Genomic DNA, 57671 nt, shown 5'->3' with positions numbered 1-57671 from the left:
TTACTGATGTGCAAAAAGAAGTGCAGTCGTTGGCTGACCGCATGGCGGCATTGGATTATGAAGCGAAAAATACGCTGATTCGTTCGCCGATTGATGGGACAGTGGTGGGGTTAAACATCCATACCGTGGGCGGTGTGATTCGCAGCGGTGAACCATTGATGGATGTGGTGCCGCACAACGAGCCGTTGATTATTCAAGCGCAAGTGCCAACCAATCTGATTGATAAGGTGCATGTTGGTTTACCGGTGGAAATTCAGTTCCCTGCGTTCAGCCACAGCCAAACGCCAAACATTCCGGGTACGGTGCAAGTGGTAGCGGCTGACAGTGTGGTCGATCAAAAAACGGGGATGCCGTATTACTCGGTTAAGGTTCAGGTGACACCGGAAGGCATGAAAATGTTAGGTGTACACAAAATTCGTCCCGGGATGCCCGCTACCGCATTATTGATAACGGGTGAGCGAACTATGTTAAATTACCTGCTGAAACCCCTTATTGACCGTATGAATATTGCGTTTACCGGAGACTAATCTCGATGGCGCGTCTTTCGCTAAAACCCCTTGTTGGTGCTGTTTTGGTGTCGTTATGTGCGATGCCAGCCTATGCGCTGAATTTGTTGGAGGCCTATCAGGCCGCCAAACAAAATGATCCAACCTATCGCGCGGCAATGGCTGAGCATCAAGCTGGCCAGAAAAATGATGAGTTAGCTGTGGCTGGCCTGTTACCACAGGTATCGGCTAGCTTATATCGTGGTAAGACTGTTGGTGTCCGGTTACAACCTGGCTTTACTGGTCGAATCACCCAATCTGATTTGGATTACGACAGTAAGAACTATGGTATCCAGTTGCGTCAATCATTGTTTGATTGGCGCAAAGTCAGCGAGTTTCGGCAAGGGCGCGCCCGTGTCAGTTACAGTGATGCGGTATTTGCAGCAAAAAGCAATGAATTAGCCATTCGGGTGGCAGGTGCTTACTTTGATGCGCTGCTCGCGCAAAACACCTTATCCCTGTTGGATGCGCGTGTACGTGCCTATGAAGAACAGTTGGTACGGGCAGAAAATCTCTACCGTGCTGGCGATGGCACGGTAACGGATATGGACGAGGCGCGGGCGCGGCGTGATATTGCTATCGCGCAGCGTTATGAAGCACAAGACCGATTGAAAGTTGCTTTGCGTAGTTTGCAGGAATTAACCGGTGCTGTGCCCGATGCCTTGCATATCTTGGGTGATGAGTTCCCCTTGTCCGCACCCGTACCCGCCACACTAGAAGAATGGGTCGATGTTGCACGACAAAACAGCCCAGATATTCGTGCAGGTGAACATGCGTTAGAGATTGCTGCGCGAGAAGTCGATAAGGCGCGGGCAGGTCATCTACCCACGGTGGACATGATCGGCTCGCTGAGTAAAACAGTCTCGGATACGGTCTCAACACTCAACCAAGAAAACCGCACGCGATCTATCGGCGTACAAGTGAGTATTCCGATTTTCAGCGGTGGTTATAGCTGGGCATTGAGCGATCAAACTTTAGCGAAACGCGAACAAGCGCGGCAAGAGCTCGAAGCGGCTCGCCATCGGGTGGAGTTGGACATTACGCGCTATTTCACAGCCTCGCTCAGTGGTGTGAGTAAAGTGCGAGGTTATGAACAAGCGGTGAAGTCCAGCGAACGTGCGTTACATTCGACAAAAATGGGCTTTACTGCTGGTTTGCGCACCAATGTTGATATCCTGAATGCCGAAGAACAACTGTTCCAAGCTCGCCGTGATTTAGCGGAGGCCCGTTATCAATACTTGGTCAGCACGCTGCGTTTACGCGCCAGTGCTGGTGTGTTGGTCGAAGATGATATTGCTCGATTAAACGGTTTCTTGGCCGGTGCGACTGCTGCTAAAGCTGAGACAACCGCACCTGCGGCGACTGTAACCAAGGCAGATAAGAAAAGCTGATTGTTCGTTTTTCTTGGGCAATAAAAAACCGCAGTGTGTCATTACCCTGCGGTTTTTTGTTGCTGATCTCGATTAAGCCGTGAGACGGGTGAGCGCTTCGCGGTATTTGTCAGCGGTTTTTTGTGCCACTTCAGCCGGTACGGTGGGGGCTGGGGGGGTTTTGTTCCAACCCGTTGATTCTAACCAGTCACGCACAAATTGCTTATCAAAGCTAGGTGGGTTACTGCCGGGGGCATAGCTATCTGCTGGCCAAAAACGGCTGGAGTCGGGTGTCAACGCTTCATCCATCAGCGTTAACGTCCCCTCTTCGTCCAAACCAAATTCAAATTTGGTGTCACAGATAATAATGCCACGGCTGGCAGCATATTCTGCTGCTGCGACATACAAGGCAATCGCTGTATCACGTACCTTGTTGGCCAATTCAGTCCCAATCAAGGCCTCACACTGTGCAAACGAAATATTCTCATCGTGATCGCCGACGGCGGCTTTGGTCGAGGGTGTAAAGATGGGTTCAGGCAGCTGATCGGCTTCACGCAAACCAGCCGGTAGCGCAATACCACAGACGCTGCCGTGTTGTTGGTATTCTTTCCAACCGGAACCAGCCAAATAGCCGCGAACAATCGCTTCGACTGGGATGGCTTTGAGGCGTTTAGCCACCACCGAACGGCCCTCGGCTTGGGCTAAGTCGTCGCCTGACAGCACATCGGCAACCTGCTCTCCCGTCAAGTGGTTAGGTACCACATGCTGTAATTTGGCAAACCAGAAGTTAGAAATGGCGGTCAGGATTTTGCCTTTTTCTGGGATGGGTTCATTCAAAATCACATCGAAAGCAGACAAACGATCAGTTGCAACCATTAACATGCGTTTGTCGTCAATTTCATACAAATCCCGCACCTTGCCCGAATAAATTTTTTTCAAACTATTGAGGTGCGATGTGGTGAGGCCGGTCATGACATGTCCTTACAAGAGGCAATCAGTTAAATCGAGCTAATTGGAGGATAGCTACTGGTGTTCGGTGGGTATGGTAGCAGCGTGTTGGTGGGCCCGATGCCAACACCATCACGAATAGGGCGTGGGCAGGTTGAACGTAGGCCATCAATATGCTCGAACAATTCTGGGGGAATCGATTTCCACATCGGGTCGAGCACAAAGTCGATGCCTTCTCGTCGTGCCAATTTAGCAGCAGGGACGAAATCAGCATCACCGGCAAATAACACAATTTGGTCAGCTAACTTCTTATACGCCAACGAGGCGATATCTTGTCCAATCCGAATATCGACCCCTTTTTGCCGCACATCGTAGGCAAAGTCTTCATCGCGCAAGCTGTTGTATTGTCTTTCCCCACGCAACAGTGCCCGCATCACGGTTGGCTTAATGGTCCATTGTCCGGTGTCGGCGAGATACCCCAGCCGCAATGCCAGTTTACGTTTGCGCCGCAGCTCATCAAACAAACCGTGTCGGAACTGGGCTTCGTGGGTTTCAGCAAAATCGAATGGCGTATTGCTGATTGGCAAGGTGACTTTTTTGTCCAAGGGTGGGCAATCGTAGTAAAAAATACGATACAAGTCGCGACGCTCATCATTTTGGTTGAGATGAGACAGTGCCCACCGCATCATCATCGACGCCACATCCTCTGGGTTATGCTGGGTCGATTCAGTCATTAAAGCGCGATAGCGGTGCAGGAAAAACGCACCATCAATTAAAATAGCTGTTGCCATAGTTCTCTCTGTGTTCAGTCATAAAAAAGGATGTGGAAGCGACTTATCCGCCGTCTATTAGAGCGTTTCTTGAATCGCGCGGGCTTGCTCTAAGGCTTCATCTGCGGTGGCAGATAAGACGGTAAAGTGTCCCATTTTACGGCCGGGACGTGCCGATTTTTTACCATAAAGATGTAAATGCACGTTAGGAGCTTCCATCAACACCGCCCAATTGGGTTCGCTTTGATCTTCCCCCCAGCTGTCTCCCAACAGATTTACCATAACCACAGGGGATAATAAACGGCTGTCCCCGGGTAGTAAGCCACACATAGCGCGAACTTGCTGTTGGAATTGGTCACAGGCACAGGCATCGAGGGTATAGTGCCCTGAATTATGGGGCCGTGGTGCAATTTCATTGATCACTAAACGATCATCAGCCAAGACAAAGAACTCAACTGCCAACACCCCAACATAGTTCAGTGCGCTTGCCAGTTGTTTTGCCATCGTTTGCGCTTGTTCGGCCAATTCTGCAGAGACTCGTGCCGGCACAATCGAGACATCTAAAATACCGTTAGCGTGATGGTTTTCTGCCACAGGAAAACAACTGATTTGTGCATCAGAGACTCGGGTGACGATAGCAGAGACTTCGCTCTTTAACGCCAACATTTTTTCTAGCACACAGTCGTTGGCACCTAATTGTTGATAGGCCGCAGCGACTTCCGCCGCTGTTTGCACACGAATTTGGCCTTTGCCGTCATAGCCAAGGCGGGCTGTTTTGAGGATGCCGGGAAGATAAGGGGTCAGGTCTGTGGCGAGATCCGCCTCAGAGGTAATAGCAAGATAAGGGGCAGTGGCGAGGCCGGCTTTGTTAATCCATGTTTTTTCGCTGATGCGGTTTTGTGCAATCGCGACACAGTCACCAGAGGGCGAAACCGGTACAAACTGACCGAGCCAGCGCATGGAGTCTGCGTTGACATTTTCAAATTCGGTGGTAATCGCTGCACAGGTTTTCGCTAAGGTCTGGAGTGCTTCGCTGTCATCATAGGCATGACAGAGGTGCACATCAGCAAATTCAGCAGCAGGGGCAATCGGGTCGGGGTCTAACACCGTGACACGATACCCCATTGTTTTGGCGGCCACGGTAAACATCCGCCCGAGCTGACCGCCACCTAAAATACCTAGCATGGCAGGAGGAAGAATCGCTGCCATCACTCAACCTCCGGCAGGGTCATTGCCAAGACGGTTTCGCTTTGTTTGAGTCGGAAAGCAGCAAGGGCATCGCGTAATGCCGGTTGTTCATTTGCTAACATGGCAACGGCAAACAGGGCGGCATTGGCGGCACCGGCCTCACCAATGGCAAACGTAGCCACTGGAATACCTTTGGGCATTTGCACAATCGACAGCAAAGAATCTTCGCCACGCAGGTATTTCGACGGTACCGGCACGCCTAACACAGGCACAGCCGTTTTTGCCGCTAACATACCGGGTAAGTGAGCCGCCCCCCCTGCACCAGCAATAATGGCTTTGAGGCCGCGTTGCTCAGCAGTCGCGGCATAGTCAAATAACAAATCAGGGGTGCGGTGAGCAGACACCACGCGTGTTTCAAACGCAACACCAAAGTCACGCAGAATACGCGCTGCATGTTCCATTACGGGCCAATCGCTGTTGCTGCCCATCACAATACCGATGTCAATCATGGCAAAAAATCCGTCAAAAAAGACTCATGATTGTACCGCAAATTTTCCTAGGGCTTGGTGGCTGTCTGATGAGACAAGACCGTGTGTCTTATCTTGAGATGTGCAAGACCCTATCGTGCCGGTTTGGTACAGTCTGTTTAACCGTTTTGGGCAGCTAATTGTTGTTTGACTTTGGCTGCGGCTTCGCTTTTCGGGAAGCGTTTTAATAGACTATCCCAAGCTGTTTTCATGCCAGCTTTATCACCCAATTCGCGGTAACAATTTCCGATATTGCGTAATGCTTCTGGGACTTTAGCGTGATTGGGGTGGCCATCAACGAAAGATTTATGTGCCGCGATGGCGTTTTTCCACTGCCGTTCGGCGGTATAGGCGACACCAAGCCAGTATTGGGCATCGGCCACTTGTGGGGCATTGCTGCGGCTATCGATAAAGTTTTTCAGTGCCGGAATCGCTTGATTAAATTGGCGTGCACGCAAGCTTTCTAAGGCTTTGCTGTATTCGAGTTGTACGGGGTCGGGGGCGACGGCGGGCGCAGGGCTGGTCGCTGTGGCGGGATTGCCATTGCTCATGCTGGGGTCAGTTGTAATCGAACCAGAGCCCCCAGCGGGTTTCCCTTCAAGCGGAGCAAGGCGTAAATCGAGATCGTTATATAAATCGTTTTGCCGTTTTTGCGTGGTTTGTAAGGTGTAGTTTAAAACCTCCATATCACCACGCAATTTAGCAATATCTTGGCTCATACGATCGACCTGATTCACCAATTCTAATAAGCGTTCATTGCTCAGGCGGCTTTCTAGTGTGGTAAATCGCTCTTGTGAACGTTGATTTAATTCAGCCAATTGACGGCGTGTTGCGTCGACCTCTCCCACGCTGGCACAACTGGCTAATAAGACACTGCTACATACCAACACCATCGGCAGTTTAATCTTTTTCACTTTTCCACTCATCCGTCAATCAATCACTATTGGAAGAAAAATACACGCTTTATAGACAGCTTGGGCGGTCTATTTTGACCGCCCAAGGCATGTTCTTCAATCCTACAATACGAGATTATTCGCCGTTGTACACAATATCACTGCGACGGTTTTGTGCGTGGTCGGCTTCACCCATACCGGTGGCACGGGGTTTTTCTTTACCATAGCTGACCGCTTCCAACTGATTTTCTGGGACACCAATCACGCGCATCATGCTTTTCACGCTTTCAGCGCGGCGTTGACCCAAGGCCAAGTTGTACTCGCTGCTGCCGCGTACGTCAGTATTACCTTGGATAATCACTTTGCGAGTTTGGTTTTTCTTCAAAAATTCGCTGTGAGCTTGTACCAAAGGTTTGTATTCGTCTTTGACCAACGAGCTATCAAAGTCAAAAAATACGCTGCGTTTGGACAGCACGCTCTTAGGATCGGTCAGTGGATTGCCGCTGCCATCCGCGCCCATCCCGTTCCCACTGCCATTCAGACCACCTTGACCGTACATACCACTGGCGTTGGCACCATTTTTACCATTCATGCCAGCAGCACCGGCGGCGTTGGGATCAGTTGGGCCTTTGGGGCTAGAGCAAGCGGCTAACGAACCTGCAACCATCGTGGCCAATAAGACTTTTTTCCACATCATGAAATTCTCCAATCAACATTCACAATCAAAAAACACGGTTTGCCTAACGTGGATATGGCCCCCACACCGGTGCACGAATATCACCGCCACTGGTGGTTAAGCGGGTTTTTGTCGATCCATCGCGGGTAACCGTAAATAAAACCCCTCGCCCGCCTTGCTCGCTGGCATAGACCAACATTTGTCCATTCGGTGCAAAGCTAGGTGATTCATCATAATGGGTGTCAGTAACATAGTTCGCTTGGCCGGTGGCCGTTTCTTGCACCATCACACGGAAACGACCTGCCTCACGGCGGACAAAGGCTAATGCGGTGCCATCTGGTGCAGGTGTAGGCGAGACATTGTAGTTGCCTTCGAAAGTCACCCGTTGTGCGCTTCCCCCACCGGCGCCCATCACATAAATTTGTGGCCCACCGGCGCGGTCAGACGTGAAATAAATCCGGCTGCCGTCGGCGCTGTAAGCGGGTTCGGTATCAATGGCGTTGCTGTTAGACAAGCGGACTGCTTCGCCACCATTGGCCGAGACAGCATAAATTTGTGAATGACCATCGCGCGTTAAGACCACGGCAAGGCGGCTACCATCGGGACTCCATGCTGGCGCTGAGTTGGAGCCTTTGAAGTTAGCAACCGCACGGCGGCTACCGCTGCTGACATCATGCACATAGACAACCGGTTTTTTGCTTTCAAAAGAAACATACGCCAAGCGTCCTCCCTCGGGGCTCCAAGCTGGCGAGATAATCGGCTCGGAAGAACGCAATAGCGTAAACCCGTTGGCTCCATCGGCATCCGCCACTTGTAGGGAATAGCTGTTGGCGCTGTGCTTAATCACATAGGCAATACGTGTGCCGAAAATCCCTTTTTTGCCGGTAATCGCTTCATAAATCATGTCAGCAATACGGTGAGCTAATTGGCGCGACTGGTTAGGTTGAATGCTAAAGCTGGCACCAGTTAAGCGGGTTTTTCGTGCCGCATCGAATAAATGAAATTCGACCGTAATCGTACCACCAGCACCTGCCGTCACTTTGCCGACTGCAATTGACATCGTGCCAGCACCTAGCCACGCGGGGTAATCAATTTGCGCTGGGTCAATCGGACGGTTATTGACCTTATTGGGATCGACAAACGAAAACACACCGGTACGTGCCAGATCGCTTTGGATAATCGGCGTTAGGCCCCCGGGCAAAGCACTTTCGAGGCCAAACTCCGGCAATGCGATGGCATGGCGGTTGGTACCACCGCCCACCACTTCAATGGTTAAATCATTGGCGCGTACCGATAGGCTGCATAGCAGCAGCAAAGGCAACAAGACATAGTGAAATAAAAACTTTGGCATAAAATCAATTATCCTCTTACCGATGACCATAGCAATAACGGGTTAACTGCCCATTAACGTGGGCGGAATTCTAAGCGAATTTTACGCACATCCGAGAAATTCATCCCTGTTAATAAAGGTGGGAAGGTTTTTGCCGACCAAACAGCGCGTTGTACCGCATCATCATAGCCAGCATGACCCGATGACTGCAGCAGTTTGACCTCTCGCACTTCTAAACTCGGTAATAACGTCACTTCTAACACTGCTTTGGGATTACCTGTGACATCATCTGGCACTTGCACCCGTGGTTTAACCCGTGCAATCACCAAATCTGCATAGCCCTTGGTATGACCACCGCTGCTCCCCCCCCCGGCGACACCATTGGGCGCCCCCGCTTGGGTTTTGGTGCTGTTAGGTTTGTGCGTGCTATTGGTGCTATCAAGGTCTGCTAATAAATCATCTGCAAATGGATTATCCGCTTTCACCGGTTTGCTTCCCGTCCCCCCAACCTTATTGACTGGCGAAGCAACGGTTTTTTCTGCGCCTTTGCTATCACCTTTTTCATTACCTTTATTGTCTTTGGCGCTGCTCTCGGTTTTTTTGCTGTCTTTCGCCTCAGGTTTGTTTTCTACCTTTTTATTAGGTTCAGGTTTTGCTTCTGTTTTCTTAGGTTCGACCTTTTTTTCTTCCACTTTTGGTTCTGGTTTTTTCTCAACCTTCTTTTCTTCTACCTTCTTCTCCGGTTCGGGTTTCTTTTCAGGTTTCGGTTCAACTTTCTTTTCGACTTTTTTCTCAGGTTCTTTCTTCTCTTCTTTTGGTTTTGGTGGCTCGACCTTCTTCTCTTTCACTTCCGGCTCAACCTCTTTTTTCTTCAGCGCAATATCCGTCTTCACCGGTGGTGTGGGTAGCGGTGTGGGTGTTGGCGTGGGTGCTTCGATTTCAGGTGGCGGCGGCGGTGGTGGCGTAGGCTTGCTTTCGCTCACTGGGGCCGCGCTGGTCGTAGCGGTTTGGCTACCTAGCAATGGCGGCGGTGGTGGAGGCGGTGGTGCCGACCACAACTCCACACCAATCGCACTCGGTTGTGGTTTGGGTGGGGAAGTAAATTGCAACAAAAAAGCCCCTAACAGCAGCAGGTGCAGCAGAATAGAGATGGCTAACCCACGCCAATTATGTTGCTCGTTGTCGTGCTTCATCATTCGGTTTTAACCAGCAGGCCAACTCGGGCAATATTTGCTTTTTGTAACACAGACATCACATCCATTACCTTTTCATAGGCAACGGTTTTGTCAGCAGAAATCACCACGGGTCGTTGTCCTTGTGGGCCAAGGTGGGCTTGTACCAGTGGCAAGACTGCGTCTAAGGATGTTGCTGTTTCGGTTTTTCCCTTATCGCTGACAGCATAGTGACCCTCTTTGTCGACTGTGACTTGGATCGGTTCACTTTCCACTTGCGCGGCTTGCCCGACACTTGGCAAATTAACGATGCCAGGTGAAAACATCGGTGTTGTCACCATGAAAATCACCAGTAATACCAACATGACGTCGATATACGGCACCACATTCATTTGGCTCATAGAGCGACGGGCACGGCGGTTGAGCATAGTTGTGGATAAATTCAAAAAATTAAGAAAAAGTCATAAAACAAAAAACCCGGCGTTGACCGGGTTGTTGACGGTTCCCCACTTGTAAAGTGGGGATGTCGCACAGCGGGTCAAACACCGCACCAAGCTTACTCGGGTTGGTAAACATAGGGCTTTTGTTTCACTTTGGCTGCGTTAAAGCGTTTTTGCTCATCCAAATCCACTTTTTTATCCCACCAAGTCAAACGAAAGCGACGGCGTTCTTCGTCGATATGGGGGTTCTTTTCCAAAAATTCATTCATGAATCGGGTGAAATCGGATTCATACATTGCCATGACTGCTTACTCCAAAAAAAGATCCTGCAACATCATCAGAAAAAAATTTAGACCAACCACTCACGCTTATCGTGTTTTTGTACCAAAGTCCGATAGGCCTGTAGCAGTTTTTGATATTTCCCACTGGTTGGGTCTTGTTTACGCACTTTATCTAAATAGCCATGTGCTTTGGCGATATAACTCTCATGCCAGCCTTTTTGATGGACAAAGCCTAAAATCGCATTGACCGCGTTCAACATAATTTGGCTGTTCGATGGCAATTCTTCCACCGCTTTAATAAACATACTGACCGCTTCTTCCAGTTTGCCGGATTGTGCCAAACGCACCGCATCGTTGTTAAGATCCACCACGCTTTGGACGTTTTCCGCAATCAAGGCCAGACCATCTGCCTCACGGCCTTCAACACGAAACACGGTGGCAATTTTATCCAACACTTCTTCATTATCGTGGTTATTTTTGACCAGTTTTTCTACCACTTGCTGGCCAATGTCATCACGACCTTGTTGATAGCTGGCGTGAACCAATTCTAACTGCGCATCTTGTGACAACAGTGGCGCAAGGTCTTGATACTGCATGACAGCTTGATCGAGTAGTTCGCGGGCGCGGTGTGGGTTACCCATTTGTTTTTGAATTTGGCTTTCAACCAAATCAGCCATCCATTTTGCCACCGGATCACTGCGAAATTCTCTGCGGACGACCGAAGCCGTTTGCAAAGCCTCTTCCATATCACCTTTTAACCGCTGTAAGCGGGCAAGGTTGGCATAGTCTTCCGCACAGCGATAGGTTGAGTATTTTGCAATATCAATGGTCTTACTCATCGCTTTGGTGGCGGTTTCGTAATCTCCATTGAGCACGGCCGCCTCACTCAACGCTTTTTGCCGATGTAACACCACCGGTGACAATTCAACTGCCCGTTCTGTCACCTGTTGTGCTTCTTGAAACTCTTGTCGAGCATGGTGAATTCTTGCCAACCAATCATAAGCCTCCATGATTTGGTCGTTTTCTTTAATCACCTCATTAAATAAGACGGCAGCTTCATCATATTGTTTGGCGAGGGTGAGGCACTTCCCTAACCCCATTTGTGCCCACGCCAAGGGCTTGACCGCCAAAATTTGTTCATAGACTGATTTAGCGCCAAGGTGGTCACCGATTTTTAGACAAAGGCTGCCTTTTAACTTCATAAAATCAATGGTGTATTCATCTTTGGCGAGGATTTTTTTATCACATTCTGCAATCGCAGCGAGGTACTCATGCCGCAGCATAAAATCATCGACACATTTCATCGCTTCTTTGCGAATCATGGCCCGTTCTAACCGCACCCGCAGTTGTTCGCCGGTAAAGGGCTTTAAGACATAGCCATCGGGCGATAACTCAGCCGCACCAATTACCCGCTGTGCTCGGCGCTCACCAGTCACAATCATAAAGACGCAAGATTGTTTAATGAGGTTCTTTTCTTTAATTTCGGCTAGAAGATGTAAACCGTCATAGCCGTTACCTAAATCATAATCACATAAAATGATATCAACATCAAAGCGCCCCAACTTTGATAAAGCATCACCTGCGCGCATGGCGTATTCCACCTTATTGGCGCCGAAGCTGGCTAAGGTCATCGACAGTGCCCTTTGCATTTCCGGCACACTGTCAATGATCAATACCAGCTTAGAGGCATAGGGGTTTTTATCCTCAACACGCAGAGTCTGGATGCCAGAATGACCGCTTTTCAAAGTATTCATGATTTTTTCAAACTGCTTTCTATCATCTATTTATTTGTCTTGGGGTGATCGACGCAAACCGCAGGTCGAGCCATTTTAGCCCGTGTTGCACAAAATTGACGTGAATTCTTACACTTTGTCCGCGTTCGATTTGTGCAATGCTGCCACAACCAAATACTGGATGTTCAACCGTTTGCCCAATAAACCAACCATCAACTGCGGTGTGTGGCATGTGTGGTGCAATCGGTGAACGTGCAACCCCAATGGTTTGTAAAATATTGGCAGGAATATCATCCACAAAACGCGAGCGCAGCGGATAACGCATTTGGCCATGTAAAAAGCGGGCTTGGGCATGGCTCAAAAATAATTGTTGTCTGGCACGGGTCAACGCAACATATAACAAGCGTCTTTCTTCTTCTAAACCGCTGTGTTCACTCAGCGCATTTTCATGGGGGAATAAACTTTCTTCGAGGCCCACTAAAAAGACGCTGTGAAACTCAAGCCCTTTCGCTGCGTGTACCGTCATCAGTTGTACCGCATCTTCCCCTGGTTTTGCGCCATGTTCCCCAGCTTCGAGTGCTGCATGTGCCAAGAAATCGGCCAATGGCCATTCTGGATTCGTTTGGCTAAATAGGGCCGCCGCATTCACCAACTCATCCAAATTGTCCAAGCGCTCGCGGCCTTCCTTTTCTTGGCCGTAAAACTCGCGTAAACCCGACCCTTTCACCACCGCTTCAACTTGACTGGCAAAATCCAACGATTGGCAGGCTTCTTGTAGCCGTTCGATCAGTAAGGTAAAGGTCAGGAATTTACTGGCCACACGACCAGTGAGTTGGCTACAACTTTGCCACAGCGATTGCTGTTGTTGTTGGGCAAATTGTTGTAATTGTTCTACGCTGCGGCTGCCGATCCCTCGTGCCGGGACATTGACCACCCGTAAAAATGCTGCATCATCATCGGGGTCGAGAATTAAACGTAAATAAGCCAACGCATGTTTAATTTCTTGCCGTTCAAAGAAACGCAACCCACCATACACCCGATACGGGATACCCGCTTGAAATAAATGATGTTCCAACAAGCGTGATTGGGCGTTAGAGCGATATAACACTGCAATCTCGCTATACGGCAGGGCCTGTTGGCGTAAAGCACGCACTTGTTCAACCACATGCTCGGCTTCGTTTTGTTCATTATTGGCTTGGAACAGTTTAAGCGGCGCACCCTCTGCCGCTTCTGTCCACAGCTGTTTTCCTAGGCGTTGCTGGTTACGGGCAATAACGGCATTGGCTGCTTGCAAAATAGCACCGGTGGAACGGTAGTTTTGTTCAAGTTTAATCGGTTGCTCGATGGCATAGTCCTGCATCAGACGTCGCATATTGCCAATTTCTGCCCCGCGAAACCCATAAATGGATTGGTCATCATCACCAACAGCAAAAATTTGATTATCACTTCCTGACAACAAAGTCAGCCAACGGTATTGCAATGCATTGGTGTCTTGAAATTCATCAATTAAAAGATGGGCAAATCGTTGTTGATAATGCTCGCGTAGTGCAGCGTGTGCCGCCAGCAATTCATAACTGCGTAGTAACAATTCGGCAAAATCGACCGTATGTTCCTGCTCGCATTGTGCTTGATAGGCAAGGTAGAGTTGTTGCAATTGTTTGCCATAGACATCATGCGCTGGTGGGAGTTGTTGGGGGCGCAGACCTTGTTCTTTATTTTGATTGATAAAAAACTGAATTTGTTTTGGTGGATAGCGTTCGCTATCGATATTGTGTTGCTTCAACAGTCGTTTGATGGCACTGAGCTGATCTTGCATATCGATGATGGCAAAATTTTGTGCTAAGCCAGCATCTCGCCAATGTTGGCGCAAAAAACGATGGCACAGGCCATGAAATGTGCCAATCCACATCCCTCGGCACGATTGCCCAATCAAGCCCTCAATCCGTGTTTGCATCTCGCGGGCCGCTTTGTTGGTAAAGGTGACCGCTAAGATGCGATAAGCTGGCACTTGTTTTACCTGTAACAACCAAGCAATGCGGGTGGTTAATACGCGGGTCTTGCCACTGCCTGCGCCAGCAAGAACCAGCGCAGAGCCTTGCTCAAGGGTGACGGCGTGACGCTGTGGTGGGTTGAGACCCGCTAATAAGGAATCAGACATAAAATAAACTCGGCATGAAATTTGCTGAAAATTGTACGATTTTTTTCACTCAACTCCGATTTTTGACTTGAATTCAAACAGTCGTTTAAGGCATGATGCACAGGATATAAAATATGACAAGGATGGAGTTCATGACCTACTTTACCTTAGAAAAACGTGACAGCGTTTATCTGTTGACCATGGTGAACAGTGGGGTGGCCAATGCACTTGACGACGATATGTTAGAAGAAATGCACCGCCATCTCGATACCATTGAATCCGACCCCGCACCACATTTGGCGTTGGTGATTGCCAGCGCCGATCCAAAATTTTTCAGCAATGGCATCAATCTCGATTTTATCCGTAGCCGTGGTATGGATTATCTGTTTGCCAGCTTTGTCCCACGCTTAGATGCTTTGTTGGCTCGTTTGGCTTGGCTGAATGTACCAACACTTGCCGCGATCAATGGCCATGCTTATGGCGGTGGTGCGTTGATGGCGGCGGCCTGTGATTTCCGTTTTATGCGTGCCGACCGAGGCCGTATTTGTTTCCCTGAAGTCGATCTGAAGTTGAGTTTGTCTGATGTGATGGTCGAATGCTTAGGTAATTTACCCAATGAAAAAATCCGTTGGGAGATGGCGGTGACCGGTTTGGCTTTGGGGGGCGATGAAGCGGCGGCGGTTGGCGTGGTGGATAAAACCCTGTCAGAAGAGAGCCTGTTAGAAGAAAGCTTGACCTATGCGGCCTACCTCGCCAGCAAAGACCGCCGTGCCTATACCCGTATCAAACGCGCTATGCGCGGTGCACGTTGGGCCCGTTTTATCCCAAAAAATGACAATTAACCTTAACGTCATGGTTTTATCGCGTTATTTTAATGAATAAGCATTAGGTTTTTGTGCAATAAGGGCTATAACTGAATTGCGAGTGATCGCGAATGATCCAGCAGGTAAAACAGCAATATGGCTTGAATGAAGAGTCTGCTGTTTGATACACGATATTGTGACGTGGCTGGAAAAAGCAGTAAGGCTGTTTGGTAGTAAGCTGTTAGGAAGTTGTCAGCGCGGTAGTTTGTTCTTTAGAAAGTAGTTTGTTGAAGAAGGGTTAGACCGAGCGTGTTGGGCTGTTGAAGTTGTTGTGTGAAGTTGAAGTGCGTATCAAAACTCGGTCTAGCAGTGATCAACTTTTGCGCATGAGTTGCGCGGACGATCTTTCAGAAGTGTAGTTTGCCGTATTGTTTCCGACTAACCTGTTGTTTTCTGTCTTTCTGCCAACCGAGGGCCGCGCAATGCGGCCCTCTGCACATCTGGTACTCAGTTAAACACCTTCTTCTGCCACGATCGGCGGTTCAACATCGCACAAACCAAGATAACGGCATTCCAACTGCTGTTCTAACTCGTCCATACTGATAATTTGCAAGCGCAACCGCGTGCCCGGTGTCAGTTCGCTAGGTAAACCAGCCAAACGGAAGGTAAACGGCAAATTCTCAAGGCGTACTAAATCTTCTTTCAGCCAAGTTGCCGTGGTGTCGGTGATATTTTCCTGTTGCAACCAACGTAAACACCAATAGCGTTCCATTTTTGATTGGAATTGGCCATAGGCGGTATAGGCGGCATCAAAATCACGCAGCACTGCAAACAAGCTTGCATCATTCCGTGCAAAGCGCGGTGGGGTGTCTGTCACCATGGCAATCAATTGTTGTTGATTGACAAAATCGACTGCTCGCCGCAACGGGGAGCTGGACCAAGCGTATTGTTCAACACCCAAGCCGACATGCGGCAGTGGGCTGGTGGTCATTTTGACCTTACCGTTGGTTTGTGCACGATAGAGCCCACCAATCCCTGCCTGTGCTAAATCCCCGCCCCAAGTGCTGTTGACCAAAATCATCAATTCAGACACCAACTTATCCATTGGCGCACCGCGTTTGCGGCGGGTGATAATCACTCGTTCACCCTCAAGGGCAAAGTTGTAATCTACCTGTGGTGGGCGATTCGGATCTGCTTTGCCACGTTTTTGCTCCAGCACATTGGCAAATTGCCATAGCCAGTTTAATTCTTCTTTGTAGGGATAGGCTTCTCCCTGTTGTTGTCCCACCGTTTCTTCGTTGAAAAACACTTCTAAACGGTCATGGCGTAGGTTATCTGCGATAAAAACCTGTTCTAACACGCTGTGATGGCCAAGAATCTCCCACTCTGGGCTGACATCGATATACATGCTCAAAGCAGGGACGTAATGTCCTTCTTTAAGTGTGAAGTGTGTGACCACCTCTTCCGGCAACATGGTGATCTTGTCGCCGGGGAAATACACGGTGGATAACCGTTGTTGAATGATTTTTTCTAAATCACTTTGGGCTGAAATACCGAGCGCAGGTGCAGCGATGTGAATCCCAACCTGATAATGCCCATTATCTTGTTTGACCAGTGAGAAAGCATCGTCAATTTCTGTGGTGGCAGCATCATCAATCGAGAATGCGCGGACATTCGCCTGTGGTAGTTCATGTTGCAGTGTCGGGGCTTGATAGGATGGAAAACCACGACCTTTGGGAAAGTGTTCTAACAAGAAACAAGACAGCAAAAACTGTGGGACGGAAGGAATCCCGCCGCGTTTGGCTAATAGGCGCAGGGGTGACTCGGCTAAATGTTGGCTGGCCTGATCGAGTGCTTTATATTCCAAGGTGTTTTTGTCTGGTTTAGTCAGCAAAGCAGGAATATGTGGCAACCAGTTCGGTGGAACTTGACCTTGGGTTAAATCAGCTAACCATTGGTCGATTTGTTGTTGTTCGCGCTTTTTGCGTTCAATACCGGCCAAAGCCGCTTGCAGAGATTCTTCAGGCGCAGCCTTATAACGGCCACGACCTTTGCGATAGAAATACATCGGTGCGCCATGCAAGCGAATAGCAACCGCTGCCTGTTGCACTGCACTGGCCTGTGTCCCGTAATACTCTTGTGCCAAGCTATCGAAAGAAAACTCGTCACTGCCACAACATGACCAGAGAAAATCGATATCGAGCTCGGCAGCGAGCGCTTCCGCCTGTGGTAAAAAGTCGGCTGCGGTACCTTCAAAACGTAATAGAACCTGTGCTGTTTTGATTTTACTGCGCTTTCCATGTGGCGCTTCGACTTGTAGGCTGGCATCGGTTGCCGTCATGATACTGCCTACCTTAAAGTTGCCATCTTCTTCATAAAATACGTTTTTCATCGCCGCCTTCGCTTCGCTATCAGGTTGCCGATTATAGCAGTACAGTGATTTTCGTAAGGCCAGACCACACTATGACACTCTTAATTTCCCCTCCCTTTGTGCCTGTTTTATCCGAGTTAGAGGCGGTTTGCTCAAAATTGGTAAAACAGATCAGTTTGGCTGAGTTGGCCCATGCGGAATATTTGGCACTCAATTTGAAGTGTCTGGCTGAACATGAAAATAACGACGGGCTGGCCAACGAAGCCAAGCGTTTGGCGCATTTCTTACATGGTTGTGTTGCCGATTTGCCGCAAGATAAGAATGATTTTGTCGTGACACTTGCTGCTCATCGCAATTTATTGCGGCAACGTGCCAGCCAAGCCACAACGCCCGTTGCTCCGACTGAACCAAGCCAGCCACGCTTACGCCAAGGCTTGGTGTTATTGGCGCCCGAGTCTTTCCAAGTGGGGCCGTTGCCCAGTCAATTACAGTGGTTTGGCTATGAAGTCCATCAGGTCAATGATGTCAACGCGCTATTCGCCTTGCCACGTCCCGAAGCCTTATTGGTGTTCAATCGCTTTGATGGGGCAGATTTGCCGCTGTTGAGCCGTTTGAAAGTGTTATGCGCGGGGCCTTTAGCAGGTGTGCCGCTGATTTTTCTATGTCCACAACCCAATTTTGAAATTCAACTGGCCGCCTTGCGGGTGGGGGCGGCGGCAGTATTGACGTGGCCAGTCGGACGGGAAGAAATCGTTGAGGTATTGGAACATGCCCGCCGTGAACAAGACGCGGCGCCTTGGCGGATGATGCTGTTATGTGACAGTCAAACGACGCAACACCCATTTCAAGAATCACTCAAAAAACACGGGGCAGAGCTATTGGTTTTGCACGACCCTGCTTTACTGATGAACCGGATGATTTCTTTCAAACCAGAAATGGTATTGATTGAAGAGCAATTAGCCGAGTGCACAGGGCTCGAGGTGGTGAAACTGATTCGACAACAGGCCAGTTTAGCGCCGGTGCCGGTTTTATTGTTATGCCATGATCGACAACAAGCCGCATGGTTAGCCGAAACTGCCCCAGCGGCGATTGATGGCACCTTATGTAAGCCGGTGGCGATTGAAACCTTGCTGCAGGCGCTAGACAGTCGTATTCAACGCTACCGTAACAGTCAGTTGCGTTGGATGACTGATTTGTTGACTGGCCTACCGACTCGCGCTGCTTTGGCATCGGTGTTCCAAGTTGAACGTGAGCGTGCTCATGAGCATGGCGAGAGCCTGAGTGTGGCCTTGATTGAGTTAGATAAAATGAAACAGCTGAACGAGCTGTATGGCCACGGCACAGGTGATCGTATTTTGCGTGCTGCTGCCCGTTTCTTGAAAGCCAGTTTGCCCCGTGGACGCTGGGTGGGTCGGTATAGTGGAGGGCGTTTTGTGGCCTTGCTACCGAATGCGTCCCCTGCTATCTCTGGTCGTCGTTTGGATGATGTCCGCGATGCCTACAGCCGTGTAATCCATCCCCATGCCAGTCAACCGATTTATCAAACCTGCACTATCGCTGTGGTTGAAGCCAGCTCGATTGAACCATTAGAAGGATTATTGGTACGGCTAGAAGCGGCGCTACATCGGGCACGACAAGCGGGGGGAAATTGTGTTGAGGTTGATATTCTCTCCACCCCACGTTAAACATGAGGCCATGGGTTGTTGATAAGGTTTTTTTCTTTCCCGAATTAGGGTGAATGATGAAGCGATTTTTAAAAGGGTGTCGTTGGCTCTGTCTGGCCGGCGTGGTATTGGGGTTAAGCGCGTGTGTCACGCCAACTGGGGTTAAGTCTGACGGGAAGACCGCAGCGGTAAAAACAGTCAAACCTTTGGCAAATAAAAAACCGCGTCCGGTGATACAAGTTCCAGTGTTGCAAACTGAAGAGGATTTTTTGCAGCAACTGTCGCAATCGCATCGTGAAGCCTTGAACTTAGCCCTCGGTGCAACAGGGAAAATTGGCCATCCGGCGTTAAATGCTATGTTGACCGACACCCTGAAAGGGGGGGCTGCTGAATTGGCGCAGCTGCGTAGTTGGCGGCAACGTTGGTATCCTGAACAGACCATTGCCGACTTTTTACCTGCACCCGTGGAATTCCAAGGCGCACGAGCACAAGTGGAACAAGACTTGATCGAGCGTCTATTAGCACAACATGAACGATCTCTGGCCTTTTTAGAACAAGCTCAAGACGTCAAATTACGGCCAGAACTACAACAGTTGGTGGAAACCATTCGCCAACGGCAACAACAAGAAAGTGAGCGTTTATTAGTGTGGTCAGAAGATGGGTTACCTGCTTATACCCCTTCAACCCGCCGTATCTCACGGCCTGCAACCACACCACGCAATCAAACCAAGGCCACACAACAGAAAGCGAAAAAAACAACTGCCAAGTCCAATCAAAAAAGACGGCGTTAAGTTTTTGAGTCGATGATGCGTGGTTTAGGTGGGTCGTCAGACTTAGCAAAAGGAAAATCGATCATGGATTTCAAACGAATTGCCCTTTTTTTAGTGACCAACCTTGCCGTTGTCCTCGTGTTATCGATTACGGCCAGTGTGTTGGGGGTGAATCGATTTTTGACCTCAAACGGTCTTAATCTGGGTATGTTGCTGATATTTGCCGCCCTAATGGGTTTCGGTGGTAGTTTTATCTCGTTGTTGATGTCCAAGCCGATGGCTAAGTGGTCAACGGGTGCCCAAGTGATTCAACAACCGAGTAATGAACTGGAGCATTGGTTAGTCTCTACCGTGGCACGACAAGCCCAAATTGCTGGGGTTGGTATGCCAGAGGTGGCGATTTATGAAGGTGAGCCAAACGCTTTTGCCACAGGGGCCAGCCGTGACAATGCACTGGTAGCCGTCTCAACGGGACTGCTATACAACATGAGCCGTGATGAAGTAGAGGCCGTGTTAGCACATGAAGTCGCACATGTGGCCAATGGTGATATGGTGACGCTGACCTTGATTCAAGGCGTGGTGAATACCTTTGTGATCTTTTTTGCGCGGATTGTGGGCTATTTTGTCGATCAAATGCTGCGTAAAGATGATGAGGAGAACACGGGGCCAGGGTTGGGTTATATGGTGACAGTGATTGTCTGTGAGATTGTGTTTGGAATTTTGGCTTCGGTCATTGTTATGTATTTCTCGCGTCAACGTGAATTTCGCGCAGATGAAGGCGCCGCTCGTATTATGGGTACCACACAGCCGATGATTCGTGCACTACAGCGTTTGGGCGGCGTAGAGGTCTCGTCTTTACCAAAAGAAATGGCTGCATCGGGGATTGCCGGTGGGCGTGGCTGGAGTGAGTGGTTTGCCAGCCATCCCAGTATTGAAGACCGAATCCACGCTTTGGCACAATTGCGTTAAAGCGACTGGCTCAGTGAAAAGTTGCTTTGTTGTCGTACTATGATGCTGAAAAATAGCGAATTTTAAGGAAAATTAGCGTTTTCTTTGGGTACGCTTTGTTGCATTGCACTATCGGAAACAGTTGGCAAACCCCGCCAACTGTTCTAAAACAGGGACTCCCGTGATTAAAACGACTCATCATCAGATGATGGGTACCGCAAAAAACCGCTCGTGAAGGGCGGTAAGGACGTTAAGAGGAGATTCATCAGTGGAACGTCGTGCCTTTTTAAAACAAGCCGCTGGCGCTGGCTTAGTGGCCGGTACTATTGCCGCCCCTGCCATTGCTTCAGAACCACAAGTCCGTTGGCGTTTAACTTCCAGCTTCCCGAAAGGACTGGACACCATTTACGGTGGTGCTGACGTATTGGCAAAACGGGTAGCTGAACTGACCGACGGTAAATTTCAAATTCGTGTCTTTGCCGCTGGTGAGATTGTGCCGGGGTTACAAGCCCTCGATGCAGTACAAAATGGCACGGTTGAAATGTGCCACACCTGCGGTTACTACTACGTTGGCAAAAACAAAGCCTTTGGTTTTGATACCTCGATGCCTTTCGGTTTGACCGCACGGCAACAGAATGCGTGGATGTACTTTGGCAACGGTCGTAAATTGATGGCCGAACTGTTTGACCAATACAAAGTTTATGCGCTGCCGGGGGGGAATACGGGTGCGCAAATGGGGGGGTGGTTCCGTAATCCGCTAAAAGGGCTGGCCGATCTCAAAGGCCTGAAAATGCGTATCCCTGGCCTCGGTGGCGAGGTGATGGCTAAGTTGGGTGCGGTGCCACAAAGTATTCCGGGTGGCGATATTTATCCTGCACTGGAAAAAGGTTCGATTGACGCGACTGAATGGGTGGGGCCTTACGATGATGAAAAACTGGGCTTTTTCAAAATCGTGAAAAACTACTACTACCCTGGTTTCTGGGAACCCGGTCCACAAATCAGCTTCTACATCAATAAAGATCAATGGGCAAAACTGCCGAAGGCCTATCAGGCTGCACTAGAAGCCGCCGCCGCAGAAGCCAACGTTAATATGTTGGCAGAGTACGATCACAAAAACCCACAAGCCTTGGCCCGCTTGGTGGGTAATGGTGTGAAATTACATCGTTATCCAAAAGATATTTTGGTGGCAGCTCAAAAAGCCGCTATCGAGATTTACGAAGAAGAATCGGCAAAAAATCCGCTGTTTAAGAAGATCTACACCGATTGGGTTTCTTATCGTAATGTGCAACACCGTTGGTTTAGCCTGACGGATGCCTCTTTGGAACAATTTATGTATTCCACGCCATTCCGTAAATAAGCCACGCAAAACCCCATTAGCTGGGGGCTTGAATGTGAGTTGAAAAGCCCAGTCAAATAAGACTGGGTTTTTCTTTGCTTTGTTTTGGCTCTTTATGTTTAATAAAGTTAGCGCCACACTTTAAGAAAGCGAGCTCAGTGATGAATACCATTGCTCTTGCAGAAGCTAAGGTCAAGTTATCGCAATTAGTGGATAAAGCATTGGATGGATCGGAAACCATTATTGCCAAGCATGGCCGGCCAGTTGCTAAATTGGTGCCACTCAATCCCATCAAGTTACAGCGATTTGGCGCATTGAAAGGCAAACTGACAGTTCCAGATGACTTTGACAAACCGCTAGCAGATGATGAGTTAATGTTGTTTCAAGGAAAAGTTTAATGCGAGTGTTGTTGGATACTCATATCTTATTGTGGTGTCTGGCAGATGATCCAAAGTTGTCTAATCAAGCGCGGCGTTTGATTGAGAATGCAACCGAGGTGTATATCAGTGCCGCTAGTTATTGGGAGTTGGCGATTAAGATTGGACTAGGCAAATTAGAAGTCGATTTGCTCGAAATTCGCCAAGCTGCAGAGCAAAGTGGTTTTATAGAGGTTCCTATTAGCAGTGAACATGCGATTGCGATATTGGGATTAGCAAATCATCATAAAGATCCATTTGATCGATTAATAGTTGCTACTGCAATAACTGAACCGATGCGTTTAATCACTGCAGATAAATTGGTGGCTCAATATACTGAATTAGCGACTTTAGTTTGAAAAAAGCCCAGTCTGATGTTGACTGGGCTTTTTTGTTAAGGCTTGGGTGTTGACCATCCCCCGCCTAGAGCAAGATACACCGACACCACGGCATCAAGCTGTGCTTGGCGAGTTTGTACCCAGTCGATCTCGGCAGAAAACAAATTCCGCTGTGCATCGAGGACTTCTAGATAACTCGAATAACCATTGTCATAGCGCAACTGTGCTAAGCGCAAGGCCCGCCGCAGCGCATCAACCTGTGCGGTTTGCGCCACAAATTGTTCGCGGCTGGTGCGATGGGCTTGCAGCGCAACATAGGTTTCACGGAAAGCATTTTGTACCGCTTGTGTGTAATCGGCCAATGCTTGTCTTTGTTGTGCAGAAGCCGCATCGACTGCTGCGCCCGTTTTACCAAAGTCAAAGATCGGCATTGCCAGTTGCCCCACAAACGACCAAGTTTGTGCGGGAGCAGAGAACAAATCTGCCAAGCGTAGGCTTTCGCTGCCTAAATTCCCCGTCAAACTGATATTTGGGAAATAAGCCGCTTTAGCCACACCAATCCGAGCATTGGCAGCGATCAGGCGCGCTTCTGCTGCGCGTAAATCGGGGCGCTGCTCTAACAGCTGTGACGGTAACTCAGCTGGAATCAGTGGTGGCGTAGTCAGTTCTGTGACGGTTTTCCCTCGTGGCACTTGGCTGGTCATCAGCTCGCGAGGGCTGGCACCTATTAACACTTGCAGTGCTTTTTCTGCTGCCGCTTGTGCTTGTTGCAAGCGTGGCACAGCCGCCTGAGTGGCTGCGGTTTCTGCCTGTGCCTGACGGTATTCCAGCTCGGAACTGACACCGCCACGATAGCGTTTTTCGCGCAATGCTAAAGAGGCTTGCCGCGATTGCAGCGTTTGTTCAGCAATTTGCAGCTGTTGATCTAAGGCGCGTAGGGTGAAGTAGCCTTGAGCAACCTGAGCGGCCACTGACAAATTGACCGTATCTTTGGCAAATTGGCTGGCTAATAACTCTGCTCGTGCCGCTTCGCTGGCACGGCGATAGCGTCCCCATAAGTCCAACTGATACGACAGTGTGGCTTGTCCTGTTTGCATTGAACCAATGACTTTTTCACCACGGTCAAGGCTGGTATTACTGCCTACACTTGAAAGGCGTGCCCGTTGGTATTGCCCATTCACGCCTAACTGGGGTAACTGGTCGGCACGTGCGCTGGTGAGGCCTGCGCTGGCCTCATCCAAACGGGCAAGCGCACGGGCAATATCCTGATTATGTTGTTGTGCCCGTTGAATCAAGTCGTTGAGTACAGGATCTTGAAATTGTGTCCACCAGTCCTGTGTCAGGGTTGCCGTGGGGGCAACAGGGGTAGAAGGCAAATCCAACACCGGACGTTGGTAGTCGGGCCCGATAGCGCAAGCAGAGAGCGCCATCACCACCGTCACCGCAGCAAGGGCTGGCCGCCAAGGGCGGAATGACAATTTACTCATGGCGGTTCTCCTCGATGTGTGGTGTTACCTCACGTGGTTTTTTGTTCAGTCCCATAATCAACTTAAAGAATAACGGGATGAATAGTGTGGCGAGGAAAGTCGCCGCTAACATGCCACCGATCACCCCCGTGCCAATCGAATGGCGGCTGGCCGAACCGGCACCGCTTGAGATAGCCAACGGCACACAACCCAACACAAAGGCCAGCGAGGTCATAATAATCGGGCGGAAGCGTAGGCGTGCCGCTTCAATCGCTGCATCAAACAACGATAGCCCTTCTTCATACTTCAACACAGCAAACTCAATAATCAAAATCGCATTTTTTGCTGCTAGACCAATCAGCGTAACCAAAGCAATTTGGAAATACACATCATTGGCTTGCCCGCGCATCCAGTTGGCCAAGGCCGCACCGAACACAGCAAAGGGCACCGCCATCAACACCGCCAATGGCAAGCTCCATTTTTCATACTGTGCCGCTAAGATCAGGAACACCATCACCAAACCAATGACGAACACCAGCGCCGACGCCCCACCAGTCAATTTTTCCTGATAGGACGAGCCTGTCCAAGCAATGGTGTAGCCTTCTGGTAAGACTTCGGCCGCGAGTTGCTCCATGATTTTTAAAGCTTCGCCTGAGCTATGACCGGGGGCTGGGCCACCGACAATTTTTGCTGCAGGGAACACATTGAAGCGTTCGACAATTTCCGGGCCCGTTGTGCGTTCAATCGTCACCAAGGCTGATAACGGTATCATCTGGCCGTTTTGTGAGCGAACATAGACATTCCGTAGGTCTTCCGGTTTAGAACGGAAATCGGCTTCCGACTGTAACTGCACGCGGAAAGTACGACCAAATTTATTGAAGTCATTGACATACAGTGCACCAAAAGTGCTTTGCATGGCGTCGAACACCTGATTGACCGGTACACCTAAGGCTTTTGCTTTATCGCGGTCGAGGTTGACAAAAATTTGTGGCACATTGGCACTAAACGTTGAAGATAAACCGGTGAGTTCAGGCCGTTTGCTGGCGGCTTCCAACAGTTTTGCTGTTGCAGCGGCCAATTCTTTACTGCTGCCACCGACACGATTTTGGACATAACCTTCAAAGCCCCCCGTGGTTGACATCCCCGAGATCGGCGGTGGGTTAAACACCAAAACTAAACCTTGTTTGATGCTGGCAGCGGCACCGAATAAATAGCCGACAATCGACTTTGCATGGTCTTCTGGCGCGGTACGTTCTGCCCACGGTTTTAAGGTCACAAAGCTGGCGCCCGAACTGCTTTTCATTGAACCGGTCAAAAAGTCATAACCAGAGAAGGTCACCACGTCTGAGACCGCTTTATGATTCAGCGCTAATTTATCGAGTTGTGCCGTGACTTCCTGTGTCCGCGACAAAGAAGAGCCATCAGGCATGATCGTGATGGCAAAGATATAGCCCTGATCCTCATCTGGTACCAAAGTGCTAGGTGTGATGCGGAACAGGCCGAGGGTGGCGGCGATTAACCCAACAAACAATACCAAACCTAGCACTGAGCGTTTTAACAAAAACCGCACACCGCTGGTATAACGGCTAGTTTGGCGGTTAAACCAAGTATTAAAACGATCAAAGAATGCAAAGCTTGCCTGATGACCGGGTTTCAGTAACGCAGCACATAACGCAGGGGTCAGGGTCAACGCAACAATACCCGAGATCACCACCGATACCGCAATGGTGATGGCAAATTGTTTATACATTTGCCCCGCTAAACCGCCCATGAACGCAACAGGGATAAACACAGCACACAGCACCAATACAATTGCAATCACGGGACCGGTCACTTCTTGCATGGCTTTGAATGTCGCTTGGGCCGGTGCTAGACCTTCTTCCTCCATAATCCGTTCGACGTTTTCTAATACCACAATCGCATCATCCACCACGATACCGATGGCGAGCACCATGCCGAACAAAGTTAAGGTATTGATTGAGAAGCCCAGTAAATACATACCGGCAAATGTCCCGACAATCGAAACAGGGACTGCCAAGCACGGGATCAGTGTCGCACGCCAGTTTTGCAAGAACAAATACACCACTAAAAACACCAACACCATGGCTTCAGCAAGGGTTTTAATCACTTCATCAATCGAAATTTTGACGAAACGGGTGGTGTCGTAAGGGACTTTATATTCCAAGCCGGCTGGGAATTTCTTTGCCAACTCAGCCATTTTGGTATTCACTGCCTCGGCAGTATCGAGCTGATTAGCACCGGGGGCCAAGAAGATCCCGAGGGGAATCGTGGGGTTGCCGTTACGGGTGGCGGTAAAGTCGTAGTCTTTCGCGCCCAACTCAATCCGCGCCACATCTTTCAGCCGCAGCTTAGAACCGTCTGGTAGCGAACGCAGAATGATTTTCTCAAATTCTTCTGGCGTTTGCAGACGGCCTTGTGTGGTCACCGATAAGGTGAAATCGACCATATTGGGTGTGGGTTGTGCGCCGATTTTACCGGTGGCAAATTGCGAGTTTTGTTCGCGGATGGCTGCCACAATATCGCTCGGCGTCATTTTCAGTTGTGCCAAACGATCGGGTTTAAGCCACACCCGCATCGAATAATCTTTGGCACCGAAAATAATCGCATCCCCCACCCCGGGCACACGTTTCAGCTCATCAAGAATATTCACCAGTGCATAGTTACTGATGAACACTTGATCGTAGCGTTGGCTTGGTGAATCGAGGGTAATGATTTGCAGGAAATTAGACGACTTTTTCTGAACCGTGACCCCTTGGCGGCGCACTTCTTCGGGCAATTGCGACAGCGCAGTTTGCACACGGTTGTTGACGTTAATTGTCGCTTGGTCGGGGTTGGTGCCAATGTTAAAAGTCACTGTCATGTTCAACTGACCATTTGAAGCACTGGCCGAGTTGATATACAGCATATTGTCCACCCCGTTAATTTGTTGTTCTAACGGTGCAGCAACTGTTTGGGCAACGACTTCTGCCGACGCTCCCGGATAGTTCGCCACCACTTGTACCTGTGGCGGCACAATCGGTGGATATTGTGCAATGGGCAACCCTCGCATGGCGAAAAAACCAGCCATCATAATGATGATGGAAATCACCGTGGCGAAGATGGGCCGCTTAATAAAAAAGCCTGAGAACATACTGAGGGCTCCGATTAAGGCTGTTTAGCGGGACTGGCGCTTGTGGCAGGGGCAGCGGCTAATTCAACTGGCTTCACTGGCTGACCCGGACGGGATTTCATCGCACCATCGACAATCAGACGTTCGCCGCCTTTTAAGCCAGATAACACCACGAAATTGCGCTCGATTTCTTCACCCACTTGGATTGGGCGAGGTTCTGCCTTGCCTTGCTCATTGACGATGAAAACAATCGTGCCTTGGGCCGTCGATAACACCGCACGTTGTGGAATTAAAATCGCGTTTTTCTGAATCGCACCCTTCATAAACACACGAACAAATTGTCCGGGGAGTAATTCCGCTTCGGGGTTGGCAAATTCAGCACGTGCCCGCAGGGTGCCGGTGGTGGGGTCGATAATGTTATCGGTGAAGTTCATGCGACCAATCCGTTGATATTGGCTGCCATCCGCTAAGCGCAGTTCAATATCAAATTTGCCGCCTTCGGGCGCAACCAAGACACCTTCTTGAATCAACTTACGGAAACGCAAGGCGTCGTTATCGGCCATCGAAAAATTGACGTAAATGGGATCGGTTTGGGAAATCACCGTCAACAAACTGTTGGGGGATAACAAACTGCCCTCGGAGACCACTTCTTTCGAGGTCATTCCTGAAATAGGTGCGGTGACGCGGCTATAGCTGCGGTTGATGTCTGCCTCACGCAACTTCGCTCGTGCTGCGGCTACCGAAGCTTGAGCCGATTCCAATGCTGTGACGGCATCGTCACGGTCTTTTTGTGACACGGCATTTTCTGCAAACAATGGCAAAACTCGATCATGTTCTTGCTTGGCCCGTGTCAGCCGAGCTTGTTCAACGGCTAATTGTCCTTTGGCTTGGTCAACAGCTGCTGTGAGTTGTTCGGGATCAATTAAAAACAGCGCGTCACCTTGTTTAACAGCTTTGCCTTCGGTGTAGAGCCGTTTTTGCAAAATGCCGCCGACACGGGCACGCACTTCTACGTCACGATAGCCTGCCACTTGGCCGACATATTCAAATACTCGCGGCACATCCGCCGCTTTTACCGTTGTCACAGTCACTTCTGGCGGTGGCATGCCGCCGCTTTTAGGTTGTGAATCACCACCAGAGCAGGCACTGAGCACAGTGGCAATGGTGATGGCCAAAAGAGTGGAGGTGAGTCGTGTGCGAACAGAGCTAAGCATATTGATGATGCTTTCTGAAATGAGAACTGCTGTTATTATAGATACATTCGTGTATGTATGTATAGAGGGATTTCCGCTATCATCGCGGTATCAATCGTGTATACCGGAGGGGAAATCAATATTATGGTCAGACGAACACGCGAAGAGGCTGAAAAAACTCGGCAAGCGTTGTTAGATGCTGCCTTGCGTGTGTTTAGTGCCAAGGGCGTTGCACATTCTTCTTTGGCCGATGTAGCACAAGAGGCAGGGCTGACGCGGGGCGCAATTTATTGGCACTTTAGTAATAAAACTGAACTGTTTCATGCCATGCATGAGCGGGTGCAACTGCCATTTGAATTTTTAATGGAATATCTCGGCCAACATCAAGACCAGCTGTCCTGTTGTCAATTACGCCAAGTCTGTTACGACAGCCTCGCCCGCGTGGTGCATGAGCTACACTGCCGTACTGTGCTGGAAATCCTGTTACAAAAGTGTGAATTCACCGAAGAAATGGAGCCCGTGCGCGAGCGGCTGGTGACCTTATGCGAGCCGCTGCCGCGACAACTCAGCCACACTTTTCAGGTGTTGGCGGCACAGGGGCTGTTACGACCGGGGGTTGAGCCTGAAATCGCCGCCCACGGTTTAACCTTGTACTTACATGGAATTGTCAGTGGTTGGCTGTTTAATCCAGAAAAATTTGATTTGGCCAACCACGCCCCAGCTTTAATCAATTTGCTGCTGGATGGTTTGTTGTTGGATGACTCAGTGCCGAACCCAACTGCCACAACAGTTGTTCACAGCGATGTAGCTGTGCCACGCTGACAAATTCATTTGGACGATGGGCTTGGGCAATGTCACCGGGTCCACATACCACGGTAGCGATACCCGCGCGTTGAAAGAAACCCGCCTCGGTGGCATACGCCACCCGTGAGGGGCGGCTACCGGTCAGGGCTTGGGCAAATCGGATAAAGTCTTGCTCGGTATCGGCGGCAAAAGCCAGTGCATGGGTGGTTTGTTCAACCTCAATGCCACATTCTGCTGCGGTGGTTTGCATCTGCTGGCTTAAATGAGCGGCATAACGGCGAATCTGTGCGATCAGTCGTTCTGGATCTTGCCCCGGCAAATAACGATATTCAAAGTTAAATTCACAATCGCGGGGAATGATATTGCTGGCAATACCGCCGTGAATTTGGGTGGTGGCAAGGGTGGAAAAGGGGACATCGTAACCCGCTTGGGGAAATTGCTGTTCGGCAATCGCCAGCTCTTGCAAGCGTACGATCATCTTGGCGGCGTATTCAATCGCATTGACTGCATGAGGGGCAAGAGAGGAATGGGCTTCTTTACCGCGCACGCGACAACGATAACTTTGCCGTCCTTTGTGCGCGATGATGGTGTTCATGCCGGTGGGCTCACCGACAATGCAACCATCTGGCCGAATGCCGGCTTGTTGCAAATCCTGTAACAAAGTGCGTACACCCAAACAACCGATTTCCTCATCATAGGTAAACGCCAGATGCAGCGGCTGTCGTAGTTCATAACGGGCTGTGATTTGCGGCACGATTGCCATGCAAACGGCTAAAAACCCTTTCATATCACAGCTACCTCGACCATAGACGCGGTCATGCTCCCAGTGAGCGATAAAGGGATCGCTATGCCATTCTTGTCCGGTCACCGGCACCACATCGCTGTGCCCTGCCAGTACCAATCCACCATCTGGCTGATCTGGGCCAAAGCTGGCAAACAGATTGGCTTTTGTACCATCTTGATCAAAGCTCAAGCGACAGCGCGCACCTTGTGCGTGTAAATAGTCGCGTGCCCACTCGATCAGGCCAAGATTCGAATCGCGGCTGATGGTGGGAAAGGCAATCAGTTGGTCGAGACAAGTACGGGTATCGGGGTGAACCATAGCAGTCATTCGGGGTATCCTGCATCTAAGCGACAATCGGCAGCCTTTAGCATACGGGGCAAGGGCAAGCGGCGGCAATGTGTTAGGCTAGACAATCTGGTTTTATTTGTGCCGAGGGCCTTTAGGATGCAGTTTGCTACGCTTGCCGTTCATGCCGGCTATCAACCTTTAGATGACCGTCACCATGCGGTGATGTCTCCGATTTATCAAAGCTCGATTTTTGTTCATGAAACATTGGATAGCCAACAACCGTTTAGCTATTCCCGCAGTGCCAACCCAACCCGCAGCGCATTAGAAAACACCGTCGCTGCTTTAGAAGGGGGACGTTTTGGCTTTGCCTTTGCCAGCGGCATGGCAGCGATTGATACCGTACTGCGCGCCACCCTTCAACCGGGGGATGAGGTGATTGCCGTTGCGGATTTATACGGCGGCGCCTATCGTTTGTTGACCCGTTTATATGCAGAAAGTGGTATCAAAGTCACATTCGCCGACTTACGCCAACCGGAAACCCTACGCAGTTTACTCAATCCTGCGGTGAAATTAGTGTGGCTAGAATCCCCGTCAAACCCCTTGTTGAATCTGGTGGATATCGCCGCTTTGGCCGACATTGCCCATCAAGCAGGGGTGAAAGTTGCCATCGACAACACCTTTGCTACCCCCTACTTACAACAGCCATTGGCGTTAGGGGTGGATATTGTGATGCACTCGGCAACCAAATATCTCGGTGGACATTCTGATGTGATTTTAGGTGTAGTGATTGTCAATGATGAAGCCCTTGCTGCCCGTATCAAATTGGTTCAAAACAGTGCCGGTGCGGTGGCTGGGCCGCAAGACAGTTTTTTAGTGTCACGCGGCATCAAAACCTTACACCTGCGTATGGATCGCCATTGTCAAACTGCGTTGCAACTGGCGCAGTGGTTAGAAACACACCCTGCCGTGGCGCATGTGTTTTACCCGGGTTTAGCCTCCCATCCACAACATGCGTTGGCAACACGCCAAATGAAAGCCTTTGGCGGCATTGTGTCGATTTATCTCAAAGAAGACAGTCGCGCCGCAGCCGAGCGTGTCGCACAACGCTTGCAGTTATTTGCGCTCGGTGAATCGCTTGGGGGGGTGGAATCCATCGTCAATCACTCCGCCACCATGTCGCATGGCTCTATGCCAGCAGCAGTGAAAACGGCGTGTGGCATTCGTGAGGGCTTGTTGCGTTTGTCGTTTGGAGTGGAAGATGCAGCGGATTTACAGGCAGATTTGGCGCAGGCTTTGGCGTAATTAAGAAAGGAAAAGGGATGCAGGTTGAAGTCATCAAAGACTATTTCACCGATTTACAACAGCGAATCGTGGCTGGTTTAGAACAGTTAGATGGCGGCAAAGTCGCTTTTTTACGCGATAGTTGGCAGCGTGCCGAAGGCGGTGGCGGTTTATCGTGTGTGATTGAAAACGGCGCATTGTTTGAACGCGGTGGAGTGAATTTCTCGCATGTGCAAGGGGCCGCCTTACCACCATCGGCAACCGCTGTGCGGCCAGAGCTGGCAGGCCGCCACTTTGAAGCCATGGGGGTGTCGTTAGTCTTACACCCACGTAATCCCTATGTGCCAACGGTACATATGAATGTGCGTTTTTTTATTGCCTATAAAGAGGGCGCCGAACCAGTGTGGTGGTTTGGCGGCGGCATGGATTTAACACCGTATTATGGTTTTGAGGAGGATGCGGTGCATTTTCATCGCACCTGTCAACAAGCACTGCAGCCGTTTGGTGAACAGTGGTATCCCGAATTTAAACAATGGTGTGACCGTTATTTCTTCCTCAAACACCGCAACGAGGCGCGGGGGGTGGGGGGCATTTTCTTTGATGATTTTAACTCTCTGCCATTCGAGCAATGTTTTGCCCTGACTCGCAGTGTGGGGGATCACTTCTTGCTTGCCTACCAACCGATTGTGGCAAGACGACGTGAGTTGCCATACGGCGAAACGCAACGCGATTGGCAGGCCTTCCGTCGTGGTCGCTATGTTGAATTTAATTTAGTGTGGGACCGTGGCACGTTGTTTGGTTTGCAATCGGGTGGTCGTACAGAATCGATTTTGATGTCGATGCCGCCGGTGGTGAAATGGCGTTATGACTGGCAGCCCGAACCCAATACACCCGAGGCCGATTTGTTGCATGCTTACTTACCTGAACGGCAATGGGTTTAATTTGCACTTTTATAGTGCAATAAACGCACAAAATCAGTGCATTGCACTTATTTTGTGCGTTTATCTGCTTTGCGTGTCGTTTTTATAGAGAAAAACGTCCGTTTTACAAAAAATCTTTTTTCATTTACTGTCAAAAAACCGTCAAAAATCAATATAAGTATTTGATTTTTAATGTTTTGTGCCATGCACAAAAAAGGTTTGCTGATTTTGTCTTGCCGGCCGTACAATCGAAATATCCTGTTAATCATTCGACGCATAGGCAATTCGGTATGGAAAGACAAAATTGGTTGCAGGGCACCCTCTATCGCCCGCAATTTGAGCAGGACAGCTGTGGTTTTGGCCTGATCGCTCAACTCGATGACAAACCGAGCCATTGGCTGGTAAAAACGGCGATGAGTTCGCTGGCCCAACTGACCCACCGTGGTGCGGTGGCAGCAGACGGCAAGTCGGGCGATGGTTGTGGTTTGTTATTTCGTAAACCGGATGGCTTTTTGCGCGAAGTGGCCGCCGAAGCGGGGATTGCACTGAAAAAACACTATGCCGCAGGTTTGGTGTTTTCTCATCGTGATGACGCTATCGGAGCACAAAGCCGCGCAACCCTGACTGCCCAGCTCGAGGCACAAGGCCTTGAAGTGGCTGGTTTTCGCTTGGTGCCGACCGATGCCGGTGCGTGCGGTGAATATGCCTTAAAAACACTGCCAGCCATTCATCAAATTTTTGTCAATTGCCCGTTTGGGATGGATGAAGCGGTATTTCAGCGTCGCCTGTATATGGGCCGCCGGCAAGCCGAAAAAGCCAATCAAAGCGATACCTCGTTTTACATTCCAACACTCAACCCTCACACCTTGTCTTACAAGGGGTTAGTGACGCCGGATAATCTTTCTCGCTTTTTCCTCGACCTAAACGATGAACGGTTTGAGTCGAGTCTGTCGGTTTTCCATCAGCGTTTTTCGACCAACACTTGGCCACAGTGGAAATTGGCACAGCCGTTCCGTTTCTTGGCGCACAACGGCGAAATCAATACCGTACAAGGCAACCGCTTTTGGGCTCATGCCCGTGAGCATGTGATGGCCTCGCCGTTGTTGGATATGGAAGCCGTGCGTCCGATGGTGCAAACCGACGGTTCGGACTCGATGAGTTTAGACAATATGCTCGAAGGGCTGTTGATGGGCGGCATTCCGCTGTTCCGTGCCCTGCGCTTATTGGTGCCGCCTGCTTGGCAAAATGTCGATTCAACAGATAAAGACCTGCGTGCGTTTTATGAATTTAATTCGATGCACATGGAACCGTGGGACGGCCCAGCGGGGATTGTCTTAACCGATGGTCGTTATGCAGCATGTATGCTCGATCGCAATGGTTTGCGTCCAGCACGCTATGTGGTGACCAAAGACCGTATTTTGACCATTTCCTCTGAAGTGGGCGTTTGGGATTATGCGCCTGAAGATGTGGTGTTAAAGGGACGAGTAAAGCCGGGGCAAATTTTTGCTGCCGATTTAACCACCGGACAGCTGTTGTTCCCCGAAGACATTGATGCTTTGTTGAAATCGGCCAAACCCTACCGGCAATGGATTAAAGACAACGCTAAAAAACTCGAATTCTCTCTCGAAGACGATACCAAACTGGAAGCGATGACCAGCGATGAGCTGTTGGTCTATCAAAAAATGTTTGGCTTATCGTTTGAAGAACGCGATCAAATCATCCGTGTGTTAGCGGAAGATGGCCAAGAAGCCGTCGGTTCGATGGGAGATGACACGCCAATGGCGGTGTTGTCACAACAAGCACGCTCACCGTTTGATTATCTGCGGCAACAATTTGCTCAAGTCACCAACCCACCGATCGACCCGATTCGCGAAGCGATTGTGATGTCGCTGGCAACGGCGTTTGGCCCAGAGCGCAATCCGTTTGAAGAAACCGCCGAACACGCCAAACGCTTGGAAGTACGCAGTCCGGTGTTGTCACATGAAAAATTTACTCATGTTACGACCCGCCCCGAACCGTATCTGAAAGCCACCACTTTCGATCTTTGCTACGACCCACTCGAAACCGATTTGGAAGGGGCGATTCGTCGCCTGTGTCAGCATGTGATTGAAGCCGTGCGTGAAGACACGGTGATTGTGGTGTTATCAGATCGCAATATCGCCGCACAACGTCTGCCAATTCATGCTTTGTTTGCCGTGGGTGCCGTGCATCATGCGTTGATTGAGGCAGGGTTACGTTGTAAAGCCAATATCTTGGTTGAAACCGCCACCGCGCGCGACCCACATCAATTTGCGTGTTTAATTGGCTACGGCGCAACGGCGGTGTATCCCTACTTGGCCTACAAAACCATTGTTGATTTGGTCAACACGGGTGTGGTCAATAAGAAAATTAACGAAGCATTGCAGTATTACCGCAAGGGGATTAACAAAGGCTTGTTGAAAGTCCTCTCGAAGATGGGTATTTCAACTGTGGCCAGCTACCGAGGTGCACAACTGTTTGAAGCGGTTGGGGTGCATCACGATGTGGTAAATCTGTGTTTGAAAGACACCGTGAGTCGAGTGTCTGGTGCGCGTTTTGAGGATTTTGAAGCCGATCAAAAGAAACTGGCGCGGGCGGCATTTAATCCAATGCGTGCAGTGCAGCAGGGCGGTTTGTTGAAATACGTCCACGGCGAGGAATATCACGCTTATAACCCCGACGTCGTGATGATGTTGCAAAAAGCGGTACAAAACGACGATTACGACGCTTATCAAACCTATGCACATCTGGTGAACACGCGCCCAGTGGCGATGTTCCGTGATTTGATGGGGCTCAAACTCGATCCTAGCCAAGCTATTCCAATTGAAGAAGTCGAACCAATTGAAGCGATTTTAAAACGCTTCGATTCGGCGGGGATGTCGTTGGGGGCCTTGTCGCCTGAGGCACACGAGGCTTTAGCCGAAGCCATGAATCGTTTAGGCGGGCGTTCCAATTCTGGCGAAGGTGGCGAAGACCCTGCGCGCTACGGCACGGTCAAGATGTCGAAGATTAAGCAAGTGGCTTCCGGTCGCTTTGGGGTAACCCCCCATTATTTGGTGAATGCTGAAGTGCTGCAAATCAAGGTGGCACAGGGCGCGAAACCGGGCGAGGGTGGACAGTTGCCGGGGGATAAAGTCAGCCCGCTGATTGCACGCTTACGCTGTTCCAAACCCGGTATCAGCCTGATTTCGCCACCACCACACCATGACATCTATTCGATTGAAGATTTGGCACAACTGATTTTCGACCTGAAACAAGTCAACCCGACTGCATTGGTATCGGTGAAATTGGTGGCCGAACCCGGGGTGGGGACGATTGCGGCTGGGGTGGCAAAAGCCTATGCCGATTTAATTACTATCTCTGGTTACGATGGTGGCACAGGCGCTTCGCCGCTAACGTCAGTGAAATATGCCGGTACGCCGTGGGAGCTGGGCCTGACCGAGGCTCAACAAGTCTTGCGTGCCAATGGTCTGCGCGGTCGGGTGCGGATGCAAACTGATGGCGGCTTAAAAACCGGTTTGGATGTGGTGAAAGCGGCCATTTTGGGGGCGGAGTCGTTTGGTTTTGGTACCGGCCCGATGGTGGCCTTGGGATGTAAATTCCTGCGGATTTGTCACCTCAACAACTGCGCCACCGGTGTGGCAACGCAAGAGGTCAAACTGCGTAGCAAGTATTTTATTGGCTTGCCAGAAATGGTGATGAACTACTTCCTGTTTATTGCCCGTGAAACACGCGAATGGATGGCGAAGTTAGGCGTACGCAGTATGGAAGAGCTGATTGGCCGTTTGGATTTGCTGCACATTGCTACACCGCAAAGCGACAAACAACAAAAACTCGATCTCTCCGCATTGATGACCCAAGGCGATATTCCAGCAGACGAACCACGTTTTTGTGTTGTCGATGCTAACCCGTCTTTTGATAAGGGTGAGCTAGCGGAACAGATGGTAGCCGATGCGCTGACCGCGATCCAAAACAAACAGATGCTGCATTTGAGCTACCCAATTCGCAATATCCATCGCTCAATTGGGGCCCGTGTTTCTGGTGAAATTGCGCGACAGCATGGTGCCGATGGCCTGCCAGAAGGATGTTTGACCTTTAAATTCAATGGTTCTGCCGGCCAAAGCTTTGGGGTGTGGAATGCTAAAGGGTTGACCTTAGAACTCGAAGGCGATGCCAACGACTATGTTGGCAAGGGCATGGCCGGTGGTCGGATTGTGATTTATCCGCCGAAGGTTTCACCCCTTAAGAGCAACGAATCCATCATTATCGGTAACACCTGCTTATATGGTGCAACCGGTGGTCAGTTGTTTGCGGCTGGGGTGGCTGGCGAACGCTTTGGGGTACGCAATTCTGGCGCGTTGGCGGTGATTGAAGGCGCGGGCGACCATTGTTGTGAATACATGACCGGTGGTGCGGTTGTGGTATTGGGTGAAACAGGGGTGAACTTTGGCGCGGGGATGACCGGCGGTGTGGCCTTTGTTTACGACCCCAACGAGCGTTTCCCATATCGCTATAACAACGAGCTGATTGATATTCATCTGATTAATGGTGAAGCAATGGGTCAATACCGTGCCTATTTGCTAGACAAAATTGCCAAGCATGTTGAACTGACTGGCAGCGATGTGGCGCGCGATATGTTGCAGAACTTCGATGATTATGTGGATTACTTCTGGGTCGTTAAACCGAAGGCCGCCACACTCGATAGCCTGTTGAAAGATTGAGAAACGGAAAAATCATGGGTGACGTATTTCAGTTTTTGAATGTGCAACGCAATCCGGGTGAAAAATTTCCGGCAGAGGCGCGCAAACAGCAGTTTTTTGAAATTTACAAACCATTGGCAGAAGGCGAAGCCGCCGAACAAGCTGGCCGGTGTTTGGCGTGTGGTAATCCCTATTGTGAGTGGGAATGCCCCGTTCACAACTACATTCCTAATTGGTTGAAATTGGTAAAAGAAGGCAAGTTATTTGAAGCGGCGGAAATGTCGCACAAAACCAATAGCTTGCCGGAAATCTGTGGTCGGGTATGTCCGCAAGACCGGTTGTGTGAAGGTGCTTGCACGCTGAATCAAGGCGGCTTTGGTGCAGTAACAATTGGCTCGGTGGAAAAATACATTACCGATGAAGCCTTAAAAGCCGGTTGGCGGCCAGATATGTCGAAAGTGATCTGGACGGATAAAAAAGTCGCGGTGATTGGCGCGGGGCCGGCAGGGTTGGCATGTGCTGATGTCTTGGCGCGTAACGGTGTGAAACCGGTGGTGTTCGACCGTTATGAAGAAATTGGCGGTCTGCTGACGTTTGGTATCCCAGAGTTCAAATTAGAGAAAGATGTGGTTAAACGTCGCCGCATGATCATGGAGGGAATGGGGGTGGAGTTCCGTCTTAATATCGAGGTGGGACGCGACATTCATATCGAAGATTTACTCGAACGCTACGACGCAGTGTTTATGGGCATGGGCGCCTATCAATATATGAAGGGCGGCTTTGCGGGTGAGGATCTGCCCGGCGTGGTCGAAGCGTTACCATTCTTAGTCAATAACATCCGCCACACCCTCGGCACTTTGGGGGCAGAACCTTTCCTTTCGATGGCAGGTTTGCGTGTGGTAGTGTTGGGCGGCGGTGATACTGCGATGGACTGTAACCGTACCTCGATTCGCCAAGGTGCAGCCAGCGTGACCTGTGCTTATCGGCGTGATGAAGCCAATATGCCCGGATCGAAGCGCGAAGTGGCCAATGCCAAAGAAGAAGGGGTCAATTTCTTGTGGAATCGTCAGCCGATGGCGATTACCCAAGCCGACGATGGTTCATTGCGGTTGCAACTGGCAGAAACCCGTTTGGGCGAACCCGATGCCAAAGGGCGGCGTCATGCAGACATTATTCCGGGGTCGGAACAGATCGTAGAATGTGACCGCGTGATTATTGCCTTCGGTTTCCAAACCGAGCGGGCAGAGTGGTTCGATCATGTGCGGATTGATACCGATGCGCGTGGCCGGACAGTGGCACCGGAACAGCAGCGTTTTAAACATCAAACCAGCAATCCCAAAGTGTTTGCTGGGGGCGATATGGTGCGCGGTGCTGATTTGGTGGTACGCGCCGTCTTTGAAGGACGGCAAGCCGCGGAGGGGATTTTGAACTACCTCGAAGTTTGGTAGTCCCCCATTTGTCTGTCACACTTTCGCACCGCCTAGGCAACCGCTTAGGCGGTGTTTGCTTAATAGAGGTTTTTTCATGCGATGGTTAGCGGGTGGCTTGGTGGCAGCAACGGCACTGTTGTTGTCTGGGTGTGCAGTGGTGGCGGTGGCTGATGCAGCCGTTACCGTGGTGGCAACAACCGTGAAAATTGGCGCAAAAACAGTGGGGGCGGCGGTAGATGTCACCGCCGCTGGGGTGCGGGCGGTGACATCGTCTGATGAAGACGAAGAAAAGAAAGAAACAGAGCGTTAAATTTCGCTGATTACGTCGCTTTGTGGCAGGCGTGATTTTGGTAGATGCTTGTTGAAATCACTCTCGGCATGGTGGCCCAAGGCCAATAACACCGAAGCAGTATAACCCTGCTGGCGCAGGCCCAATTCTTCATTCAAGATGGCGGCATCAAAGCCTTCAATCGGGCAGGCATCAATCCCCAAGACACTGGCCCCTAACAAGGCGGTGCCGAGGGCAAGATAGACCTGCTTTTCCATCCAATGTTGCGCGTCTTTCAGCTCGTAACGGTGCATATTGACGAAATGGCTGCGGCCGGCGTGTTGATTTTGTTTTGCCTCAGCCGTTGGCAAGCGGCCATCTTGCTCTTCTTGGTTTAACAAGCGTTGCAGATGGTCGTCATCGATGCTCGCCCGTGTGCAAAACACCACCACATGCGAGGCATTCAACACTTTGGCAGCATTAAACTCATAACGGCCACTGGTGGCTTTGGCAATACGGGCCTTACCTTCTTCTGTCCCCGCCAGCACAAAGTGCCAAGGTTGGGAATTGGTGGAGGACGGGCTATAGCGCAGCAAGGTTTTTATTTCTTCGACTTGTGCTTGGCTCAGTTTGCGGCTGCTATCAAACGCTTTGCTGGTATAACGGCGAGTGACGAGTTCTGACAACATCATGGTGCTATCCTTAGTCTAAGGTGTTAAAAAATGAGAAGACAGTGTGATGCTGTTTTGTGTGTTCTTCAACCGATGGCCCAAAAAAATATTTTCCTTTTATCAATCAATCAATTATCGAGATTTATTCGCGAAACCCGTGGCTAAAGTGTTACACTCACACATTGTTTTTTTCTATTTTTTCATCTTGACAGGAGTTTTTTCATCATGATGACGCTTTATTCCGGTACCACCTGCCCGTTTAGCCATCGCTGTCGTATTGTCCTGTTCGAGAAAGGCATGGATTTCACCATCAACGATGTTGACGTGCACAACAAGCCGGAAGATTTGGCGGTGATGAATCCTTACAATGAAGTGCCCGTGTTGGTTGAGCGTGACCTGACTTTGTACGAATCCAACATCATCAACGAATACATCGACGAACGTTTCCCCCATCCACAACTGATGCCAGCAGACCCCATCATGCGGGCACGGGCACGGTTGTTCCTCTATCGTTTTGAGCAAGAATTGTTTGTGCATGTCCGCACATTAGAAGGCACACCGAAAAAAGCCGAAGCCGATCGTGCACGTGAAGCGATTCGCCAAAGCCTGACCCAAATTGCCCCTGTTTTTGCGCGTCAAAAATTTATGTTGGGTGATGAGTTTTCGATGATTGATGTGGCGGTGGCACCGTTAATGTGGCGCTTGGAACACTATCACATTGATTTGGGCAAAGCCGCTGCACCATTGTTGAAATACTCTGAGCGTCTGTTTAGCCGTCAAGCCTTTATCGATTCGCTGACGCCAGCTGAAAAAGCAATGCGTAAGTAAGGGAACCCAGCATGAACGCCAGTACCAAGCCCTATTTCATTCGTGCTTTGCATGAATGGTGTAGCGACCAAGGTTTCACGCCCTATCTTGCGGTGTGGGTGGACAGTCGAGTCAATGTGCCGATGGCCTATGTGCGCAACAATGAAATTGTGCTGAATATCGCCGACAGTGCAACCCGCGATCTCACCATCAACAACGATGCGATTTATTTCTCGGCACGTTTTTCTGGCATGGTACATGAGGTGTATGTGCCGATTGCGAATGTGATTTCGCTGTTTGCACGTGAAACGGGCGAAGGGATGCACTTTGATGTTGAGCCCTTAGCCGAGGGGAACGATGCGCCTCATGCTGCAGAGGCCACCGCTTTGCATTTAGCTTCTGCAGAGCAAGAAACCTCGAACGATGAGGAAGAGGACGACGATCCACCTCCATCACGGCCTCGTGGTCGGCCACAGTTGCGTGTGGTGAAGTGATGTCAACACGACAACGCCCCAAAAACGGGGCGTTGTTGTCGTGAACTGGACATGCCTTATTGCAGCATAGGGGCTTTGCCCGGTTGTTGTTCTGGGTTTCTGATAATGAGCAATGGAGAATAGGTGTGTCTCATCACGGCTTCGGCAACGCTGCCTAACATCAGATGCAGCATACCACCACGACCGTGGGTGCCCATCACAATCAGATCCACCATCAATTCGTTGGCTTCTTCCACAATTTGTTCAGCGACTTCGCTGCCACCGCCCCAACAAGAGCGCGTGTTGGATGAAGTTTCGATGCCGGCGGCTTGGGCGGTTGCTCGAGCATTGGCCAAGACTTTTTCGCTATAGGTTTTGGCTTGGTTACGCAGACCTGTTGGGTCTGGCATACCAACATCTGCGCTTGCCAGATCAAACAAGTTCACAACGTGTAACAAGTGCAGACGGGCATCGCACAGTTTGGCTTGTTTGATGGCTTGTTCGAGTGCTAATTGTGCGTTAGCACTATCGTCAAGGGCGGCAAGAATCAGTTTATACATTAAAAAATCTCCGCAATGTCGGAATAGTAGTGAATCGATGAAACGTAACCGATGATATTATCGGTTCAATCCCCAGTAATTTTACGAGGGTTTCTACCTAATTTGACACAAAATAGTATTTTAAACTGATTTGCGCAACATGGTTTGATGCAATACGCCACCATCGTCAAAAAGTTCACCCTGTGCGACAAAGCCAAATTGAGCATATAGCCCACATTTGTCATATTGTGCTGAGAGCATAATATCTTGTCGTGGCCATAACGATACTGTTTCTGTGAGGGCATAGGCAAACAGTTTTTTTCCCAACCCCAAATGTCGCCATGCCGGAGCAATAACCACGCGCCCAATAGCCGCACAATGGGGGTATTTTAGGTCGGGTGGTAAGAGGCGGGCATAGGCAACGAGGCCAGCGGTGGGGTGCCAAGCACAGACATGGTGTGAATCTATATCTAAACCATCAACATCGCCATATAAAGATAGTTGTTCTAATACAAAGACTTGGTTACGCAAGGCCAAGATGGCATATAGCTGCTCAACCCCTAGTTGATGAAACGGTTGGCACGTCCAGTGCAAATCAGTGTCCATAGCTTTCCATTAAATTGATGAAATTGCCGACTTTAGCATTCCAAAAAGCGATTGCGCTTGTTGTGTGAAGGATATTTTTGCATGAGTGATTTGTTTTCTACTGCTGCGGCAGACAGTGAAGCGTCTTTACCATTAGATCGTTATGCCGAGCGTGCTTATCTAGAATATGCGATGAGCGTGGTGCGTGGGCGGGCGTTGCCTGAGCTGGCCGATGGCCAAAAGCCAGTGCAGCGGCGGATTTTATTTGCCATGAAAGAAATGGGGTTGTTGGCAGGTGCCAAACCAGTGAAATCGGCCCGTGTGGTCGGTGAAATTCTTGGTAAGTTCCATCCTCATGGTGACAGTTCAGCCTATGAAGCGTTGGTGCGGATGGCGCAGGATTTTACCTTGCGTTATCCCCTGATTGATGGGCAAGGTAATTTTGGCAGCCGTGATGGTGATGACGCGGCAGCCATGCGCTATACCGAAGCGCGCCTGACACCGATTGCCGCCTTATTACTGAGTGAATTGGATCAGGGGACGGTTGATTTTATCCCGAACTACGATGGCGCTTTTGACGAACCAAAGCTATTACCGGCGCGTTTGCCGATGGTGTTGCTCAATGGCGCCACAGGGATTGCGGTGGGGATGGCAACCGATATTCCGCCACACAATTTGCAAGAAGTAGCAGCGGCAGCAGTGGCCTTGTTGCGGCAGCCGAATCTGTCCTGTGCTGAGTTAATGCAATACATCCCGGGGCCAGATTTCCCCGGTGGTGGACAAATTATTACGCCGGCGGCCGACTGTCTTGCCATTTATGAACAAGGGCGTGGCAGTGTGCGGGTGCGGGCGCGTTGGAAAATTGAAACCTTGGCACGCAACCAATGGCGGGTGGTGGTGTATGAACTGCCCCCCGGTTGTTCGGCGAAAAAGGTGTTAGCAGAAATTGAAGAAGGGACCAATCCCAAGCCGCGTGCCAATAAAAAAGGATTGTCGGCAGAGCAACAAAATTTGAAGGCACTGTGGCTGAGTCAGTTAGAACGTGCTCGCGATGAATCTGATCAAAAACAGCCGGTGCGCTTGGTGTTTGAACCGAAATCGAGCCGTCAAGACCCCGATGTTTTTATCAATTTATTGCTGACCCACACCTCGTTAGAGTGCAATGTTTCGCTGAATTTTGTCATGTTGGGCATGGACGGCCGGCCACAGCAAAAGGGTTTACCCGCCATTTTGCAGGAGTGGATTGGCTTCCGTTTGGCGACAGTGACGCGCCGCTTGCAATATCACCTCGATCACACGCAAGCCCGCATCCATATTTTGCAAGGGCGGATGACGGTATTTTTGAATTTGGACGCGGTGATTGCGGTAATTCGTGATTCGGATACACCAAAAACCGATCTCATGCGGCAATTTGGTTTATCGCAAACCCAAGCCGAAGATATTTTAGAGATTCGCCTACGCCAGTTGGCACGGTTAGAACATGAAAAATTGGCAAACGAGTTACAGCAGTTGTCTGGTGAAGCCGAACGACTGACCCAGTTGTTGCAAGATGAACGGGCGAAGCAAAAGCTGGTGATTCGTGAAATTGAGGCGGATGCGGCGAAATATGGCGACCCTCGCCGTACGTTGATGCAGGCAGCGGAAAAAGCAACGTTGACGCAACAAGCCGCCGATGAGCCGGTCACGGTGATTTTGTCACAGAAGGGGTGGATTCGTAGCCGTGCTGGGCATGGTGTCGATGTGGCCACCTTGTCGTTTAAAGATGGGGATGCACTGCATAGTGTGGTGGAAACCCGCACTGTGTGGCCATTGGTCTTGCTCGATCAATATGGTCGTTGCTATTCCCTCGACTGCGCCACGCTGCCCGGGGGGCGTGGTGAAGGGGTGCCGCTGAGTTCGTTGATTGAAGTGCAGGAAAACGCTGAGATTGTCGCAATGTTGGCTGGGCCGGCTGAACAGCGTTATTTGGTCAGTGGCAGCGGCGGTTATGGCTTTATTGCCCCGTTAAAAGAGATGTTATCGCGAGTTCGAGCGGGTAAGGCTTTTTTAACGGTCAATGAAGAGGAACGTGCCCTGCCGCCGGTGCTCATTCCAGAACACGCGCAACAGGTGTTTGTGTTAACGCAGCAATCGCGTGCGCTTGCATTTGCCTTGTCTGAATTAAAAGAGATGAACAAAGGTCGTGGGCTACAGTTTTTGTCGTTGGAGGAAGGCGATAGCGTGCTGTCGGCGGTGGCCGTGGCAGGTGAACGGGTGGTGCTGACGATTCGGTTGCGGACGGGACGAGAAGATGAACTTTCCCTGTCCCTCGCCGACTTCGCCGCCAAACGCGGCCGCCGTGGTAAGCCCTTGCCGAAGAAGGTGCAGTTGCTTGCGGTGAAGGCTTAATTTACCCACGCTGCCCGCTCAGTGGCCAACCACCATGAGCGGGCGATTGGCTTAAAGGGCGTTCAAATCCAGCTTTTGTACGCCCATTAAATTGTCCTGCTTCAAATCGCTTTCTTCTGACACAGCGGCAAGGTTGATGACAGAAGGGGTGGTGGCTTTAGCAAACAAGCGCGCACCGGCAGGCGCAGCAGGGAAGTCCAAACGATGTAGTTTTAGCTCAGGATCACCCTCGGTCATGCCGGTTTGGGCACGCGGGCTGTTGGTTGCGCTGAGGTAGAACACCCCTTCTTGCAAGCGCCCGATTTCATGCCATGAGTCATAAGACGAACGCGGCGACAGCTTCGGTTCTAACTGGCCGCGCCGCATCCGCCCGACAAACCAAGCAAATGGCGCTTGGCCTTCGTGTTGGGCGTGAATATGGTTTTTCAGCAGAATATTTTTCCCGGGGGATACCCGCAGCAAGCCCAAGGCCACGCCGGTTTTGGCGGTGGGGGCGTGGGGATTTTTTTCGTCCATCGGCAACGGTGGATGCACAATGATTTCTGGCACTGGGTTACCCTCACCAAAGGCTTTTGTTAACGCTTCGTTGAGATGGCTTTCTTCAAAAAATGCTGTGACATAGCGTGAACGGCTGCCGTTGCCTGCCAACAAAACGTGAATCGACTTCTCTTTTGGTAACAATTCATTTACCGTTGCTAATTCCACTAAGAAAGCCTCGCCACCACGGAAAATACGCTGTTGCAGTAATTTTTCTAAGGCTTCCGTATTAATTGCAATATCACAGCGGATTTTCTCTCCATCAGTTTTGATCAAATCCATTTTGATTTGGCTTTCGCACGACGAGAGAACATCTTCGCTACTGGCCTCTAAAAAAGGTCGCAGTTTGGCGGCAAGCATCACGGTGTTGGTTTGTGCGGCTTGGGTTTTGGCCAAAAATGCTTCGCTGCCGGAAAAAAGTTGTGCGTCTAAAGGTTGGGTAAACTGGATTTTGTGTTTGCGAAGCTCTTCTAAATTTTGGCAAAACGTCTGATACACCAAATGTTCCAGCAGATTTTCCCCACCCAAGAAATTGTCGCCGCCGCTGGCCAAATGCTCGAAAACTTGTTCATACCCTTGGTCGTCTTCGTCATCGGTTGCCCACCGCAAGAAGCCAAAATCAAAGTCTGTTGTGCCGCCGCCAAAATCAAATACCGCATACGGCACGCCATCATCCGTTGGTTTAACGTCAAAATGTGCTAGGGCTGCTGCGGCATAGGCGGCGGGTTCGCTGGCTAACTCGTTGACTTCAAATTCGTTTAATACTTGGGGATGGTTGTCGATCAGCGTTTGCGGCAGGCTACGTTGTAGGCCTCGGCGGAAGCTGGCCAAAATGCGTTCTTTGACCTCTCGCGGATATTTAACGGGGAAGCTCAAATAGTATTTGAGGAACAGACCACGCTCACGGTGGTTGATGGCCATACCCAAATACCACGCATATAGCTCAATCGGGTCGAAAGGATCGTTTTGATTGATTTTTAATGGCTGGCCGCGCACGGGATTGCGTTCGCTGTGGGCCGGTAATTCAATCTCGCGGCCTTTGCGGTCGGTGATGCGGACACGGCGTTGTTCGGAGCGCAGCGCCCATTGTTTCAGGCGCGGCAAAATCGAAGCCAAAATCTCGGTGTCGCCTTGGTTATCGCGGAAGTTGGTTTGTGCTTCATGCGCGGCGCGCATCCAATTCCAATTTAACGCTGGCCGATAGGCTTTTTCAGTCCACGCCGTCCAAAACGAGGTGAAGTCCACACATTCCAACACAGTTGGGTTTTCAAAATCGGTGGCTTTAACGGTTTGGTAAAAATCTCGTACGCCAATACGCAGTAATTCGCGTTGGCCGGAACGGGTATCCATCGCTACGACTGTGCCACTGGTGCCAAAATCAATCGCAACAGCCTGTTTTTTAACATCTAAGAGAGGATCTCTAGCCACTAACTTTGAAGAAGTCCATTGTTCAGACTCTTGATTTGAAGCTGTCCACAGCTCCCACAATCCTTTGCTTGGATCGGTCAATTGCGCTTTACTTAGTTTTGGTAAACGGCAAGGTGTGTAATCAAGTAACATCAAGGGATGTTCTTCTTTGTATTTTTCTGATTCAGGTTTTTCGATTATTGAATTTGATAAGATTTTTTTTGAAATGGTAAATGTTGATTGGCTCGGTCCTGTATTTTTCTCAAATTCGCTAGATTCCAATTTAGAAAAAGGAATAACGTTAAATTTTTCCTTTAGTTTCTCCAAAGAAAGTTCACTGTTTTTACCTTTTAATAATGGCCAGCGTTTATCGATTTCAAAAATATTTCCATTCTTGACTGATCTCAAATCCCACTGTTTTGAGATTAAGTCTAAGAGGATTTTCTCTATTGGAGCATTTATCCATTGGCGATGGCAGGCAAAAACAATCCCTCGACGATGTACATTAATAGACCATGACGTTATGTCAATACAACCAGCATCAACCAAACACTCAGTAAAAAATCTTCCATTTATTGACTGTAAACGATATGGATTTCCTTTTCGCCAAGGGTTTTCATTGTTAGATATAAAAAAATATAATTCTTCTTGTGTTGGTAGCTGCCAGCCCTTTAAGCTCGCCCAATATGCGGTTGAAATGCAATCCTTGCCACCTTGTAAAGTATAATTTCGATTGCTATTTTCGTTACTCCATAGTAATCGACTTTTAATTTCAGTATCAAACACTGCCAATGCTATATGGTTTTTTTCGACAACAATGAAACGATTGTCTTTTAGAAATTTATCTAGTTCTGCAACAGGTGGGATGCAATGCGCTGTTTTCGAATCGAATAAAGCGATAGCTTTTTCAATAGAATTTTCTCCTTTGGGTAATACATGCCAAAATTGCACATTTTCTTCGCTCTTCTGATCAAGAACATTGTAGTTTTTTTTCATGGTATCCTCTGTAAAAATAATTTTTCTGCGAATTTTTTATTCGGTCATTACCAAGGGTTTACGCAAAAGCATTCCATTGTTATCTGAGATGCCAAATAAACACATTTCAGAAATGTAGTCCCCTGTTGGGGTGTTTTTGCTCTTTGTTTGCAAATTAAAATCAAAAGCAGAGTTAGGGTGAGCTATCGTTTTTTTGAATGGCGTTTTGGGCCAATAAAAATTTAACCAGTCAATAGCGGATGTTAATAGTGCAGATTCATCTTTGGTTGCACATCTTTTCTCATTTTCACATCGCTCTTTTATTACGTCCCAAAGGTCAGTAATGCTGTTTTTTTGTGAGAATACTGCTACTGTCCTTATTAATGCCTCTGTATTATCTTGCGGTAAGTCGTTTAGTTCAAACTTGGCAGCTAAATCCTCATTTTGACGCAGAAATATAACGCTAGGATTTGCTTTTTCTATTTTTTCACGATATAAGGTAAGCTCTTTTTCTATTTTTTTTATTTCTGATTTAAGATTATTGTTTTCGTTTTTTATGTTATGAATTTCTTTTTCTAGTTTAATTTTTTCGCATATTGAGATATTTATTTCTTCCTGTTTTCTATGTAATTGATTGGTTAAGGAAAGTTTAATTTCAATTAAGTTTTTATCTAAGGTTTCTTCTCGTTTTAAGAGATTTTGTTTTTCTTTTATTAAATCTTTGTTTGCTGTTCTTAAGGTATCTATTTCAGTATTTTTTTCTTCTAATTTTTGACGAAGATCTTTTATTTCTTGCTCAATAGATTCAACATAATTGCCATAGGGTTCTTTAACAGAAACAGACGCAAAGCTACGAATTAGGTCTTGTAGCGGTAGAAAATTTTTGAGCATCAAATGTAAATCAGAAACTTTAAAGCTAATATCTGCTGAGATTTGTTCGCTATCCCATGCCTCAGATAGTTTTTTTAGACGTTCCTGGTTTTGAAAACTTAGTTCCATTGTATTCATTAAATACTCTCCAATTGAACAATGTGGGCGCGCATTTCGGGGCGAAGGTTGAGTTTTTGGTATTGCGGGAGTTCTTGCACGAAATGCAAAATGTGCCGCTGCATTTCATTCGGCAAAGCACAAAACCGCCGTTGTAAAGTCCGCAAGGTTTCTTCGCTGGGCTCTGGATAGGGATTGGGTATATCAAAAGGCTCAACCCGTCCACACAGCGCCGCTAAATCGCTTGGGCCCAAAATGGTGAATACCCGAGAAAACAACGCTGGCAGATAGGTCAATAAACGCTCGGTGTCGATGTGTTGAATCGCTGCGTTTTGTGTCCGCAGACGTTCGTTTTCTTGCTGCAAATGAAGGCGCTCATATTCCAGTCTCGCCGACTCGGTTTGATGTTCCTTTAACAAAGCCGCCTGCATTTGCTCGCGTTCGCTGTTATTTTCCAAAGACAAAAACCACGGCAATAAACGCGATTCGATCAAACTCACTTCAGACAAATCCGGCGCGGCACCCAACGCAAAACGCTCCGCCAGCCATTCCCAGCTCAAACCCTGCATCACATGACCACCGCTCAAAAGTTCAGGCGCCGCCTTCGCCCAAAGCGGGCGGCTGGCAGCGTCAAACAGCCAATGGACATGGCTCGGGGTGATGCCGTCGCCATGCAAACGCGCCAGCACATCACGAAAAGCCTCGGTTAATGCCGCCGATGAATCGACTTTGAAGCAGGTTTCAGCTTGAATTTTGCAGCGGATCGGGGCTTTTTTTGGCTCCAGCCGCCAAGCGACAAGCGTGTTTGTCGCCAATAAAAAAACAATTGCATTCATGGTCAGGTATTTTTCTGTAAATCTAAAAATTTCTTGAAAAAATTAGGCGGTTGAATCTGGATTATTTCTGGCTTCAACTTGTTTAGCCAATTCCGCCCATTTTTCGCGGGCACTGTCTAAGGCATCGTATAAATCATCTAGTTTTTGACCAGTCAATACTGTGCCATCCTTATCAACAGCTAGTTTATTTTCAAAATTCCGACTTTCACTTGCTGCAAGGTTTTTATTTAAGTAAGACAGTATGTCTCCTTTTAAACTATCTGTCTTAAGCAAATAGGTCATGCGCTCAGGTGTAAAATAATTAGGGTTGGCAATAGGTAGTAACCAGATACCATTGAAGCTACCTCGTTCAGCATTAAATTTATCTTCAACAGCTAATGTAGCAACACCCAAGCCGGCGATGACTTTTGTCACATCACTGGTATTAGCACTCACAACAGGATCAATATCAAAATTTCGCAAAGCCGCCATATACTCGTCAAAATTTTTAAATTTGTCTGGCGTGATACCGTTATCTGCTGCCTGTAAAGCACGGTCGCCTAAGTCCTCAACCTTTTCACCTGCTTTGAAAATACCCAAAGCTTGCAAAAAAGCACCAGCAAAGCGACAAACGGTTGCAAAGACTGAATTTGACGTTGTGATAATTGGAACCACGGCAGGCGCTACTTTTGCAATAAAAGACGACACTTCGCTGCCAACCTTAGAAACCGTATTGCAAACACTGTTAACAACGCTGCTACAAAAATTTCCAACACTGCTCCAAAAGCCCATTTTATAACTCCTTCAATTAAAAGTTTAAAAATCAAAAATGAATACTAAATGCTCTTGAAACGCAAAAAATGCTCAATATGCGCCTTTACATCTCTCTGGTTTTTTTGCTGAAGTGCTGAGCAAAAAACTGCCAAATTTTCAGCCTTATGCAAAAAAGTCAGTATATTCAAAATTGGTAATTGCAAAAACGCCCGTTCAGCAGGAGTGTTCAACGGTGGCACATCTTTTTCTTCGGTGTGGGTGCGTGGGTTTGCATCGAGCAATAAAGCGATCCAACCCTCGGCTAACTGTGCGACACCGGCTGGAATGTCTTGTTGATTGGTAATTGGCATCGTCAAAGGAAACGCCTCAACCTGTGGTGCCCATTGATCTAACCATTTTTTCAAACGGATAAAAGCACCTTCTGCACGCGGCCATTGCTTGCTGTTTTGGGCGACTACGCCTTGTGTTTGGCGTGATAAACAGTGCAAAAACTGGTTTTGTGCTTGTCGGGTGCTGCGGACCCATTCAGCAAAAAGCCGTTGGCGGTTTTCCTCCGAGGTAAACCAATTCAATTGGCAGAACTGCGGATAATAACGCTCACGTTCATGCCACAATTGTTGTACGCTTTTCTGTTCCAAATCAAAGTCAACATGGCCATCCGTTCGTGCGCGGTCGTTGCGAATCGCAACATGGCTTGAGCCATGCCAACCACCACAAAACACAATCGCCTCACCTGTCTGCAAATTGGGCAGGAAATTGCGTTGTTCCTCATCCATCATCATCGCTTCACCCATTGCACGGCGGTCGTCTTCAGCAAACAAGCGATGGACGATTTTGCAATGCGTGTTTTTGATGACATCGGGAATCAGCTTAGCCGGAATTTGATCGGCAATAATCAGGCCTGTGCCATATTTACGCACCTCGGCCAGCATATCGGCAAAAGACTCAACTGCAAGGGCGGCGGCTTTGTCGCCGGCTTCGGGGCGAGATAACAGGCGGTGGGCTTCTTCAATCAAGGTGAGCTGGCGAAAATCGGGATTGTTGGCGTGATGATCGCGCATGGTTTCGTTGATTGCGCCAAGCAAAAACGCCATGATCAGGGCTTTTTCTTCGCCGCTTTGTAATTCTTCTAACTCAATCACACTGCATCGCGTTAACAGACTGTGAAAGTCCATCGACTGTGGCACATCCAACACGCGACCAAGGGTGCCATCGGTCAGACTGCGTAACCGCGAAACTAAAGAACCACGGTATTTTTCTTCAAACTCTTTGCCCAAGCCATAAGTTGGAATCAGTCGATCCAACTGTTCGATCATCATGCTCATCGTTGGCCAAGCATTGCTCAAAGGGTCGAAAGGGTTATCGCCAAGCAGGTATTCGTTTTCGTCGAGATCCCAACCTTTTTCCTCATACGCCGCCAAAATCGCCGCCTCAACCATCATCGGCATCGAGGCTTCCATCGGAAACACCGCCGCAAAAGCATTTTTCAGAAAACCAGCATGGCTTTTGATGCGCTGGCCTTGTCGTACTAAGGCAAAAGGATTCAGCCGGAAGCTTTGGTATTGGTCACCATTCGGGCGGTAGTATTCCACCGCCTGTTCTGCCTCGGCTAACGCACGATATTCGGTTTTTGCCGGCTCGATGACTAAGAATGGCAAACCCGATTCAAGCAGCAAATTTAAGCAGGTGGTGGTTTTGCCCGCACCGGTCACACCGGTGACAAAAACGTGTTTGTTCAAATCAGAGCGTGCTAACTGGACACGGTTTTTTGGATTTTTGCGGCCTCGGTCAATGACAGCACCTAAGTCTAACCCTGTTGAATCGGTGACTGCCGGCAGATCGACAGCAAAATCGACCGTTTTGCGGCGGCGAATGCCTTGCAATTCACGTTGCGGCAAGCTGGCGACAATCGCCAATTCATCAGCGGTTAGCAGGCTGCCTAAAGTGCCGTGAGCCCCTTTTTCTAAACTATGGAACAGTAATTCCTGTGCACTTACTTGTGGGGTAATCTTCGGCAAGCACAAAAATTGCCCATGTGCTTCAGCTGGCAAATCGTAAATTTCTAGCGGGCTAAGTGTGGTTTCACTGCCTTGAAACGTCGCGCAGACGTTTTTTTTCAGGCGTTGATAGGTCGAGCGGTCTTCTGCCGCCAAATAAACCGCCGTGTGAAACAGCCCTTTGGTCAGACCCTTTTGCAAACGGACAATCAACTGTTTGTCGAGGTATTCGACCAGATGCTGAGCGCGTTTGTTGGCGATTTCTTGGGTAAAGCCCACGCTTTGGCCTTCGGTGTCGGACAGACTGTCATTTTGGGAAACTGTCTTGGTAATCGAGCTGCCTTTAGTGGTGCTGGTGCCTTCGCTGATGCCGTATGTTTTGCTTTTTGATGTTCCAACATTTTGAGAGTAGGAAGTGCTGCTATTGCTACTACTTCCTTCATTTGTACTTGATGTCTTCGTTGTTGAATGGCCAGTATTTTTGGATGTAGAGCTCCCTGTGTTGTAGCTGCTGCCTTCGCTTATTCCAGAATTTTTTGTTTGGGACCCCTTTGTCTCTGACCCTCCCTCGTTTTTACTCTTATTGATGGTTGTACCTTCATTGGTACTTGACGACGTTCCATAATTCTCGGTTTCAGAATGACCATTGTTTTTTGACCAATTTTTGCTTTCCCCTGTGGTCGTACTCGATGAACTTCCCTTATTTTCGGTTTGTGATTCGTTTTCATTTTTTCCCCAGTTTTTACCTTCGCTCTCACTGGTACCTGTTGCTTCGCTGCTGCCAATCGACGTACTTTTCTGGCGGCTGGTGTTATCGCTGGATTGCACGCTGGTTTTGACCAGAGTTGTCAGACGAGAAGACAGTTCGTACGCGCTATCGAGTTGTTGGCGGATGTGGGCACGTCCCAAAGGCTGGCTGACCACGGCCAATTTCCAACGGCCTTCGCTTTGTGTGTCTTTACTGTTGCTCGATTGCAGCGCACGCACCAGCCGATCAAACCCCTGAAAACTGTCTTCTTCGTTGGCATCGTCTTGGCCTTGTGCGGTTGGTGCACCGAACATTACCCCCTGTTGCGAGGCTGTGCTGAAAGCTTTGAACAACGCATCGCGGTTTTCTGCGCTGACATCGTCACCAAAATTGATGCCGGTCAGTTGGCCTTCTAACGCCCCACGCAGATTTTTCATTGCCTCGTGAACATCACCATTTTCTGTGTCGGACACCACACCAAAATACAACTCAACACCGGATGCACTGCCACAGAGCAAATATAAAAAGCGTACGGCTTGTTCTGCATCCAATGTGCCATACACATTCGCTAAGGCTTGCCGATAGGCCTGATGGCCTTCTTCGTTGATTTCATCGACGCGAATCAAACGTGATTGAAAAGGTAAGGGCAAAGGTTTTTCAAAACTTGGCTGAGGCGTTTTCACCAAATCCAGCATCCATTCGGAGTTCTTTAACCAATCTGCATTAGATAATTTGGTGACAGTGGACAGCGCATTTTTCATTGGCTTTGCCTTTCTCGTGAGCGGATAGCGACACAACAGCGATTGGTAAGGTGTGTTGAGAAAAATAAACGCATTTTGTTGGAATAGAAATTCCATATCAATGTTTTTTGTATTTTTCTTTGAGCAAAAGATCGCCATGCTGATATTGCAGGCAGATTGATGGATGGGGAAATGCGAGGCTTTTGCTAGAAGAGGGAGGTGTAGCTGATAAAGCTACGTTTGTAGCCAATCAAGCTACATTCATAGCGAGTTGTAACGTAGATGTGTGAGCTTGCTGCAATACAGCGTCTATTAGCGGCAGCTGAGCGAAATGTGTTAGATGCTGGGAATTGTGAGCGGCGAGGTGATTAGCGACAGCATGGTCGAGACGTGTTGCCAGCAAGCGGCGATATTGCTGCATGAAACCCGCGAGTGGTTACAGCAATATCGCCCCGAGCTATTGCAAGGCTAGGCGTGTGTGGATTAACGCTTTAGCAATGGCCGATTTTTGTGGATGGACATTAAAATCCCAAAGCCGGTCAAAATGGTCACCATCGCGGTACCGCCATAGCTTAATAACGGCAGCGGAACACCCACCACAGGCAAAATACCGCTGACCATGCCCATATTGACAAAAGCGTAGGTGAAAAACGAGAGCGTGATTGCACCAGCGAGGAGGCGGCCAAAGAGGGTGCTGGCGTGGGCGGCGATGATCAGACCACGCATGATGACGCACAGATACAGCAACAATAACACCGCATTGCCCACCAGCCCGAATTCCTCACCATAAACAGCAAAAATAAAGTCGGTGGTTCGTTCTGGGATAAATTCAAGATGGGTTTGTGTGCCAGAGAGCCAGCCTTTGCCAAAGATACCGCCTGAACCAATAGCAATCATTGACTGAATAATATGGTAACCATCACCGAGTGGGTCTGCCGTTGGGTCGAGCAGGGTCAACACGCGCCGTCGCTGATAATCATGCAATAAATTCCACACCACTGGCAGACTTGAGGCAAAACCAATCAACAAAACCGCAATCACTTTCCACGGTAAGCCGGCAAAGAAAATCACAAACACCCCAGCAAAGATAATCAAACTGGCGGTGCCTAGGTCGGGTTGTTTCAGCACAAAAGCCGCTGGTAGCGCAATAATGACTGTGGCCATCACAAACTGTCGCCAACCGATATGCCCTTCATGCTTTTGAAAGTACCACGCTAACATCATCGGGACGGCCAGTTTCATAATTTCCGATGGCTGAATCCGTGTGACACCGATATGCAACCAGCGTCGTGAACCGTTCACAATTTCACCAAATAGCGCCACCCCAAGCAACAAACACAGACCACCGACATACATCGGCACGGCGAACAACATCAACTGTTGTGGTTTGATATTGGCAATGCACCACATCAAGCTCATGGCAAACACAATGAATGTCAGCTTGTTGGTGAGGCGGTTTGGGTTTTCATTCGACGCGCTGTAGAGCACAACCAAACCCAAAACAAACAAAACACAAGTCAATAAAAACAGCCAGCCATCAATCGGCTGGCAGATACGTTTCCAAAGTCGTTCAATCAGATGTGCGTTCATCGCTTTGACCTTCACCACTTGGCTGGCTAGTGGTGTTTTGTGTGCTAGTGGCTGTCGGTTTGCTAGGTTTTTTCTTAGGCTTCGCCGCAGCAGTTTGTGCGGCGGCTTCTTCAGGCTCGATGCGTTTACCTAACAAATAAAAATCCATCACATTGCGTGCCAGCGGTGCAGCAGCAGCAGCGCCCCAACCGCCGTTTTCCACAATCACGGCCACGGCAATCTTGGGTTGTTCTACAGGGGCAAAAGCAATAAACCATGAGTGATCGCGATGCTGTTCCGCCAAGGCGGCGGCATTGTACTTAGCCCCTTGTTTAATCTGCACCACCTGTGCCGTACCTGTCTTGCCCGCCATACGGTATTGCAAACCTGCACCGATACGATTGGCTGTCCCACCGGGCTTTAACACCGCTTCCATCGCATCCTTCACAAACTCAACATGCTTGCGTTTGAAGTGATAATCCGCTGCGGGTTGGGGTTCGATAATTCGTTCTTGGCGATTGGCTGGCGATACCACTTTTTTGACAATATGTGGCCGATACGCAACCCCATTGTTGGCCAAAATTGACGTTGCCCATGCCATTTGCAGCGGCGTGTAGGTGTTATATCCCTGTCCAATCCCAATTGGCACCACATCGGCAGGCAACCAGCGGCGATGTTCGGGTTTATAACGCTTGCCAGCAAAGCGTTTGGCTTTCCATTCCTTGGTGGGCAATACCCCCTTGGCTTCGCCATCAAGGTCAATCCCTGTTTTCTCGCCTAAACCGAATTTAGCCAACTCTGGTGCAATGCGGTCGATACCCATATCCCATGCCAATTTGTAGTAATAGGTATCTGATGAAACTTGGATGGATTTATACATATTGACCGAGCCATGTCCGGTTGGCTTGGAGTCGCGGAAGCGGTGGTTTGAACCCGGGAGAGAGAAATAACCCGGGTCGGGAATGGTGTAATCCGCAGAACGGAATCCGGTTTCGAGCGCAGCCATCGCCATAAATGGCTTGAAAGTAGAACCCGGGGGATAGAGCCCGCGCAAGGCACGATTGATCAATGGTCGTTGCCAATCTTCATTCAGATCTTTCCAGACCTGAGGATCAAGACCATCAATAAACAGGCTGGGATCAAATGTCGGTTTGGAGACAAAGGCCAATACCCCGCCGGTTTCTGGTTCAATTGCCACTAAAGCACCGCGACGATTGCCAAATAATTGGTCGGTGTATTCTTGCAGTCGAATATCTAATGCCAGATGCAGATCGCTGCCATTGACTGGCGGTGTGCGGCGCAGGGTGCGTACTGCATGGCCGCTGGCATCGACTTCGACTTCTTCAAAACCGGTTTTGCCATGTAAATCTTGTTCATAACTGAACTCTAAGCCGGTTTTACCAGTATGCGTGCTACCACGATATTCTGAATAACGTTCTTCTTCTTTAAAACGGTTTTGGTCTTTTTGGTTGATGCGGCCAATATAGCCAATCACATGGCTGGTGATTTCGCGGTAGGGATAATCACGGAACAAACGCGCTTTAATCTCCACCCCGGGAAACCGATAGGCTTGGGCGGCAAAGCGTGCCACTTCTTCATCGGTGAGACGGGTACGGATTGGCAGGCTCTCAAAATTTCGGCTTTCTTCTTGCAATTTCCGAAACCGCTTACGGTCGCGTGGTTCAATCGTGATTAACTTAGCCAACTCATTTAGCGTGTGTTCTAAATTGGGCGTTTGGCTGGGTGTGATTTCTAGCGTATAGGCAGAATAATTCTGTGCCAACACAATACCATTGCGGTCGTAAATCACCCCACGATTCGGCGGAATAGGGACCAGCGAAATACGGTTGTTTTGTGCGGCGGTCATAAAGTGTTCGTATTGCAACACTTGCAACCAAGTAAAGCGGCTGAACAACACCCCAAAGGCCGCCACAATTAAGACAAAGGCAATAATCAACCGCAGGCGAAATTCATTTTCTCGAGCGGGTGCGCGTGTTTTAGGCGTTTTAGGCCGACGGCGGAAATCAGGACGGACACGACGATACGACACCATAATGCGAAGTTATCCTGCCTGATGATAGCGTTGCGGGACCAACAGCAAATTGGTGAGAAGTGGCCACAACAAAGCCCCAACAAATGGGGAAAGGAAAAAGCCCCAACCAATGAAGGGTGCACCCAATACTATCCGTGCCACTAACATCACGATCTGATTGCCCATGAGTAAGCCAAAAACGACTAACGATTGTTGGCCAAGGTTGTACATCACCACTTGTCGTTGCCGAGATTCAACAGCATAAGCGCTGATGCTATAGGCCAAAGCGTGTTGTCCTAACAGGCTGGCGCTGGCAATGTCAGTCAACAAACCGGTGAAAAAACCAGCAAAAATACCAAAACGACTGGGCCGGTTAATCGTCCAATACAACACCACCATCGCAGCCAGATCGGGAATCCACCGCACCGTGCCACGGTTAAATGGCAATAACTCCAACAACAAGGCAATCACAATGCTCAACACAACATAGCGAACCTTAACCGGTTTCAACAATTCCTTAGGGCGATCCATGACTTACGGCTTACCTTTTTTGGCAGATGGGGCTGGTGTGGTTTGAGCGGCTTCTTCTGGCCGTGGTGGAAGTTCAATTTTTTCAGTGAGTACCAAGGCAAAACGGCGACTATCCACGGCACCAATAGGCGTACAGCGCACAACAGAGAAAGGATTGC

49 protein-coding genes (2 of these 49 cut by a window edge) are annotated in these 57671 nt (G+C 49.3%); 20 read left to right on the top strand and 29 right to left on the bottom strand.

What is annotated here, in order from left to right; translation table 11 throughout:
* Both ACYVJG_RS06940 and ACYVJG_RS06935 read left to right on the top strand, forming a co-directional pair.
* On the top strand, positions 1–527 hold the 3' portion of the coding sequence (locus tag ACYVJG_RS06940; RefSeq protein WP_460430404.1) for an HlyD family type I secretion periplasmic adaptor subunit. It extends 829 nt beyond the left edge of the window; the window shows 527 of its 1356 coding nt (coding positions 830–1356); its start codon lies off the left edge, out of view; it ends in the stop codon at positions 525–527.
* A gap of 5 nt (positions 528–532) precedes the next feature.
* Entirely contained in the window at positions 533–1936 is a 1404-nt protein-coding gene (locus ACYVJG_RS06935; protein ID WP_460430403.1) for a TolC family outer membrane protein, read from the top strand.
* A gap of 72 nt (positions 1937–2008) precedes the next feature.
* Here ACYVJG_RS06935 and ACYVJG_RS06930 read toward each other — a convergent pair whose 3' ends face one another.
* From ACYVJG_RS06930 to ACYVJG_RS06875, 12 genes are all read right to left on the bottom strand, one after another.
* A complete protein-coding gene (locus ACYVJG_RS06930) occupies positions 2009–2887 on the bottom strand; it encodes a phosphoribosylaminoimidazolesuccinocarboxamide synthase (RefSeq protein ID WP_460430402.1) in 879 nt (292 codons plus the stop codon).
* A 26-nt stretch (positions 2888–2913) separates the two neighbouring features.
* Positions 2914–3654 carry an NYN domain-containing protein gene (locus ACYVJG_RS06925; RefSeq protein WP_460430401.1) on the bottom strand — a complete coding sequence of 247 codons (741 nt, stop codon included), beginning with the start codon at positions 3652–3654 and terminating at the stop codon, positions 2914–2916.
* Positions 3655–3711: 57 nt separating this feature from the next.
* Positions 3712–4842: a 5-(carboxyamino)imidazole ribonucleotide synthase gene (locus ACYVJG_RS06920; RefSeq protein WP_460430400.1), complete on the bottom strand. Its 1131-nt coding sequence runs from the start codon at positions 4840–4842 to the stop codon at positions 3712–3714.
* Positions 4842–5330, bottom strand: a complete 489-nt coding sequence (gene purE, locus ACYVJG_RS06915) for a 5-(carboxyamino)imidazole ribonucleotide mutase (protein WP_460430399.1) — start codon at positions 5328–5330, stop codon at positions 4842–4844. The genes ACYVJG_RS06920 and purE overlap by 1 nt, the downstream gene beginning before the upstream one ends.
* A gap of 137 nt (positions 5331–5467) precedes the next feature.
* Positions 5468–6262, bottom strand: coding sequence for a YbgF trimerization domain-containing protein (locus ACYVJG_RS06910; protein WP_460430398.1), 795 nt, complete (start codon positions 6260–6262; stop codon positions 5468–5470).
* A gap of 115 nt (positions 6263–6377) precedes the next feature.
* Positions 6378–6938, bottom strand: coding sequence for a peptidoglycan-associated lipoprotein Pal (pal, locus tag ACYVJG_RS06905; RefSeq protein ID WP_460430397.1), 561 nt, complete (start codon positions 6936–6938; stop codon positions 6378–6380).
* A gap of 43 nt (positions 6939–6981) precedes the next feature.
* A complete protein-coding gene (gene tolB / locus ACYVJG_RS06900; RefSeq protein ID WP_460430396.1) occupies positions 6982–8268 on the bottom strand; it encodes a Tol-Pal system beta propeller repeat protein TolB in 1287 nt (428 codons plus the stop codon).
* Between the two features lie 53 nt (positions 8269–8321).
* Positions 8322–9443, bottom strand: coding sequence for a cell envelope integrity protein TolA (gene tolA, locus ACYVJG_RS06895; RefSeq protein WP_460430395.1), 1122 nt, complete (start codon positions 9441–9443; stop codon positions 8322–8324).
* On the bottom strand, positions 9440–9820 hold the full coding sequence (gene tolR / locus ACYVJG_RS06890) for a protein TolR (protein WP_245556764.1): 381 nt from the start codon (positions 9818–9820) through the stop codon (positions 9440–9442). The genes tolA and tolR overlap by 4 nt, the downstream gene beginning before the upstream one ends.
* Positions 9821–9975: 155 nt before the next feature.
* Complete coding sequence (locus tag ACYVJG_RS06885) at positions 9976–10161, bottom strand: DUF3460 family protein (protein WP_022653782.1); 186 nt, start codon at positions 10159–10161, stop codon at positions 9976–9978.
* A gap of 47 nt (positions 10162–10208) precedes the next feature.
* Positions 10209–11894: a response regulator gene (locus ACYVJG_RS06880; protein ID WP_460430394.1), complete on the bottom strand. Its 1686-nt coding sequence runs from the start codon at positions 11892–11894 to the stop codon at positions 10209–10211.
* A 22-nt stretch (positions 11895–11916) separates the two neighbouring features.
* Positions 11917–14031, bottom strand: coding sequence for a UvrD-helicase domain-containing protein (locus tag ACYVJG_RS06875; protein WP_460430393.1), 2115 nt, complete (start codon positions 14029–14031; stop codon positions 11917–11919).
* 131 nt (positions 14032–14162) lie between these two features.
* Between ACYVJG_RS06875 and ACYVJG_RS06870 the strand changes: the two genes are divergently transcribed.
* A complete protein-coding gene (locus ACYVJG_RS06870; protein WP_460430392.1) occupies positions 14163–14852 on the top strand; it encodes an enoyl-CoA hydratase/isomerase family protein in 690 nt (229 codons plus the stop codon).
* A 472-nt stretch (positions 14853–15324) separates the two neighbouring features.
* On the opposite strand, the gene ACYVJG_RS06865 is transcribed toward ACYVJG_RS06870, so the two are convergent.
* The gene (locus ACYVJG_RS06865; protein ID WP_460430391.1) at positions 15325–17205 is read right to left on the bottom strand and encodes a ribonuclease catalytic domain-containing protein; all 1881 of its coding nucleotides are present in this window, start codon (positions 17203–17205) and stop codon (positions 15325–15327) included.
* A gap of 71 nt (positions 17206–17276) precedes the next feature.
* On the opposite strand from ACYVJG_RS06865, the gene ACYVJG_RS06860 reads away from it, so the two are divergent.
* From ACYVJG_RS06860 to ACYVJG_RS06835, 6 genes are all read left to right on the top strand, one after another.
* The gene (locus tag ACYVJG_RS06860; protein WP_460430390.1) at positions 17277–18869 is read left to right on the top strand and encodes a GGDEF domain-containing response regulator; all 1593 of its coding nucleotides are present in this window, start codon (positions 17277–17279) and stop codon (positions 18867–18869) included.
* 53 nt (positions 18870–18922) lie between these two features.
* Positions 18923–19639, top strand: coding sequence for a DUF305 domain-containing protein (locus ACYVJG_RS06855; RefSeq protein ID WP_460430389.1), 717 nt, complete (start codon positions 18923–18925; stop codon positions 19637–19639).
* Between the two features lie 63 nt (positions 19640–19702).
* Positions 19703–20587, top strand: a complete 885-nt coding sequence (gene htpX, locus ACYVJG_RS06850) for a protease HtpX (protein WP_460430388.1) — start codon at positions 19703–19705, stop codon at positions 20585–20587.
* Positions 20588–20834: 247 nt separating this feature from the next.
* Complete coding sequence (locus ACYVJG_RS06845) at positions 20835–21923, top strand: TRAP transporter substrate-binding protein (RefSeq protein WP_460430387.1); 1089 nt, start codon at positions 20835–20837, stop codon at positions 21921–21923.
* Positions 21924–22063: 140 nt separating this feature from the next.
* The gene (locus ACYVJG_RS06840; RefSeq protein WP_460430386.1) at positions 22064–22300 is read left to right on the top strand and encodes a type II toxin-antitoxin system Phd/YefM family antitoxin; all 237 of its coding nucleotides are present in this window, start codon (positions 22064–22066) and stop codon (positions 22298–22300) included.
* Positions 22300–22677: a type II toxin-antitoxin system VapC family toxin gene (locus tag ACYVJG_RS06835; protein ID WP_460430385.1), complete on the top strand. Its 378-nt coding sequence runs from the start codon at positions 22300–22302 to the stop codon at positions 22675–22677. The genes ACYVJG_RS06840 and ACYVJG_RS06835 overlap by 1 nt, the downstream gene beginning before the upstream one ends.
* A gap of 35 nt (positions 22678–22712) precedes the next feature.
* Here the strand turns inward: ACYVJG_RS06835 and ACYVJG_RS06830 are convergent, their stop codons facing one another.
* The 3 genes from ACYVJG_RS06830 to ACYVJG_RS06820 are packed head-to-tail and all read right to left on the bottom strand — an operon-like array spanning position 22713 to position 28466.
* Positions 22713–24143 carry an efflux transporter outer membrane subunit gene (locus ACYVJG_RS06830; protein ID WP_460430384.1) on the bottom strand — a complete coding sequence of 477 codons (1431 nt, stop codon included), beginning with the start codon at positions 24141–24143 and terminating at the stop codon, positions 22713–22715.
* The gene (locus ACYVJG_RS06825) at positions 24136–27273 is read right to left on the bottom strand and encodes an efflux RND transporter permease subunit (protein ID WP_460430383.1); all 3138 of its coding nucleotides are present in this window, start codon (positions 27271–27273) and stop codon (positions 24136–24138) included. The genes ACYVJG_RS06830 and ACYVJG_RS06825 overlap by 8 nt, the downstream gene beginning before the upstream one ends.
* Positions 27274–27287: 14 nt before the next feature.
* Complete coding sequence (locus tag ACYVJG_RS06820; protein WP_460430382.1) at positions 27288–28466, bottom strand: efflux RND transporter periplasmic adaptor subunit; 1179 nt, start codon at positions 28464–28466, stop codon at positions 27288–27290.
* A 123-nt stretch (positions 28467–28589) separates the two neighbouring features.
* Between ACYVJG_RS06820 and ACYVJG_RS06815 the strand changes: the two genes are divergently transcribed.
* Positions 28590–29267, top strand: a complete 678-nt coding sequence (locus ACYVJG_RS06815; RefSeq protein WP_460430381.1) for a TetR family transcriptional regulator — start codon at positions 28590–28592, stop codon at positions 29265–29267.
* Here ACYVJG_RS06815 and argE read toward each other — a convergent pair.
* Positions 29173–30360 (bottom strand): acetylornithine deacetylase, encoded by a 1188-nt coding sequence (gene argE, locus ACYVJG_RS06810; protein ID WP_460430380.1) that lies wholly within the window; start codon positions 30358–30360, stop codon positions 29173–29175. The genes ACYVJG_RS06815 and argE overlap by 95 nt on opposite strands.
* Before the next feature lie 117 nt (positions 30361–30477).
* Here argE and ACYVJG_RS06805 point away from each other — a divergent pair, with 117 nt between their 5' ends.
* From ACYVJG_RS06805 to ACYVJG_RS06785, 5 genes are all read left to right on the top strand, one after another.
* Entirely contained in the window at positions 30478–31623 is a 1146-nt protein-coding gene (locus ACYVJG_RS06805) for a trans-sulfuration enzyme family protein (RefSeq protein WP_460430379.1), read from the top strand.
* A 17-nt stretch (positions 31624–31640) separates the two neighbouring features.
* On the top strand, positions 31641–32543 hold the full coding sequence (gene hemF / locus ACYVJG_RS06800) for an oxygen-dependent coproporphyrinogen oxidase (RefSeq protein WP_460430378.1): 903 nt from the start codon (positions 31641–31643) through the stop codon (positions 32541–32543).
* A gap of 269 nt (positions 32544–32812) precedes the next feature.
* The gene (gene gltB, locus ACYVJG_RS06795) at positions 32813–37261 is read left to right on the top strand and encodes a glutamate synthase large subunit (protein WP_460430377.1); all 4449 of its coding nucleotides are present in this window, start codon (positions 32813–32815) and stop codon (positions 37259–37261) included.
* Positions 37262–37275: 14 nt separating this feature from the next.
* Positions 37276–38688, top strand: a complete 1413-nt coding sequence (locus ACYVJG_RS06790; RefSeq protein ID WP_460430376.1) for an FAD-dependent oxidoreductase — start codon at positions 37276–37278, stop codon at positions 38686–38688.
* A gap of 76 nt (positions 38689–38764) precedes the next feature.
* Positions 38765–38980, top strand: coding sequence for a hypothetical protein (locus tag ACYVJG_RS06785; RefSeq protein WP_022654120.1), 216 nt, complete (start codon positions 38765–38767; stop codon positions 38978–38980).
* Here the strand turns inward: ACYVJG_RS06785 and nfsB are convergent.
* Positions 38977–39630, bottom strand: a complete 654-nt coding sequence (nfsB, locus tag ACYVJG_RS06780) for an oxygen-insensitive NAD(P)H nitroreductase (RefSeq protein WP_460430375.1) — start codon at positions 39628–39630, stop codon at positions 38977–38979. The two genes, ACYVJG_RS06785 and nfsB, sit on opposite strands and share 4 nt — an antisense overlap.
* Before the next feature lie 204 nt (positions 39631–39834).
* On the opposite strand from nfsB, the gene ACYVJG_RS06775 reads away from it, so the two are divergent.
* Positions 39835–40437 carry a glutathione S-transferase N-terminal domain-containing protein gene (locus tag ACYVJG_RS06775; RefSeq protein ID WP_022654122.1) on the top strand — a complete coding sequence of 201 codons (603 nt, stop codon included), beginning with the start codon at positions 39835–39837 and terminating at the stop codon, positions 40435–40437.
* A gap of 11 nt (positions 40438–40448) precedes the next feature.
* A complete protein-coding gene (locus ACYVJG_RS06770) occupies positions 40449–40910 on the top strand; it encodes a ClpXP protease specificity-enhancing factor (RefSeq protein ID WP_022654123.1) in 462 nt (153 codons plus the stop codon).
* Between the two features lie 56 nt (positions 40911–40966).
* Here the strand turns inward: ACYVJG_RS06770 and ACYVJG_RS06765 are convergent, their stop codons facing one another.
* Positions 40967–41449 carry a universal stress protein gene (locus ACYVJG_RS06765; protein ID WP_460430374.1) on the bottom strand — a complete coding sequence of 161 codons (483 nt, stop codon included), beginning with the start codon at positions 41447–41449 and terminating at the stop codon, positions 40967–40969.
* A 120-nt stretch (positions 41450–41569) separates the two neighbouring features.
* A complete protein-coding gene (locus tag ACYVJG_RS06760; protein WP_460430373.1) occupies positions 41570–42034 on the bottom strand; it encodes a GNAT family N-acetyltransferase in 465 nt (154 codons plus the stop codon).
* Positions 42035–42115: 81 nt separating this feature from the next.
* Here ACYVJG_RS06760 and parC point away from each other — a divergent pair, with 81 nt between their 5' ends.
* Positions 42116–44401: a DNA topoisomerase IV subunit A gene (parC, locus tag ACYVJG_RS06755; protein ID WP_460430372.1), complete on the top strand. Its 2286-nt coding sequence runs from the start codon at positions 42116–42118 to the stop codon at positions 44399–44401.
* 51 nt (positions 44402–44452) lie between these two features.
* Here the strand turns inward: parC and ACYVJG_RS06750 are convergent, their stop codons facing one another.
* On the bottom strand, positions 44453–46498 hold the full coding sequence (locus ACYVJG_RS06750; RefSeq protein ID WP_460430371.1) for a hypothetical protein: 2046 nt from the start codon (positions 46496–46498) through the stop codon (positions 44453–44455).
* 16 nt (positions 46499–46514) lie between these two features.
* Here ACYVJG_RS06750 and ACYVJG_RS06745 point away from each other — a divergent pair, with 16 nt between their 5' ends.
* Positions 46515–47072 (top strand): hypothetical protein, encoded by a 558-nt coding sequence (locus ACYVJG_RS06745; protein ID WP_460430370.1) that lies wholly within the window; start codon positions 46515–46517, stop codon positions 47070–47072.
* 305 nt (positions 47073–47377) lie between these two features.
* Here ACYVJG_RS06745 and ACYVJG_RS06740 read toward each other — a convergent pair whose 3' ends face one another.
* The 4 genes from ACYVJG_RS06740 to ACYVJG_RS06725 are packed head-to-tail and all read right to left on the bottom strand — an operon-like array spanning position 47378 to position 53402.
* Complete coding sequence (locus ACYVJG_RS06740) at positions 47378–48328, bottom strand: hypothetical protein (protein WP_460430369.1); 951 nt, start codon at positions 48326–48328, stop codon at positions 47378–47380.
* Positions 48328–49143 carry a hypothetical protein gene (locus tag ACYVJG_RS06735; RefSeq protein ID WP_460430368.1) on the bottom strand — a complete coding sequence of 272 codons (816 nt, stop codon included), beginning with the start codon at positions 49141–49143 and terminating at the stop codon, positions 48328–48330. Before ACYVJG_RS06735 ends, ACYVJG_RS06740 begins: the two co-directional genes overlap by 1 nt.
* 42 nt (positions 49144–49185) lie before the next feature.
* The gene (locus tag ACYVJG_RS06730) at positions 49186–49914 is read right to left on the bottom strand and encodes a hypothetical protein (RefSeq protein WP_460430367.1); all 729 of its coding nucleotides are present in this window, start codon (positions 49912–49914) and stop codon (positions 49186–49188) included.
* Between the two features lie 44 nt (positions 49915–49958).
* Complete coding sequence (locus ACYVJG_RS06725; RefSeq protein ID WP_460430366.1) at positions 49959–53402, bottom strand: hypothetical protein; 3444 nt, start codon at positions 53400–53402, stop codon at positions 49959–49961.
* 319 nt (positions 53403–53721) lie between these two features.
* Between ACYVJG_RS06725 and ACYVJG_RS06720 the strand changes: the two genes are divergently transcribed.
* On the top strand, positions 53722–53853 hold the full coding sequence (locus ACYVJG_RS06720) for a hypothetical protein (protein WP_460430365.1): 132 nt from the start codon (positions 53722–53724) through the stop codon (positions 53851–53853).
* An 11-nt stretch (positions 53854–53864) separates the two neighbouring features.
* On the opposite strand, the gene rodA is transcribed toward ACYVJG_RS06720, so the two are convergent.
* The 4 genes in view from rodA to mreC are tightly spaced (at most 9 nt apart) and all read right to left on the bottom strand, a layout consistent with a single transcriptional unit that may run on beyond the window.
* Entirely contained in the window at positions 53865–54971 is a 1107-nt protein-coding gene (rodA, locus tag ACYVJG_RS06715) for a rod shape-determining protein RodA (protein WP_460430364.1), read from the bottom strand.
* The gene (mrdA, locus tag ACYVJG_RS06710) at positions 54952–57003 is read right to left on the bottom strand and encodes a penicillin-binding protein 2 (protein ID WP_460430363.1); all 2052 of its coding nucleotides are present in this window, start codon (positions 57001–57003) and stop codon (positions 54952–54954) included. The genes rodA and mrdA overlap by 20 nt, the downstream gene beginning before the upstream one ends.
* Positions 57004–57012: 9 nt before the next feature.
* Positions 57013–57513, bottom strand: coding sequence for a rod shape-determining protein MreD (mreD, locus tag ACYVJG_RS06705; RefSeq protein ID WP_460430362.1), 501 nt, complete (start codon positions 57511–57513; stop codon positions 57013–57015).
* Between the two features lie 3 nt (positions 57514–57516).
* Positions 57517–57671: the 3' portion of a rod shape-determining protein MreC gene (gene mreC / locus ACYVJG_RS06700; RefSeq protein ID WP_460430361.1), read on the bottom strand. It continues 748 nt past the right edge of the window; 155 of the gene's 903 nt are visible here — the last part of the coding sequence; its start codon lies beyond the right edge, outside the window — the gene reads right to left on this strand; the stop codon is at positions 57517–57519.

The organism is Aquaspirillum soli, from assembly GCF_054781915.1.
Note: the sequence above shows the minus strand (reverse complement) of the source record. Positions and strands in the feature narration are given on the sequence as shown.

What these genes read in the sequence shown, in the direction of transcription:
- ACYVJG_RS06820 (WP_460430382.1), bottom strand. Translation starts at nt 28,466, where the DNA reads ATGCTTAGCTCTGTTCGCACACGACTCACCTCCACTCTTTTGGCCATC.
- ACYVJG_RS06880 (WP_460430394.1), bottom strand. Translation starts at nt 11,894, where the DNA reads ATGAATACTTTGAAAAGCGGTCATTCTGGCATCCAGACTCTGCGTGTT.
- ACYVJG_RS06825 (WP_460430383.1), bottom strand. Translation starts at nt 27,273, where the DNA reads ATGTTCTCAGGCTTTTTTATTAAGCGGCCCATCTTCGCCACGGTGATT.
- tolA (WP_460430395.1), bottom strand. Translation starts at nt 9,443, where the DNA reads ATGATGAAGCACGACAACGAGCAACATAATTGGCGTGGGTTAGCCATC.
- gltB (WP_460430377.1), top strand. Translation starts at nt 32,813, where the DNA reads ATGGAAAGACAAAATTGGTTGCAGGGCACCCTCTATCGCCCGCAATTT.
- ACYVJG_RS06860 (WP_460430390.1), top strand. Translation starts at nt 17,277, where the DNA reads ATGACACTCTTAATTTCCCCTCCCTTTGTGCCTGTTTTATCCGAGTTA.
- ACYVJG_RS06775 (WP_022654122.1), top strand. Translation starts at nt 39,835, where the DNA reads ATGATGACGCTTTATTCCGGTACCACCTGCCCGTTTAGCCATCGCTGT.
- ACYVJG_RS06735 (WP_460430368.1), bottom strand. Translation starts at nt 49,143, where the DNA reads ATGAATGCAATTGTTTTTTTATTGGCGACAAACACGCTTGTCGCTTGG.
- ACYVJG_RS06920 (WP_460430400.1), bottom strand. Translation starts at nt 4,842, where the DNA reads ATGGCAGCGATTCTTCCTCCTGCCATGCTAGGTATTTTAGGTGGCGGT.
- ACYVJG_RS06805 (WP_460430379.1), top strand. Translation starts at nt 30,478, where the DNA reads ATGCAGTTTGCTACGCTTGCCGTTCATGCCGGCTATCAACCTTTAGAT.
- ACYVJG_RS06855 (WP_460430389.1), top strand. Translation starts at nt 18,923, where the DNA reads ATGATGAAGCGATTTTTAAAAGGGTGTCGTTGGCTCTGTCTGGCCGGC.
- rodA (WP_460430364.1), bottom strand. Translation starts at nt 54,971, where the DNA reads ATGAACGCACATCTGATTGAACGACTTTGGAAACGTATCTGCCAGCCG.
- mrdA (WP_460430363.1), bottom strand. Translation starts at nt 57,003, where the DNA reads ATGGTGTCGTATCGTCGTGTCCGTCCTGATTTCCGCCGTCGGCCTAAA.
- ACYVJG_RS06840 (WP_460430386.1), top strand. Translation starts at nt 22,064, where the DNA reads ATGAATACCATTGCTCTTGCAGAAGCTAAGGTCAAGTTATCGCAATTA.
- ACYVJG_RS06870 (WP_460430392.1), top strand. Translation starts at nt 14,163, where the DNA reads ATGACCTACTTTACCTTAGAAAAACGTGACAGCGTTTATCTGTTGACC.
- ACYVJG_RS06925 (WP_460430401.1), bottom strand. Translation starts at nt 3,654, where the DNA reads ATGGCAACAGCTATTTTAATTGATGGTGCGTTTTTCCTGCACCGCTAT.
- ACYVJG_RS06830 (WP_460430384.1), bottom strand. Translation starts at nt 24,143, where the DNA reads ATGAGTAAATTGTCATTCCGCCCTTGGCGGCCAGCCCTTGCTGCGGTG.
- ACYVJG_RS06785 (WP_022654120.1), top strand. Translation starts at nt 38,765, where the DNA reads ATGCGATGGTTAGCGGGTGGCTTGGTGGCAGCAACGGCACTGTTGTTG.
- nfsB (WP_460430375.1), bottom strand. Translation starts at nt 39,630, where the DNA reads ATGATGTTGTCAGAACTCGTCACTCGCCGTTATACCAGCAAAGCGTTT.
- htpX (WP_460430388.1), top strand. Translation starts at nt 19,703, where the DNA reads ATGGATTTCAAACGAATTGCCCTTTTTTTAGTGACCAACCTTGCCGTT.
- hemF (WP_460430378.1), top strand. Translation starts at nt 31,641, where the DNA reads ATGCAGGTTGAAGTCATCAAAGACTATTTCACCGATTTACAACAGCGA.
- ACYVJG_RS06875 (WP_460430393.1), bottom strand. Translation starts at nt 14,031, where the DNA reads ATGTCTGATTCCTTATTAGCGGGTCTCAACCCACCACAGCGTCACGCC.
- ACYVJG_RS06835 (WP_460430385.1), top strand. Translation starts at nt 22,300, where the DNA reads ATGCGAGTGTTGTTGGATACTCATATCTTATTGTGGTGTCTGGCAGAT.
- ACYVJG_RS06720 (WP_460430365.1), top strand. Translation starts at nt 53,722, where the DNA reads ATGCTGGGAATTGTGAGCGGCGAGGTGATTAGCGACAGCATGGTCGAG.
- mreD (WP_460430362.1), bottom strand. Translation starts at nt 57,513, where the DNA reads ATGGATCGCCCTAAGGAATTGTTGAAACCGGTTAAGGTTCGCTATGTT.
- pal (WP_460430397.1), bottom strand. Translation starts at nt 6,938, where the DNA reads ATGATGTGGAAAAAAGTCTTATTGGCCACGATGGTTGCAGGTTCGTTA.
- tolB (WP_460430396.1), bottom strand. Translation starts at nt 8,268, where the DNA reads ATGCCAAAGTTTTTATTTCACTATGTCTTGTTGCCTTTGCTGCTGCTA.
- ACYVJG_RS06790 (WP_460430376.1), top strand. Translation starts at nt 37,276, where the DNA reads ATGGGTGACGTATTTCAGTTTTTGAATGTGCAACGCAATCCGGGTGAA.
- ACYVJG_RS06740 (WP_460430369.1), bottom strand. Translation starts at nt 48,328, where the DNA reads ATGAATACAATGGAACTAAGTTTTCAAAACCAGGAACGTCTAAAAAAA.
- ACYVJG_RS06815 (WP_460430381.1), top strand. Translation starts at nt 28,590, where the DNA reads ATGGTCAGACGAACACGCGAAGAGGCTGAAAAAACTCGGCAAGCGTTG.
- ACYVJG_RS06750 (WP_460430371.1), bottom strand. Translation starts at nt 46,498, where the DNA reads ATGTTACTTGATTACACACCTTGCCGTTTACCAAAACTAAGTAAAGCG.
- ACYVJG_RS06930 (WP_460430402.1), bottom strand. Translation starts at nt 2,887, where the DNA reads ATGACCGGCCTCACCACATCGCACCTCAATAGTTTGAAAAAAATTTAT.
- ACYVJG_RS06765 (WP_460430374.1), bottom strand. Translation starts at nt 41,449, where the DNA reads ATGTATAAACTGATTCTTGCCGCCCTTGACGATAGTGCTAACGCACAA.
- ACYVJG_RS06760 (WP_460430373.1), bottom strand. Translation starts at nt 42,034, where the DNA reads ATGGACACTGATTTGCACTGGACGTGCCAACCGTTTCATCAACTAGGG.
- ACYVJG_RS06725 (WP_460430366.1), bottom strand. Translation starts at nt 53,402, where the DNA reads ATGAAAAATGCGCTGTCCACTGTCACCAAATTATCTAATGCAGATTGG.
- ACYVJG_RS06730 (WP_460430367.1), bottom strand. Translation starts at nt 49,914, where the DNA reads ATGGGCTTTTGGAGCAGTGTTGGAAATTTTTGTAGCAGCGTTGTTAAC.
- purE (WP_460430399.1), bottom strand. Translation starts at nt 5,330, where the DNA reads ATGATTGACATCGGTATTGTGATGGGCAGCAACAGCGATTGGCCCGTA.
- tolR (WP_245556764.1), bottom strand. Translation starts at nt 9,820, where the DNA reads ATGAGCCAAATGAATGTGGTGCCGTATATCGACGTCATGTTGGTATTA.
- parC (WP_460430372.1), top strand. Translation starts at nt 42,116, where the DNA reads ATGAGTGATTTGTTTTCTACTGCTGCGGCAGACAGTGAAGCGTCTTTA.
- ACYVJG_RS06935 (WP_460430403.1), top strand. Translation starts at nt 533, where the DNA reads ATGGCGCGTCTTTCGCTAAAACCCCTTGTTGGTGCTGTTTTGGTGTCG.
- ACYVJG_RS06865 (WP_460430391.1), bottom strand. Translation starts at nt 17,205, where the DNA reads ATGAAAAACGTATTTTATGAAGAAGATGGCAACTTTAAGGTAGGCAGT.
- ACYVJG_RS06885 (WP_022653782.1), bottom strand. Translation starts at nt 10,161, where the DNA reads ATGGCAATGTATGAATCCGATTTCACCCGATTCATGAATGAATTTTTG.
- ACYVJG_RS06770 (WP_022654123.1), top strand. Translation starts at nt 40,449, where the DNA reads ATGAACGCCAGTACCAAGCCCTATTTCATTCGTGCTTTGCATGAATGG.
- argE (WP_460430380.1), bottom strand. Translation starts at nt 30,360, where the DNA reads ATGACTGCTATGGTTCACCCCGATACCCGTACTTGTCTCGACCAACTG.